Consider the following 57,671-nt stretch of genomic DNA (forward strand, 5'->3'; position numbering starts at 1 on the left):
ATGGATGAAGTACCTTCTGAAACCATTGATAAATATATTGAAAAACTTAATCTAAGACCAAAAAAGGTCTTGGGCTGGAAAACACCTTATGAAATCTTTTTTGAAGAGGTGTTGCACTTAACTTGACAATTCAAGATAAAAAAATAAATCATAAGTCTTGCTTACGCAGGTAGAAGATACCGATTGAGGCAAATACCAAAATTTCTACTATATAGTAGCCGAGACTGAAAAGACTGTTGCCGCTTATAAGATTTAAACCGGCTTCAGAAGAGTCAGTTGAAAGTAAGGCTAAGAAGAAGCCGATTAAGGTTGCTTGAACAATACGTGAGGCGAAACTAAGGCCAATGTAGACAAAAAGACCAGAGGTTTTTCCTCGGGTAAGAATGACAGCAAGTGCCATTGTTACCATTAAGGCGATAAGACTTAAAACATTAGAAAGAAGGGCGACGAAGAGGTCAGCAGAGTGAACAATCAAATCTAGAGACTCAAACATTTTAATGATGATTTCTTGATTAAATATGAAAAAGGTGAAAAAAGGAACCAACAAGATAAGAAACATTGCAGTTAACTGTGACAGGATTGTTGCTCCAATTTTGACGAAGTAGTATTTTACTCGAGAAACACCACTAGCAATCATCAAGCTCATCACCTTGTTCTTATAGTCAACGTTGAGCAGATGAAAAGGATAGATAAGGGCAAATATTGCAAGGGCAAGTATGGAAAAGGCAGTTGTAATACCGAGAAGTGTAATTAAGATAGGAAAGTCCTGAAACTGAATTTCACTCAGGCTTATAGCCAACCATGAGAAATTAAGTATTATACTTATAGAAATAAATACGATGAGGATAATCATATAGGTCTTATCCTGAATATTTTTATACATCTCCATTTTAAATATATTTTTAGCATTCATAAATCTTTTCCCCTATTTAATAAGTTCAACGAACTTACTTTCTTTTTTAATCTGATAAAATTCGATATCTTGAGCCACAGCCTGCTTAAAGAGATGACGGTAAACTTCCTCGGTTATTTCAAAAGTGAGCCAATTTTCAGCTTGACTTGTAAATTTTATCCCTGCTGTTTCAAGAAGAGCCGCCAGTTTACCAGGAGAATCTGTCTGTACACGATAGATATAGCTTTGATTTGTTTCTTTCAAGTCAAATTTTTCGATAAATTTTCCATTTTCGAGAACTAAAACTTCATCAGCGAGTGTCTCGATATCTTCTTGGACATGACTTGAGATAAGAATCATTCGTCCCTCTTGTTTTAAACCCAGAAGGTATTTTTTAAACCACTCGACAGTCGGCTTGTCCAACCCCCGAAATGGCTCATCAAAAATCAAAATTTTAGCATTATTCATGAGTGAAATGAGTAAGATTAATTTTTTATTCATGCCTAAAGAATAAGAGGCCACTTTTTCATTGAGACTTTCATGAATATTTAATTCTTGAGCCAGAGCAAGAGCTCTTTCTTCATCAAAATTACCACGTAACCCACCAAAATATCGCATATTGAAGAGGCCCGTATAGTTTTTATAGAGTTCCATATCATCAAGGACAATTCCAACAGAGGCAAGTAGTTTTGGGTTTTCTTTGACATTATTACCATCAATTTCAACAGAACCTGAGTAGTTGGTTATGATATTGGTTAATGTCTTGAAGAATGTTGTTTTTCCTACACCGTTTTTTCCCACGATACCATATATTTTTCCTTGTTCAAAAGTGACCGGAGCCAAATCTAAAACGCTATTGGCACGATAAGAAAATTTCAAATTTTTGACTGCTAGTGTCATTGCATTACCTTCTTTCATTTTATAAATAATTTTATCATGTACATTCAGTATTTACAAGACTTTGTGAAAAATGTCATAATTTTTTGGGATTTTGTTGATTGAGAGAATTATTACAATTATGTAAAGATATATTTCAAAAAAGGGTGTTTTTATTATAGCATGACTTCCTATGGATATACATTAATAGGAAAGATTTTTCAGTATTTTTAGAATGAAATTAGGAAGAGCTTGATATTTTTACTCTAAGAACCTTGAAAAATCATATAAATATCCAAACGTTACTTGGAAAATTAAATTAAAAATTGAGTGATATAATTTTGTTGTAGAAAAAAGTTTCGAGAAAGCCTACTATTAAGCAATCAGAAACTGAAATTTTACAAAAAAGAAAGGAGAGTTCATTATGAAGGCAATTACAGTTCGTCGTGCAACCAAAGTTGAAGCAACAGCTTGGTGGATTATTTTCTAAAAGTAGTCAAAAAATAACTGCTTCACAATATTTATCTCCTATTCAAGGATATAAGAGTAGGGGATAGTTTGTTTTTTTATTATGGAAAAACCTACATTAGGCTTTCCGTTAGTATTTAAAGTAAGGATGTCAAACAATCATGAGTGAAAAATATTTTTCTCCTCGTATCAAACCTATTTATCCCTTGTATCAACTTAATGAAGGCGAGTTTCGGATTGGAGCTCAGCTTGGAATTACAGCAGAGTTTGGAGATCCTAATGGGCAGTTATGGGCACTAGCTAATCTTCTTGATGGAAGAAGTTTTCCTAAAATTATAAAGGAAATGCAACAAAAATTTCCAGAGCTTTCCGAACGAGATATTCTTAAAGGTGTATCTATTTTGGAACAAGAAGGGTTTGTCGAGGAAAAAAATCTTCCCTTTGAAGAGAAGGTATCTGAAAGATATAAGGCTAATGTGAATTATTTTAGTCATTGATATTTTCAATAGTCTTTGCCGTTTTATGGTTAAGGATGTTATGGCAATTTCGCTTTTATACTAATTGTGATGGGAGTATTTTAGTGCAATGTTTTTTTGATAATCCGTCTTTTGCTAAAGTGCTTCCTACTGATTCTCTTAAAATCAAGCTATCAAGAATTTCTTTAAAAGTTTTGGGATATATTGTTTTAGTTGTCATCCTATACATTTGGATTTATCCTTTTATCGTCTATTTTTTTAAAAGTAAGTTTTGAAGGGAAGAGGCTATGCAGAATAACATTAAAGATTTTCAGGAAAATATATTGCAAATTGAAAATCTGACGAAGAGGTTTAAGCTTGGTAAAAAGAAAATAGTAGCTAACAATAAAGTTACAACCAGCTTTAAAGCAGGTGAATTAACTGCTATTATTGGACACAATGGTGCGGGAAAATCAACCCTATTAAATCAGATTATTGGATTAACAAAACCAAGTGAGGGAAAGATTTTCTTGAAAGGCTTTGACTTGTCTCAAGATACCTATCGAGCCAGACAAATGGTTTCTTTAATGCCACAAATTTATGCCCCGCTACCTGGAGTGACATTACGACAAGCCATCAGAGCTGTTTTTGATATCAGAGGAGGAAGGAAGAACCAGTTGGAGATGGTGGATAAGCTGATTCATAAGTTAGAAATCACTCCTTATGCAAATGTTCCATGCGAAAAGCTTTCAGGAGGGCTTCAACGTTTAACCCTGTTTGCCATGTCTATAGTTTATCCATCAGAAGTTCTACTGTTTGATGAACCTACCAATGATGTAGACCCAGTGCGAAGAAAAATTATCTGGGAATATCTGAGGGAACTGGCTAATGAAGGGCATATTGTTATCATTATTTCCCATAATCTTTTAGAGGTGGAAAACTATGCAAACCGGTATATTTTAATGGAAAAGGGGAGGATAGTACGACAAGGAACCCCACATTATTATGATGAAGAAGAAAGTTTATGCATGGTATTAACACTGTTTTTAAATAAGTATAATATTTTTGAAGATATTAATCGTGCGATGGATTTCAGATGTATTGATGCGGAATCAAAAATTGAAATAAGGTTAAAAGAAGAAATTCAGAAAATGGTCAACTTTGCGATGAAGCTTCACAAACAAGATAAAATAGTGAGTTATAGTCTAGCACCAATTTCGCTACTATCCTCTTATGAGGAGGTGTAAATGGAAAGAATGACAAAAGAAAAAGTATTCTGTTTACAATTTTTAGGTTTGATACGATGGAGCATTATTCGTCATAAAAATTTGTTTATTATTTTTTCCCTGACCCAAATTTTTCTATCTCTAGGGGTTGTGTTCGGAATCTCCTTAATGACGGAGCCAAAAAGTAAAATTGAGGCAGTTTATTTAGCTTCTGGTGCTATGACTTTGGGTGTTATTGCTGTTGGTTGTGTCTTATCAGCTCAGATAATAAATACAGCTAAAATTGAAGGGGTAATAAAATATCAAAGAACATTACCTGTTAGAAGAGGTCTTATATTGATATCAGATTTGTTCATTTGGAGTATTGCCTCGCTTCCTGGAGTATTCATGAGCCATTTTGCCTCCCAGCTCCGATTTGGATTTGGAGCAGAAATAAATTTGAAGAGTATATTAATCATCCTACTCATTCAAATCTGCATGATTAGTATCGGTTTTTGCATAGCCTATCTTTTTACACCAAACGTTGTGGGATTGGTAACCCAAATAATTATGATAAGTGGTTTACTTTTTTCACCAATTCTCTTTCCAGCAGATAGACTTCCAGCTTGGATTGGAATTGTGTATGAGAAATTACCTTTTGTTCCAGCGAGTCAACTTATTCGGAGTCAACTTTTCAATCAAGGAGTTTTCTTAATTGAAAACCTTCTTGTCATCATTATTTGGGGACTAATAGATGTAAGTTTTTCACTCTATGTTCTAGAAAAAAGAAATTAAAGGAGCAGTTAGTAAAATGGCGACTGTAAAGATTAATAAGGTTCGTAAAAGTGTTGGAAAAAAACAGCTTCTTATTTCTGCCAGTATGGAATTTGAAAAGGGGGAAATTTGTGCGCTTATTGGTCCTAATGGTGCGGGCAAAACAAGCCTTTTAAAAATTATAACGGGACTTATAAAATCTGATTATGGTGATGTAAGTATTTTTAATAATACTTATTCATCTTATACAAGAAAGGAAATTCTGAAAAAAATAGGTTTAGTTTTGCAATTTCCTCAAGAAGTATTAAAAATGTCTGTTAGGGACATTTACCAAGAACATTTTCTTTATCTCGGAGTTTTTCCTGAAATTACTGTTGAGGAGATGCTTCATGATTTGGGATTAGAAGTTAACCCTGATGAAAGACCTATAAATTTCTCCTTAGGTATGAGACAGAGGCTCCTCTTAGGACTGGCATTATCACATCATCCAGATATCATCATTTTAGATGAACCGTTTAATGGACTAGATGTAGATGGGATTGTACTTATGAAAAAAATTTTGGTTGACTATGCTTCAGAGGCTCATACTGTTCTGATTACGAGCCATTCTTTAAAAGAGCTACAGGATATAGTTCATACAGTAATATTTATGAAGGAAGGTAAGACACAGGAAAAAGTGGATATGGCTACAATCAAGAAAAATTATGATGGAGATTTATTACAGTTCTATCAAGAATCAAAAAAACAAGGGGATACTAATGAATAAAACCCTCGTAAAATTTGAAGAGTCTAAGTTAGGAAAGTCTACTCGAATTTTTTTTTTTTTTTTTTTTTCGTTTTTAACACAAATAGTGTTCTTGATTTTCTTTGCGCTTGTCGGATAATTTGATGTTTCAAGCTCTGATGAGGTATTGAAAAATTTAGTCGGTATTGGATCAATTTCAAGCACAATTACTTTATCTGTTCTTTCAATCTATGGAGCAGTATTGATGAATCATAGTATTGTTAAAAACTATATAGGAGAGGCTAGGATAAGACTTTATTCTCTTCCAAATGGACGAAGTGTATTATTTAAGGCAAAAATATATGCCTTTGTAAATAGAATGCTTTATTCACAATTTGCTGGTCTGTTATTGGCTAACTTTCTTTTCTGGATTGGAGTATCATTAGGGCTGTTTAAAGGAATTGATAGTAATGGTTTGAATTCAACTTTACTCTTGTTACTGTTGACAGCAGTAACAACATTAGTAACTTTGAGTATCGTGTTAATTTCAGTAGTTGTTGGTATACATTTTTCATCAACACAGATAACGTTAATTTCTGTTCTTCTCATGATTGTATGTCTGGGAAATGTGGTTGCTCAGTTGCTTTCATCAGCCTTAATTTTGACTTCATCTATGGTAGTTTTTCTGGCGTTCGTATCTCTAGCAGTGATTAATATATGGGCAGCTAAGATTGAAAAAGAGGAAGTTCTATAAAAATATCTGTCAGTCGCTTAGTTAGCCCTAAGTTAAAGAAGCCTCTGCCAAATATTCTTCAGCTACATAAAATTATCCAAAGAAGAGATTATAAGGTATAATTGTGCTTAATAAACAGGAGAGTATAGACAGAAGAATATAAAGAAAGATATAAGGAGACATTCATGTTAAGAATAGCTGTCTGTGATGATGATTTTGTTGTTTGTGATAAAGTAGAACAACTTATTCAAGATTATGATTCAACTGCCATTGTTGATGTATATCATACACCTCAAAGATTAATAAAGCATTTAGTAGATGAAAGTTATGACTTGTATATCTTAGACATTGAATTTCCAGAAGCATCTGGTTTACTCATTGCTAAGGAAATTCGCAGATTTGATGTAGATGTTCCGATTGTCTTTCTCACAAGTTTTGAGCAGTATGCAATGACAGTTTTTAAGTTGCATACCTTTGATTATGTTTTAAAACCCGTATCTCAAGATAAGATTTTCTCTTTGCTTAATAGAATAAAAAAGTATTTAGATATTGATAATAAACGATTTAGCTTTAAATTTAACAAGGTAGACTACAGTATTCCTTTGCGTGATATTGCTTATATTGAGAAAAATAAAAGAAGTGTATTTATTCATACAGACAGAGAAAAATATTGCGCAATCCTGTCAATTAAAGAGTTGCTTGTAATAATAGGGGAAAGCCTTGTGCGGGTTCATAATTCTTTTTGGGTGAATGCACAATATGTTCGGGAAATAAGGAATAACCATTTATTGCTTTATTTTTCCGACAAGTCCAACATTTATATTCCCATAAGCAAGTCCTATAAATTACAAGCAAGAAAATCAATTTTATTTCAATTGAATCATAAGGCATGAGTTATGATAATTACGATTGTAAATATTATTTCGTCAGCAATTAGCATATTCTTAGTCAATTATTTTTTTTCGACTCAAGAGGAAAAAACGGGAAGAAGTCGCATCAATATCCTATTATTTGTCTTTTTTATATGCCATCTCATTTTGAGCACAATGATTAAGGATCTGGCTTCTACCTTTTGGAAGTTATTACTCATTCTCTCAATATATATATTATTAGGATATAGACATAAAGTTTCTGCCTCACATACATTTTTTTGGTCGATAATTCTTTTGGGAACAGTACTTGGAGCGGAATTTGTGGGATTTCTATTCATGCTCCCATTGGCTTCAGCGGAAAAATACGCTCACCAAGAGGTGTTTGTAGTAATTAATATTATCCTTACGACTCTTATTGAAATAATTAGTGTTATTTTATTAAAAAAATTTGTTTATCGTAATGTTAATGATGGACAGAAGTTTAATCTTACAAGGTTATTGGCATTCTTATCGATACCGGTTATCTCAACATTATTAATGCACACATTATTGCTACAAACGATATATTCTCCAGAGTTCTCTTTTTTGCTTATACTTATTTTTTTTTGTTGGGCTAACGATAGTAAATTTGAGTGTTGTTTATCTTTATGTAAACTTATCAAAGCAGTATTCAAACCATGAGAAAATGAGTCTTGAAAAGGAAAGATTAGAGCAAGAAATAAAATTTTATGAACAAGTTAAACAGTCTCAACAAGAGATTCGTTCAATAAAGCACGATCTTCGAAATCAATTACTTGTTTTATTAAATAGGCTTGAAAACGGGGAAACATTTGAAACGATTAGGGCAATAAAACAAGCACTGTCTAATATGTCTTCTCGAAGTGCTTATATCTTAACTGAGCATTAAGCACTTAATTTCTTACTGAGTGAAAAGTATAAACAGGCAGAAGCATTGGGAGTGCTTTTAGAGGTGAAGAGTTTTATTCCAAAAAGTTTGAATATTGATGATGGGATTCTCGTTGCCATATTTGGTAATCTGTTAGACAATGCTATCCAAGCTTGTAGTCGCCTGAAAGATGAAAGACTTAAAACGGTCAAAATAGAGATTACTTTTTTCAAAAATAGATTGATAATTGAGATGTCCAATCCATTTGAAGTTGAAGAGGAAATAACTAGAAAATCGCGATTTACTGAAGGGATTGGTAGAAAAAATATCGCGAAGCTAGTTGAAAAAAATGGCGGTATTTATGAAAGCTGGTATGATGATTCGAAATATTTTGCATGCATTATCTTATTTAACTTGAAATATTAGTATTTCTGATGAGAAGGAAGTTTATTTTTTAGTTAGTATAGATTGATGAAAAGCAGCTTCTTTGGTTTTTTGCTATAATTAAAGGAACAATACTAGATTTGAAGCGAGAGAAAAAATGAATCCTTTATTAAGCGGAATGAATGAAAAACAAGCAGAAGCGGTAGAGACGACAGAGGGACCGCTTTTGATTATGGCGGGAGCGGGCTCTGGGAAGACACGGGTGTTGACGCACCGTATCGCTTATCTCATAGAGGAAAAAATGGTTAATCCTTGGAACATCCTGGCTATTACCTTTACCAACAAAGCAGCTCGAGAAATGAGAGAGCGTGCTCTTAAATTGACAGCTGCTGCTCAAGACACCTTGATTGCGACCTTTCACTCCATGTGTGTACGCATTCTTCGTCGTGATGCTGATCATATTGGCTATAGCCGTAATTTTACGATTATAGATCCAGGGGAACAAAAGACATTGATGAAACGTATTCTTAAAGAAGCTAATTTGGATCCGAAAGAATGGAACCCCAAAACCTTGCTTGGTACGATTTCTAATGCTAAAAATGCTCTATTAGATCCGGAAGCCTATGAAAGCCAAATTAATGCACGTAATCCTTACGAACTCCTTACAGCTAGAGTTTATAAAATTTATCAAGCAGAGCTTCGAAAAGCAGAAGCTATGGATTTTGATGATTTAATCATGCAAACTCTGCGTCTTTTTGATAATAATCCGGATGTTTTAACTTATTATCAGGGAAAATTTCAGTATATTCATGTCGATGAGTATCAGGATACCAACCATGCACAATACCAACTCGTTAAACTGATGGCACAACGGTTTAAAAATATTTGTGTTGTTGGTGATGCAGACCAATCCATCTATGGCTGGCGTGGGGCCGATATGCAAAATATCCTCGACTTTGAAAAAGATTATCCAGATGCAAAAGTCGTTCTCCTCGAGGAAAATTATCGTTCAACAAAAACAATCCTACAAGCAGCGAATAACGTCATTAAGAATAATGTTAATCGTCGTCCTAAAAAGCTGTGGACACAAAACAATACTGGCGAAAATATTCTCTACTATCGAGCAAATGATGAGCGCGAGGAAGCTATCTTTATTGCTTCAACAATCAATGATCAAGTGCAATCATGTCGTGAATATTCAGACTTTGTTATTCTGTATCGTACAAATGCGCAGTCACGTACAATTGAGGAAGCCTTGCTCAAGTCAAATATCCCATACAGTATGGTTGCAGGGACAAAATTCTACTCACGTAAGGAAATTCGTGATGTTATTGCATATCTGAATGTTATTGCCAATCCGCGGGACAACCTAAGTTTTGAGCGTATCGTAAATGAGCCTAAACGTGGTGTAGGGCCAAGTGCTTTGGAGAAGCTCCGCAATTTTGCCGATAGGCAAGGAAAATCTCTGGCTGAGTCGACACTAGATATCACCTTATCAGATATTCGGGGCAAGGCTTCTGGGGAAATCTATAATCTAGGCTTGATTTTTGACTTTCTACGAAACTATGCCGAAACTTCAACGATTACGGAGCTGGTAGAGGAAATGTTGGAGCGTACAGGTTATCTGAATTTCCTGCGTATACAGAACAATCTTGAAGCACAAGCACGCATTGAGAATATTGAAGAGTTTTTATCTGTGACTAAAAACTTTGATGAAAAGTTAGAAGTTCCTTTAGATGAGGTGACGGGGGAGCCGATTGAAGAAAGTGGTTTAGAGCGTTTGAGTCGCTTTCTCAATGAAGTAAGCCTCCTTTCAGAGGTTGATGAGTATGAGGAAGGAAGTAATGCGGTAACGATGATGACCTTGCATGCTGCAAAAGGTTTGGAATTTCCTGTGGTTTTCCTTATCGGTATGGAAGAGAATATCTTTCCTTTAGCGCGTGTCAATGATGACCCAGATGAACTAGAAGAAGAACGGCGTCTTGCTTATGTCGGTATTACACGCGCCGAGGAGTTTCTTTACCTGACCAATGCTAAACGGCGTGTTCTCTATGGTAAGACAAGCTCTAATCGCCCAAGTCGTTTTATTTTAGAGATTGATGACGAATTGCTAGACTATGGTGGTATTGCACATAAAGTAAATTCAAGCTTTAATGCCAGTTATAAAATGTCGGATGGTACAACACGTTTTGGTACAGGGATGTCGATGACCGATGCACTCTATAAACGTAAAGCAGCGGTCAATCCTGGCGCTACAAGGACAATAGAAAAGACAGATGTGATAACAGAAGACTGGAATATTGGTGATACAGCAGTGCATCGCAAATGGGGAGAAGGCATTGTTCTATCTGTGACAGGTACAGGTAAGAATATGGAGCTGAAAATCAAGTTCCCCGAAGTTGGGATGAAACGCCTTTTGGCAGCTATGGCACCTATAGAGAAGAAGGAGTAAAGATGGATAAAAAGCGCTGCAAATGGTGCCTCTCATCAGACAAGATGATTCACTACCATGATACATATTGGGGCGTTCCTGTTCATGATGACCAAGAACTATTTGCGAAACTTATCTTGGATATGAATCAGGCCGGTCTGTCTTGGTCAACTATTTTGAATAAGATGGAAACTTTTTACGAAGCCTATGACCAGTTTAATATTTGCAAAATTGCTAGTTACGATAAAGAGAAAGAAGAGGAGTTACGGCAAAATTCTGGTATCATTCGGAACAAATTAAAGATTGCTGCTGCGATTAATAATGCACAGATTGTTCTAGATATTCAAAAAGAATTTGGCTCTTTTAATGCCTACATCTGGTCTTTTACAAAAGGTAAAGTTCTTCAACATAAGATTACAGATGAAAGCCAAGTTCCTGTAACTAATGGTGTGGCAGAAGCCATGTCGAAAGACATGAAGAAGCGCGGCATGAAGTTTGTCGGTCCAACAATCATCTATGCTTATCTCCAAGCGATTGGCGTCATCAATGACCATGCAGAATACTGCTTCCGTAATAAGGAACTGCAATAAATTTTTACAAGTGTTAATTTAAAAATAAGGATAAAGAGTCTGGATAGTCCAGGCTTTTTTATTGTAAAGAGTTTTGGAAGACTTATCTGGACCTATTTTCTAAAAAAGGAGTGCTTCAAAATATATTTTTACCGCATCTAATCTGGTAAAACTTGGATATGAAATATATCGAAACAATATTGACACTTCTTGTTAATTAATATAAACTTAATGTCAGAAAGCGCTTTCGAATAAAAATTAGGAGTTTATCATGAGCAAAAAAATTGTAGGTGTTACAGCATGCGCCGCAGGAATTGCCCATACTTATATGGCACAAGCAGCATTAGAAAAGGCTGCAGAAGAACTTGGCTATGACGTCAAAGTTGAAACACAAGGCACTATTGGAACTGAAAATGCCCTCAACGATCAAGAGATTAGAGAGGCTGATGTTGTCATTATCGCAGCAGACGTTAATGTGGATAAAGCACGTTTTGTTAATAAGCGTTTGGTAGAAATTGACACCAACTCTGTCCTTAAAGATGGGCAAGCTGTCATAGAAAACGCCCTCGCTAACGCACAGCCTTTTAGCGGTAAAGGCGTCAAAGTTGGCGGAAAAATGGAAATTGGAACCTCTGGGAATAAGGCTGTACGTTATTTGATGTCTGGTTTGACCGATATGATTCCAGTGACCATTGCAGCCGGGCTACTTTTAGCAATCGCAAATGCCTTTGCCTTCCAACCTGATCCCAATAATGCCAACCTCGTTGTTTGGGGCTTTAGCGAAGACATGATGGGGCAATTCCTCTCGAAAATGTTTGACTTAGGTAAAGTCGGTTTCACATTGATGATTCCAATCTTTGCAGCGGGAGTTGCACGCGCGATTGGGGACAAACCAGCTGTTGCTCCAGCTTTCATTGCAGCCTATATCATCAATGATCCGACTTTCTTAGGAACAGAAACAGGGGCAGGATTCCTTGGAGCTATTTTAGTTGGGTTTGGTGTCGGTTACTTTGTCAAACTGCTCAAAAAAATCAAATATCCCGATATTATTAAACCCATTGTGCCTATTTTGATTATCCCGATGGTTGCAACTTTTGTTTCCTTTGTCGTGATTCATTTCTTAATTGGGGATCCGATAGCAAATGGTATGGCTGTTTTATACGATGTTATCAATGATGTCACTGTGCGTTATGAAGCAGCACCGATTATTTACGGCGCGATTCTTGGCGGAATGATGGGTGTTGACATGGGAGGACCGATTAACAAAACAGCAATGCTTGTTTCTTCAGCAATTTTTGTTGATACGATGGCACAGTTTGGTCCTGAAGCAGTCAATGCTATCCCACAAGCAGCAACAGGAGCTGCTATTGCTGTAGCACCACTTGGCGCAGGTATTGCAACACTCCTCTTCAAAAAATACTTTACGACAGAAGAGCGTGCACTTGGTTCATCAGCCTTGGTTATGGGCATGGTCGGCGTAACGGAAGGTGCGATTCCCTTTGCAGCATCAAATCCTAAGTTCATTATTGCCAATACCTTATCTTCTGCACTTGCAGGTGCTACCGTTGCGGGTATGGGTATAAAATTCTTTGGAGGTGTTGGCTCACCTTTGGGTGCCTTCTTAGGTTATACAACAGGTCCTAACTTTGCGTGGCTCTACTGGATTATTTTAATTCTTCTCGCAAGTTTTGTTAATGCTTTGATCTATCGATTCATCGTAAGAAATAGAAATGTTGAAGTGGCTGAAGATATTCAACAAGGATAAAAAGAGAAAGTAAAAATGGAAAATACAGTATTTAACAAAGAAAATGTCTTTTTTACAGAGGATAGCTTTGTCAATAATGAAGCATTGTTTCGCTATATTGCTCAAAAAGCCATTGCGCTTGATTATGTTCACTCAGAAGAGGCGTGCTTTCAAGGCTTAATGGAGCGTGAAAGTCAATCGACAACGGCTTTTCAAGATGGATTTGCTATACCGCATTGTAAAAGTGATACGGTCAAAGCGCCTCAGTTAATGTTCATAAAGACTAAAGCGATTGCTTGGGAAAGTTTAGACGGATCGGATATTGAAAACTCATTTGCCTTACTCATTCCAAGTACGGGAGCCAAAGAGCACTTGCGCTATCTGGCGCAAATTGCACGTGCCTTGATTGATGATAATTTCCGAGAAGCATTAAAAAATAGCAGCACAACAGACGAAGCTTATACGATTATTTCAGAAAAATTAGGAGTTTAAACATGAAAAAGAAAGTACATATTGTTAATCATACGCATTGGGACAGAGAGTGGTATTTCACGACCATGGATGCTTTTCTTTTGAGTGATAATCTCTTCAATAATGTAATCGATGAACTTTTGCAAAATCCCGAAGCGAAGTTCTGTTTAGACGGACAATCTTCAATTTTGGATGATTATATGCGTCTTAATCCGCAGCAACTAGAGAATGTGAAAAAACTTGTCGCTAATAAGCAGCTTGCTATTGGTCCTTGGTATACCCAAACAGATGCTTTCTTTGTTGATGAGGAAAGTCTAATCCGTAATATGATTATTGGTATGCGTGACAGTCGTAAGTACGGCGAGGAAATGAAAATTGGTTACCTGCCAGATACTTTCGGACATAATGCACAGTGGCCGACAGTCTTGCAACATTGCGGCTTAGACAATATTGTTTTCTGGCGTGGTCTCAATCTGGAAAAACATACGCAGAGTCCTTACTTCACCTGGAAAGGTTTGGGAGAGAAAGAAATTACAGCCATGAACTTGGTAGATGGCTATGGTGCAGTAGCCTTCTTGAAAGATGAACCTGAATATATCGAAGAACGTTTACTTCCTGCTGTAAAACGGACAGAAAAATGGACGGACGTCAATGATTTGTTACTGACTGCAGGCGGCGATCAGTTAGATATTATCCGTAGTTTACCACAAACTCTTAAGGCAATTTCTGAAAAAACAGACTATGATTTTATCGAAAGTTCATATGAAGAATTTTTAGATGTCATAAAAAAAGAAGAAAATCTTCCAGAATATAAAGGGGAGTTCCGTGAACCTTGTACAACTCGTGCACATAAATCTATCGGTTCTGTTCGCTACGATATTAAGCGTACAAATTTCATTATTGAACAAAAACTCTTGAAACGTGTAGAACCATTGCTTGCTATAGGTAAAGCACATGGGATTACACTCAGTACAGAAACATTAGTTATCGCTTGGAAAAAAATACTTGAAGGACATGCCCATGATTCAATGGGCGGCTGTGTATCGGATGATGTAGCAGTTGATATTCTTCATCGTATGAAAGAAGCAGAAGAACTTGCTGATGGTATGGAGAACTATATTGTCAAACGCTTGAGTGAAAAATTAGGCCTTTCTGATAAGGAAATCTTGGTTTTCAATACGACATCCAAAGACTTTAAAGGCTATAAGCAGATTGATTTCTTAGCAGCAAGCAAAAACATCAAGTTATCCGGTATTGAAGAGATGATTATTGTGGATGAAGAGTATTTTGCAGGTAAAGACAATCTTCTTTTAGAAACGCCAGAAGGTAATAAATACATCAACGAAGATCCCTACTATCGTTTGTATGCTCTCGCGCATGTAGAAATTCCGAGTATGGGCTACAAAATCTTCACAATAGAAGACAGCCAAGAAGAAGCAGAAGTATTTGTTGCAACAAATGATGTGGCAATTAAAAATGAATACTATACAATCAATAATGAAGCTGGAAAACTTTCGCTCCTTACTACAGACGGGATTCATTTAGAAAACTTTTTAGAGTTTGAGGACATGGGAAACGACGGCGATACTTATGATTTCTCACCGCTCAAAGATGATGAACCGATTATTCTACGTCTTACAGATAGTCAGGTACAAAAAACATCACTGGCTGAGAAGATGATACTAAGTGGTCAGTTCCAGCTTCCCAAAACTTTAGAAAATCGTCTGGAAACAAAAGAGCTGGGAAGTCTGACAATGACTCTGACCTTGACTTTGAAGAAAAACAGTGAATTGATAGAAGGTATTTTAGTCATTGACAATCAAATCCTTAGCCACCGTTTGCGTCTAAAGCTTAATACTGGCGTGGAGAACACACGTTCAATTGCTTCTTTACCTTTTGGTTTCATTTCCCGTGAGTCCTTGACCGAAGATATTCCAAACTGGTTTAAGTCCTATGTCGAGTATCCAATTGATTTAGAACCATTTGATAAGAGTGTTTCTGTTGCGAATGAACATTATCATGTGAGTGCTTTTGGAAAAGGCTTGAAAGAGTACCAATTCCAAAAAGGAAGTTTATATTTAACACTGCTTGCTACGACTTCACAGTTAGGTAAACCAAATCTCGCATATCGTCCGGGGCGAGCGTCAGGAGATACGACTAAAAAAGGGCATGTCATGATGCCGACGCCGATGGCTGAATTATTAGGTGAGCAACGCTTTGAGTTTGCTCTAGTTGTGAACGCTCAAGCCTTTGATGAGTTTGCGACTTCTCAACACTGGGCAGAATATATATCGCCTAATATTGCTTATCAAAATCAGGTGCTGAATAAATTTATTCATCGTTTGGACAATAAAATCCAAGCCGATGACGAGCGCATAGCGCGTGTTGATGCATTTTCATTACTTAAAATCGATGGTTCTGCTTTTGATACAACTTTCATGCCGTCGTTATATGACACAGAGGCAGAAGTTTTACGCTTGGCTAATCCAACAAGCCAACCTTTGGCGATTGGGGACTTTGACTTCTCGCATTATGCCAAATATGAATTTGTTAACGCGCAGGAAGCTATTGTAGCAGCACAGTCTGAGATTGCTCCATATGATATGGTAAGTATTAAACTATGGCGCAATTGATGTTTCGCATTCAGCTCTACTTGTATTCAGTATTGACAGCTATGTGGATCTTTCAATATGAGCCACTGATGGCAGCCAAAAATGTATCGTCTGCCACTAGTCTGCAAGTTTTGACATTTGTGCAACTTATTGTTATTGGCTCAATACTGTTATATAGTGGCATCTTAGAAAGAAGTAAACACAGGAACTCGGTTATTCGTGGGACTCTAATTCTCAGAATAATAATTTCCGCTCTTCTTTTTATTGTTGAGTTTCCTACAGTTTTTATTGTTGGCTTTCTGATCTATCAAGTAGGTGCCGTAGGTTGTGATATTTTTTATGAGAGTTTACTTTTAGAAGAAGCCAGTAAAAAACGTCTTGATTTCGGCAAATATCGTATGTTTGGTTCACTCGGCTATGCTACAAGCGGATTTTTAGTGAGTGGCTTTCTGTTCCTAGAGTTTGAAGTTCCTATTTTATTGATTTTATCCGTGGTGATTAATTTTATCTTACTGTTTCTCAATCTGAAAACACCTTTTTCAAGTCGAAGTAGCGTTGAGCAAGGCTATGATAAAAAGAAGATGAAGTTGCCACTGTCAGCACTTGTATTTATTTTTTGCTGTGCTGTAGTCACGACACTACCAGGATCTTTTGGCTATCTCTTTAATGGCTACTTGCGAGAACAATTTTCTTTACCCTTGCAGCATGTGACCCTATATGTGAGTGTTGCTGTTTTTATCGGTTCTTGCATCTCTGAGGTATCAGCTTTTTATGTAGTGGATCGTTTAATTAGAAAAATCGGAGCGAAGCAAGTCTTATTCATTGGTTTCTTGGCTTCCATTATTCGCTGGGCTCTAGCTATCGTAAGTCCTAATGCAGTATCTTTTGTAGCAACTTATCTTTTTCATGGGATTAATTTTGCTTTCTTATATATCGGTTTTCTGACCTTGCTGAGAGCCAAGTTAGGTAATGAAATTGTAGGGACTTTAACGATGCGCTTTACTTTTATAGCTAATCTTATCGGTGTAGGGCTGGCACAACTTTATGCCTTATCTCTTGAAACTATAGGTGTACGCGGTATTTTAGTCAGCTACTTGCTGATTAGTTTGTTTGCTTTTGGCTTTGTGGTAATCTTTTATAAAAGACTCGCTTCAAATAATGTATGAGGAAAAAGATGGTTTATTTGGTTTTTGATATAGGTGGGACAGCTTTAAAATATGGTTTGCTTTCAAAAGATGGCACTATTATAGAAAAATATTCAGAAGTTATTCCAGAGAGTTATGAGTCATTGTTGGCACGAATGGACCAGTTATGCAAAACGTATCAAAATTTGTCAGGAGTAGCCATAAGTTCACCTGGTATTTTTGACTATGAATCAGGACTTTTAACAACATCCTCAGCTCTTGAATACTTGATTGGGAAGCCTTTTTTAAGGGACTTATCTTTAAGAATTCAGTTGCCAATGAGTATTGAAAATGATGGCAAGTGTGCCTTGCTTGGAGAATACTGGAGAGGGAGTGCACAGGAAGCAAGTATCGCTGCTATGTTTGTCATTGGTACAGCAGTTGGTGGAGCAATATTAATCAATGGAGACATCCATCGAGGAGCACATAAGAATGGTGGAGAGCTGGGGTATATGTTAGTTCAGAACAGGCCTGAAGAGCAGCATTATGCTTCCTTGGGAGGGAAAATTGGTTTTCATGGTTTGCTGCAATATCTCAATCAAAAGGGCTATTCTATCAGAAATGGACTTGAGTTATTTGAAAGGGCACAAGAAAACCAAACGGTAGAAAAACTCTATAAAGAACAACTGAGTTATTTAGTTGTCACTGCTTTGAATTTACAATATTCGCTTGATCCAGAAATTATTGTTGTGGGCGGCGCTGTAAGTCAAAATCCTTATTTTAAACGAATGCTAGATGAAACCATCGAACAAGTTATGGCTAGACGTGCCAATTATATGTTTCCTCGTTTAGTGATTGGAAAGTTTGGTAACGATGCTAATCTTTTAGGGGCTTTATATCATTTTTTGAAGGGAGGTTCTCTTGAAACTTGACCCGCGGGAACGCGCTATCCTTGAGTATATTCATGCTCATCAGACAGTAACCATTTCGGAAATTGCGAAGCATTTGAAAGTATCAAATAAGACTGTTTCAAACACCCTTAAGGCGATCGATTTTTCACTTAAAGGAAGTGATGTGGTACTTATTAGAAAACCAAATGTTGGCGTTTCTTTAAAAGGTTCGGATGAAGCATTTGTGAGGTTACTGGAGGCGGAGCTTGTTAGTGACTTTGTACCAGAGACACAGCAGGATCGTTTGGCTTTTATAGTATTTTCTCTATTGAAGAAAAAGGAAGCTATAAGCAAACAAACTTTTATCCAGCAACTTTTTATCAGTAAGTCAACTCTGGAAAAAGATTTAACGAAAGTTAAACAAATTCTGGAAGAACTGGGGGCGACTTTAACAGTTATTTCTAAAAAAGGTATTTTAATTGAACTTGCAGAAGCAGAACGCCAAAGTATCTTTGTGGCTTGTTTAGATTACTTTTATCATGAAAACTGGAAAATTATCCAAGATGAGGACCGCTTCCTACAAATTTTACAAAATGTTCCTAAAATATTTTTGAGCAAAAATGAAGTAGAAGATTTTAAGCGAATTGCGGACTTATTGACTGATTTCTTAACATCAGAAAAAATAGTTATACGTGATGAGAGCTATCAGTTTTTGCTTCTCTATCTTTTAGCCAGTTCGGAAAAATTAATGACTTTTGATTCTTTTGAGGTGAAAGCTGAAGAAGCTGTACGTAAGTTTTGGAAGAAATTTACTAAGCTTGCAGTGCTTGATTTCTCAGAAGGTGCTGCTACTGCCTTTTCTGCCTTTCTAACTTTGCATAAACAGAAGTCTGAAAAGCATAATGACGAAGAACGAAAAATAAAGAGAATATTAGATAGAATTACAAGAAACTCCAATGAACAGTTATTAGATGTAGTGGTCAATCATATTCGAGAAGCTATTGCCCGTGCACGAAAGGGACGCTCTGTACGCAACCCTAACTTACAAGATATTAAGAAAAATTATGCACTTGCTTTTGAAGACAGTCTCAGCATTGCAAAGGCGCTCCGAGAAAATTTTGAGATACTCTTAACAGAGGATGAGGTTGCCTATATTGCTTTGCATATACAAGTTTTAAAAGAGCATGAAAGCAGTCAAACACCCGTTTTAGCTGTACTCATTAGTGCAAGTGGACAAGGCGTTTTTCAATTTTTGATGGCTCGATTGAGAAAGATTTTTCCTAATATTTTGATTTCGAGAATTCTTACTGTTCAGGAGATAAGTCAAACAGAGATTACGGAAGACTTAGTCTTAACGACTTTGGACTTTAACTTGCCTGGACATCCGGTAATTAAGCTTTCACCGATTTTATCTGCTGAAGACATTGAAAATATTTCTAGCTTCCAAGCTAATTTTTTCCAGAAAAAAGCTCAGATATTCTCAGAAGAGTTTTCAGAGCTTATTTCAGAAGACTTTATTTTCTTAGATGAGAAAATAAACACCATTGGGCAAGCCATCTTGTTCATGGGTCAAAAACTAATCGAAAGAGGTTATGCTGAAGAAGGGTTTATTGAATCATGTTTGGAACGTGAGAAGTTATCCTTTACGTCTTTAGAATCTTTCGCTACACCGCATCCTCTAGATGTTTCGGAGGTGAAAAAACCGATTATTGCTTTTATGCGCGTCAAAGAAGAGCTAACATGGGGAAAAGAAAAAGTGAGGTATGTCTTTCTGATGTGTATTAAAGATCGCTCAATCAAAGAGTTAGAACAAATTTACGGTACCTTACTTAAAATTATAGATTCCTCAGAACACAGCATCCTGCTGAAAGGGAGCGAAAAAGAAATTCTTGAATTTCTCACCGATACGCAGTCTTAGTGACTAATATTATTAAGTTGAGGTGGAATTTTTCCGAAAGTTATAATGTGAAAAGCAACGGATTTTGGTTCTGTATAATCTATGGTGGTAGATGAAAATCTATTGCCATTTTTTGTACAAGAAAAATCATAGGAATTCGATAAAATAGAGTTTCGACACACTTATTTTATAAGGAAAACCTATGACTCATTCAGATTCTATCACATTATTGCTTGACCTCAAAGCCTCAGAGCTTGAATTCCCAACCGAAGATTTCCTTACTTTGGGTTACTCAACTTGTATAGGTATTCATCAAGCACAGATTTTTCATGCAAATTATCGCCCACACAAGACCATCTGTCCGCAGTGTGGAGTCATCTCAGAAGAACGTAAAGTCCATTGCTTACAACACTTCTGACGTGCTACTCACACCCTCAGGACATCGCCCACGTGTCTTGAGATTGACCAAGCCAAAGTTAACTTGTACAGATTGTCAAAGCCTCTTCACCCCTCATCCCTACTTTGTAGAAGCTGGTGCCAAAATTGCCTCAACCGTTCGAGCGGCTGTATTTCTTGATTTCAAGGTCAAAATGGCAATGAAAGATGTGGCAAGACGCTACTTTATCTCGCCTGCCACTTGTTGGAAAATCGTGGATCAAACACCTTTAAAACAACCTTTTAGGCAGCTACCAGAAGTGCTCTGTTTTGACGAATTCAAAGCCACTCAAAATGACGATAATGGGCTTGCCTTTGTCTACGCGGATGGTTTAACACATGACATCTTAGATATTCTAGAATCTCGCAAACAAGCCGACTTAATCAGCTATTTCCTAAAATTCCCACGTCCTGCGCGCTTGAAAGTCAAGGATATCGTCATGGACATGAATGCCTCTTACCCTGGTCTACTCCAGCTTTTTCCTAATGCCCAGCTCATCATTGATGGTTTCCACCTTATCCAGCAATTATAGAGAGCTTTCAATCAACTGCGGATCAAGGAAATGAAGGAATTGAAGAAACTCAAAGGAGACAATGGCAAGGTTTATCGCAAACTCAAGAAATACTGGCGTCAGCTCCTCAAGTGGAACGGCAAGGTCAATTATCAGAACCGTAAGCAATTCCCGCTTTTCAGAGGCGAATGGCGGACAGATGGCGAAGGTGATTGACTATCTTTTGAGCTACTCTCAGAAACTCCAAGAAGCCTACATGGTCTATCAGAACGCTTTTGATGCCTTTGCCAATAAGCAAGCAGAGGGCTTTTTGAGGCTATTGAAACTCTGCCTGAAAGCTTACCAGAGGACTTTAAGAAGAGTTGTCGTTACTTGCTTAAACACAAGCAGGCTATTTCACGAGGCATTATCTCGCCTTACTCCAACGGACCTCTAGAAGGTTCAATAATCTTTGTAAACTCATCAAGCGCATTGCCTTTGGATTTGTTAGATTTGACCACCTCAGAAAACGGATTTTACTCCAACAAATTCTCACAAAGCGTAGCTAAAAAAGCCATCAAAAACTGATGACTTTCTCCTGTTTTTAAACTCATTTTATCGCTTTACCACCGCAGAGTAGACAGAACTCGGATTTTATGCCGTTGCTTTTTAACTCATTTTAGATGATTTACAGATCAATCTTTTCAATATGTCAAACAAAATAAATTAAATTAAAATGAAATAAAGTAAAGTAAAGTGTATGAGGCGGGGATTAATAGTTAAATTCATTAAAGTATTTGGAAACTTTTTTTGCTTCCTCCTTTGTATTATAGTCAAGTTTTGGCTGTAATAAAACAATTTGCAATACTCGCCTCACATACTCATCCATTATAATCGCTGTATGCTCAATTTCGTCAGAAGAATAAGTAACTTTGTTACCATGAGTTTGTTTGCTTCTTATTCTAAAAGCCATTTTAATAGTATCTAGAAGCTCTTGGTTTTTTCTTGCTTCTTTTCAAAAGTTTGAAGCTTAGTCGAATATGCAAATATATTTGAAATATTATTTTCATCCCCTTTATTTAGCTTTAACAAATTTGTAGTTATATTTTTTAGGGCTTTCTCTATTTTAGTACTCTTCATTCCTTCAAGAGCATATACACATTGTAAAACTTGCATATAAAAATCAATTTTTACAGGTAGGTGCCCACTTCTTCGGGCAAACTGCAAATTTAATAATGCTCTAATAAAACTCGATTCCTTACTTCTATCTAATTTATCATTTTCTATAGTAGATGCTCTTTCAGAATGATGTATGACAGGGGGAGCGTCAGATAGAGGTTTAGTCATTATTGGATACAACAAAAAATAGTTTTTTTCGACCTGCTTTATTTCCTCCTCTGTTAAAGCAATTGCTTTTCGCTCCCCATTTGCTAGAGTATACGGCATTTCTATACGTATATGACTTTGATAACCACTTTTAGTAATAAAATAAGTATTATTTTCTTGTACACATGAATCTTTGACAAGCCAAATTGCTGTAGATAAAATAATAATGTTTTTATATTGCCTAGAAAAAAATAAATGGTATATATCGTCAACCTTTTGTTTTGCAGCAGTATTGTTATTTTTAAAGATATCTAATCCAATTTCGTAAAGTGATTTCTCTATCTCATGAGGGAGCTTAAATGTAAAACAAATACTTGTTTTTTCTTTGAATTCATTTAGTCTCAATAAACCATAATTTTGTTTAAAGGCTTTTTCCAATTTTTTATTTTTTTTTAAACAATGATTGATTGGATAAGACTTCAACTTTTTCAAAAGGTAATGTCTTCTCTACATGACTGTCTAAAAATAAAAGATTTCTATGTATATTGAGATAACTAATTTCCATAGTGATATAATTCATGCTATTCTCTCCTAAATCAGAATATTGTTATTTTATTATTCTCATTGTATCATAGTGTGTAAAGTGGAAATTCCAGAAAAATAAAAAAGTTCATTTCATCCTTAATTTTACTGATAAAAACGTCTAAATTCCTGCGCCAAATCAGTAAATGCCGAGGTCAAAATCTCATCCTTATCCTGAGTTGCAGTACCTTCTGCCCGCACCAACTGAAAGTCGTCAAAACCCATCATTTCTTGGAAGATTGTTTGCATATAGTGTGGTGCAATATCGACAGATTTATAAATATTGTCTGCTGTATAGACCGAGCCGCTGGCAAAAAGCATGAGCACCTTATAGTTGTCTTTCATCAAGCCTTCTGAAACTTTTCCTTGCTCATCTGGCGCAGCAAGATAACGGAAAGTTTCACGGGCAATCATCAGGTTATCAATATAGTCCTTCATACGTGAGGTGATGTTGAAGTTATGTAAAGGCGTGGATACAATGATTCGTTGGTGAGCCTTAAACTGTTCTAATAAAAAGTTACTGCGTTCAGCAATTTTACTTTCAGAGGGGCTTAGTTCCTTACCGGCTGCTTGTTTATCCCAAACATCCCAGAGTGAGTCGGACTCAATGCGTGGAATGTCTTCCTCATAAAGGTTCACAATGGTTAGGTCATTTTCTGGAAAATGTGTGTGGTAAAGTTCCAGAAATTTATCCTGCAGCTGAACAGAAAAATGTTCATGATTTGCAAAGTCTGGATGTGCGTTGATTACTAAAGTTTTCATAAATAAAATCTTCTTTCTTTTGATATACTTAGTATACAACGAAATAGTGTCAAAATGAGTCACTATTAAAAACGGAGAAAATAAAATGGATAAATCAGTACGTCTGAACCAAGAACTCATCTATCTCAGCGACAAACATGAGTTTCAACTCAAAGACCTCATGCAAGAATTTAATATTTCACGGCGGACAGCTTTACGGGATGTTGAAGCTTTGGGGCAAATGGGTCTGGCCTATTACTCCGAAACGGGAAAACATGGCGGCTATAAAATCATCAATCAAAAATTATTACCCCCTGTTTACTTTAATAGTGACGAGATTCATTCGATTTTCTTTGCTTTATCTGCACTGCGGCAACTGTCCAGCACCCCTTTTGAAAAATCTTATGAACAAATCCAACAAAAGTTATCTGCACTTTTGCCTCAAGCCCAGCAAAAAGAAGTGGATAAACTTCTGAAAGTCGTGCATTATTATAGTGTGCCACCGATTAATCCACCGAAAGCTTTGGCTTTGATTTTGCAGTCGATTTTGGAAAGTAAGGTTGTTTCGCTGACTTATACCCAGTATGAAAGGACAGAACTTCATTTACAATTTAATGAAATTTTTTATCGGGATGGGATTTGGTTTTCCAGTGCTTATGATATATTTGCGGAGCAGTGGGGCACTTACCGTTGTGATTATATGGTTGATGTTGTCCTTGAAGAACGTTTTAAGCAGACTTATACGCTGGCAGAACTTGATGACTTTCAAAAAACATATGAAAGTGAGTTTCACAATATCCCCTTTCGTTGTCGCTTGACGCAGTTTGGTAAGGAGTCTTTCTTAAAACACCGTTATCCTAACATGGAGTTGGAGGAAGTCGACGGTATTTTTTATATGACAGGCGGTTATCACGAGACAGAGTTAAACTATATGGTGCATTATTTAACCTCTTTTGGTAAACACTTGGTGGTCGAAGAACCACCACAACTGAAAAAAGCTTACTTGAATCACTTAAAAGAGATGCTTTTACTGCTAGAGTAAGTTTTTTATGTTTCTCATAGCTATTGGGAATCAGATTGTAAATCTTTTTGCTCTCGCCTATCTTTGTGCTAAAATAAATTTATAACGAACAGGAAGGAGTGCAAACCATGACAGCATCAATGAAAATCTGGAATAAACTCTAAAATTGCATATTTTTAGGGTCTGTAATCAGAATTTCAAGGGTGTGGTCTGCACTTTTTAGAAATTATTAAGAAAGCGGGCAACCGCTTTTTTCTGTGTCTTCATACGGCCCTTCAGAACATATTTGGAGGAAAAAGATGCCTTTAGCACTAGAGATGAAAAATGTTAGATTGAGTTTTAAAGACCAAGATATTTTAGAGATGGAACACTTGACGGTTTATGAGGGAGAAAAGATAGGAATAATCGGTGCCAATGGGCAAGGAAAATCAACTTTGCTACAGCTTATTGCGGGTCAGATAAAACCTGATTATGGGAGGGTTGAGCGGTACATTGATATTGAATATCTGAGACAAGTTGGCGGAGAAGCTAGGGGTGCCCTTGACTATGAGTGGTTATCACGGATGCAGGTGCCAGCTCAGGCTTATGAAAACTTGTCTGGTGGGCAGCAGCGTAAGTTTATGCTCAGTCAAGTTTTAGCACACTATCCTCAAGGTTTATTATTAGATGAACCAACCACGCATTTGGATAAAGAAAGTATTGAAGAGTTGGTTAAGGAAATCCAGTATTACTACGGCACTGTACTTATCGTGTCCCATGATCGTTCTTTTTTTAACGCCACAGTACAGAAGATATGGGAAGTCGCCGAGGGACAAGTGACGGTCTATAGCGGCAACTATCAGAGCTATGTCCAAGAAAAAGAGAAGGCTGCCCTAGAGGTTGTGCGCTATAATGAGAAGCTGGCAAAGGAAAAAGTACTTTTAGAGCGTGCCATTGCCACGAAAGAAGCTAAAATAGCCAAGCAGGCAGACAATGTCGCTAAAAATTTGAAACGTGCGATAAAGCCTGACCGCTATTCGGCAACCAAGTCCAAAGACAGTGTACAAAAGGCAGCCCAGCGACAAGTGAAAGCCATGAACACAAGGTTAGACAAGCTTGGCGACTTTGAAAAGCGAGAAGAAGAGCGAGAACTCAGATTTCCTCTCCCTCAGAGTCTCGTCTTGCACAACAAATTTCCCATCATGGCAGACAGGTTGACAGTAAAAGCAGGCGAAGCAATCCTGCTGGACAAGGTTGATTTCCAGTTTCCTCTAGGAAAAGTGATTGCTCTTTCAGGGCCAAATGGTTCGGGAAAATCCAGTCTGTTGCGAAAAATTATGGCGGGAGATGAACACCTGACTTTATCGCCAAAGTTGAAAATAGCCAGTTATGGGCAGCTGGATTATGAGCTTCAATCAGAGTTGCCTTTATTGCAATATCTGACTGGGCAGAGTGATTACGATGAGCCTTTCATTCGTAGCCTTCTCGTACAGTTAGGCTTTAATCACAGTCAGATGCGAACAGCGGTCCATAAATTATCCGGTGGGCAGGCGACAAAAGCTGTTTTGGCACACACCTTTATCCAACCCGCAAATCTCTTAATCCTAGACGAACCGACGAACTTTATTGATTTAGAAACAATAGAAGCCTTGGAAAAGTTTATCAAAAGCTATCCGGGAACAATCATTTTGACTTCACATGACAAAGCTTTTGTGGAAAAAGTGGCAGATGTTCACTATGAGATTTCAGAAAAGAAATTACGCCAAGTTGACTGAGAGGGAACTTACAAAATCCAAATCAGTAGCTGTAAGCCCTTTCTTGTGATAAAATAAAGATAAAAATTTCTCTATACAGAAAGGGGTTATTATGGCTCATGTACATCCTTATATCACGCTCAACAATACGAAAGAGGCGTTGGTTTATTACGAAAAAGTTTTAGGGGCGAAAAATATTCACCGTGTACCTGTTGGTACAGAACAAGCAGCAGATTTTGGTGTTTCAGCCGATCAAGCCTCAGAGATGACCATGCACAGTCAGTTTGATATTTTAGGCGTAACGATTATGGCTGCGGATAATTTTAAAGGGGAAGAGTTAGGCTATAGCGGTGTTTCTATCATGTTGGATGTGAATGCAGAAGATGCGGAAGCCATGGCAGAAGCTAAAGCTTTTTGGAAACATCTGTCGGAGAGCGGTCAAGTGACAGTCAATATGGCTTTTGAAGAACAGTTTTGGGGCGGTGCTATGGGTGATTTTACTGATAAGTATGGTGTGCACTGGATGTTGCACGCACAACCTTACTCCAAAAATGCTGTCAGATAAAACACAGTTATACGTCGTGCGAGTTTAGCCCCATTAGCTGCTCTATCTGCCTTGCTCTATATCTATATAAAGCGAAATTAAAGAAAGGACTTGCGCGAACAAGTCCTCTTTAAAACCGTATGAAGAATGGTAGCATTTCATTATTCTATAAATAACGTCATTGCTAAAGTTAGGCGTTATTTTTTATGTTCATCGTTGACTTTCAAAAGGAAAAATATGAGAGAATACAGTCTTTTTTCTAGTTCAAGTTTATTTTTTCTAAAGTGCTTGAGTCAAGTTGTTTTTATATATAATCCTACTTTAACTGAAACTTCTAGCTGAAATAAGTTTGAAAAAGTGCTATAATGATTGAGCTATGAACGGAATTCTGAATGTATATAAAGAAGCAGGTTGGACATCTTTTGATGTCGTGGCAAAGCTGCGTGGGATATTAAAAACAAAAAAAATAGGACATGGAGGGACTCTTGATCCCCAAGTAACAGGCGTTCTTCCTATCGCAGTAGGAAAAGCAACAAGGCTTTTAGAGTACATGGAAGAGGCAGGAAAAGTCTATGAAGGCGAAGTGACTTTAGGATTTTCGACAGAAACTGAGGATGCGGAAGGCGCAGTTGTCGAGGTAACGAAAGTGCCTACACATCTATCTTGTGAAACCGTTGATGCTGCAATGGCAAAGTTTTTAGGTGACATCCAACAAGTACCACCGATGTATTCTGCTGTTAAAGTAAAGGGCAAACGTCTTTATGAATATGCGCGTGCTGGAGAGAATGTTGAACGACCTATACGTCAAGTGACGATAAAAGAATTCGTGCGTACAAGTCCAATAAGCTTTGAGGAAGATTGTGCTCGTTTTACTTTTCGTGTGACTTGCAGCAAGGGAACTTACGTTCGCACACTTGCTGTAGACCTATCTGCTGCTTTAGGTTATGCAGGACATATGTCAAAACTGCAAAGAACATCTGCCAATGGTTTACAGATTGGCGATGCATTAACCTTAGGGCAAATTGAAGAATATGTGAAACTGGAAGAAGTTGGGCAGATACTGCAGCCAAAAGAAGTCGCTGTATCTGACTTGCCTCGTATTGACTTAAGTTCTGAACAAGCAGAAGCAGTACGTGTCGGCAAAAAATTTGAACTGTCTGATTTTGCCAATATAGAAGCAGACAAAAAAGTGGCCTTGTTTTACAAGGACAAACTCCTCGCTGTTTATATGAAACATCCCGAAAAATCAGGAATCCTAAAACCACATAAGGTAATAAATTAAAATGAAAACTTTGTATTTTGACGAAATTGAAAATTGGAATGAACCGACTGTCCTTGTTTTAGGCTATTTTGATGGTTTGCACCGAGGACATCAAGCTCTTTTTGCAGAAGCAAAAAAACTCGCAGCAGTTTTGAATTTGAAAATTGCTGTCTTAACCTTTCCAGAAAAACCAACGCTCATTTTTCAAAAGTTTGAACCTGACATGCTATTGAAATTAACCAGTGACAAGAAACGAGAAGAACTTTTTGCAGAAAATGGTGTAGATTATCTTATCTTTAAGGATTTTACTTCTTGTTTTGCCAAACAAACTGCAGAGGAATTCTCCAAGAATGTTCTCGATAAATTCCTGCCTAAAGTTGTTATCACAGGCTTTGATCATAAGACAGGCTCAGATATGACACAGCTCAAAGGCAATGATCAGTACAAAGTTGTTGTTGTTCCAGAGGTTTCTGATGAAAAAGGAAAAATCTCATCTACACGTATTCGTGAGTTGGTGAAAACGGGAGATATTGCGTCAGCCAATGCACTTTTAGGTTATCCCTATGAAATCACTGGAATTGTTGTGCATGGTTTTGCTCGTGGTCGTACGATTGGTTACCCAACGGCGAATTTAGCCATAAAGGACTTCATTCATATTCCGTCTCCAGGAGTTTATACTGTCGATGTCTTATTACAGGGGGAACGTCAAAGAGGATTCGCTTCAATCGGCTACAACGAAACTTTTAACGGTAAAGAAAAGACAGTAGAAATTCATATTTTCGACAAGGATCTGGATCTCTATGGAGAAAAACTAACCGTCCTTTGGTTGGATAAGATTCGTGACATGATTAAATTTGAAAGCGTCGATGCTCTAATTGCTCAGATGAAAGAGGATGAAAAAAAAGCACGTCAATATCAAGAAAAGTAAAGAGAGTCTTATTTGGAATAAGGCTTTTATAAATCTGTCTTTTGCGAAAATGGAACATTAATCTTAGCAGAAAGTTTCAGATTGTGATATACTTAATAAGAACAATTTTTAAGGAGAACATTAATAATGTCACGTAAACCTATTATCGCTGGTAACTGGAAATTGAATAAAAACCTCAAAGAGGTTAAAGAATTTATCGCAAAGATTGATGGCAAATTGCCAACAGAAGACAAAGTAGATGTTGCTATTGCAGCACCTGCACTTTACCTTGTATCAATGGTGCAAGAACGCGGAAATAACCCACTTAAAGTTGCAGCTGAAAATGTTTACTTTGAAAATTCAGGGGCTTTCACTGGTGAAATTGCTCCTGCTATGCTTGCAGCTGAAGGTATCGAATACTCTATCATCGGTCATAGTGAACGCCGTGAATATTTCCATGAAACAGACGAAGACATCAACAAAAAAGCGAAAGCGTTGATTGAAGCTGGTGTAACACCAATCCTTTGCTGTGGTGAAACACTTGAAACTTTTGAAGCTGGTAAAACAGCAGAGTGGGTTTCATCTCAAATCGAAGCCGGTCTTGCTGGTATTGACGGTAAAGATGTTGCGAACATGGTTATCGCTTACGAACCAATCTGGGCTATCGGTACAGGTAAAACTGCGACAGCTGAAATCGCTGACGAAACTTGTGGCGTTGTTCGGTCAACTGTTGAAAAACTTTACGGTAAGGAAGTTGCAGATGCAGTACGTATCCAATATGGGGGTTCTGTAAAACCTGAAACAGTTGCTGAACTTATGTCTAAAGAAAATATCGATGGTGCCTTGGTTGGCGGTGCTTCACTTGAAGCAGATTCCTTCCTTGGTCTGCTTGAAATTTACAAATAATTGATGGAAAGAGAAACTCGTAGGAGTTTCTTTTTTTCGCAGATTTTAAGAGGGAGTGGCATAATAAAACTGTCTGGGTCTCGGATTTTTTATACGTTTATCTTACTTTCTGAAATTTATTTTATTTAATAGATTAAAATGTTACAATAGTGTAAAAGAGGTGATGTGAATGACAGATATAGAATATTCCTATGCCGTTTTAGACATCTTAGAGCAGCTTCAAGAAAATATTCGTAAGCGAGATAACTTAAAACGTGAGGCAAGAAAAAAACAGACAGAAGAAGCAGCAACGATGGCAATGTTGTTTTCCCTTATTATACCTGCTACACTTCTCATTATATTTGTCATTATTGAGACAACCGATTTAATTTCAGTAGCTACTTTTGGGGAAACTTTGGATAACCCTTACATTGTGATTGTTGGCATCTTGCTTTTATGCTCATCTTTTGCTGTATATTCTTATCTCTTTGTAATGCACAGCTGGCGCCAAGGATGGATAAAATTTGGAGCGAAGCGCGTTAAAAAAAGAGTCTATCAAGCCATGAACGATCAGAAAAATGAGATAGGCTTAGAGCTTAAAAACATTTTAGAATCAAGCCTGTTGATGCATTCACGTATTCCAGATAAGTTTTTATCTGTAAGGTCAGTTACTTTTTTAATCCGAACACAGGAAAGCAATCCAGAGATGACTCTAGAAAATGCAATCAGTAAGTTGGAGCAAGATATTAAAAATAAAGACAGTGCACACGTTCTTTTGAGAGAAGATGAGTTATCAATGATTGAAAGAGAACGGCAAAATCGCTATCTTAATTTCTTGGCTGAAATTTTTGAATAAGTATAGAAAGTAAAAGAAAAGAGATGAACAGTAAAGAAAAAGAGGTGCAGTCTGATGCGACAAAAGATTTTGTCAAAGATAAGTATTTTGAAGGAGGAAATTTTTTACTTAAATTACGTCAAACCTTGGTTACTCTAGCCTTTTGGTGGATGATTATCTTCCCACTTTTGACTTTGATAAACTCCATCTCCAGACAGCGGATTTGGAGAAATATCTATCGTTGGACTTGGGCAGATGGTCTGTTATTGGCTCGTGACCTTTTTATCATGGTGATTCTCTCCCTGCTCGTTTTTATTATTATTGGAGGATTTTTTCTACTGAGAAATAACCGTAATTTGAAAAAAATTTATCCGGAGAGAAAAACATACGATGAAGAACGTGCCACGGCCCGTTGTGCAATTTTGGAAGAAGCTTATGCTGAAAGATTTGGGGATAGGGAATTTCGTGAAAATGTCGATTATTATTCTGTCGTTCCTGAAAAAAATCTAGACACAGGCTTTGCTCATGAACGTTTCAAGGACGGAGGTTATCCTTATGAGTGATTCTATACTGCAGAATCTATTTTGGGTGCTTGTCTGCTATCCTTTGATTGGCGCAGTAGGTTGGACCATTGGAGGAATTTATTACCGTTATTTCTACAGGGGACGAAACCGTAAGTTCCACCCAATCATAGCAGCAGAGCAACCGATGGTTTCAATCATGATTCCTGCACATAATGAAGAAGTGATGATTGAGGAAACCATTGAGTATCTGATGAATGAGCTCAACTATGAAAACTATGAGGTACTGGTGTGTGACGATGGCTCCTATGATATGACCTCGGAAATTCTCGCCTCTCTCGCTTTCCGCTACTCGAACCTCAGAGTGCTTCATGTGGAGAAAAATAAGGGAAAAGCACACGCTTTTAATATTGGAATATCTTTTTGTAAGGGTGAATTCGTTCTTTCAAATGATGCGGATACTGTACCTGAGCCAGATGCACTCATCAAGTATATGAATTATTTCATGGATCCGGCTTATCAAAACTGCGCTGCCGTAACGGCCAATATGGATGTTCAAAACCGTTCACTCCTATTAGAAAAGTCGCAGACGGTTGAATTTTCATCCATTGTAGGGATTATCAAGCGAAGTCAATTAGGTCTTTTAGGATCTATGTATGCTTATTCTGGTGCCAATACAATGTATCGCAAAGCTGCTGTTTACGATGCGGGCCTCTTCCGTCAAGACAGGGCAACAGAAGATATTTCCATTGCTTGGGATCATCAGTTGAATGGCTGGCAAGCCTTGTTTGACCCCGATATCATGTTTTATATGAATGTGCCAAGCACTTTGGAAATGCTTTATAAACAACGGAAACGTTGGGCCAAAGGTGGAATTGAAGTTTATTTTACTAATTTTTTCAAGGTTTTTAAACATCCGTTAAAGCATATCAGTCAAGTGGTAATGATGATTGATCAAACGGGCTCTATCTTATGGAGTTTCCTTTATTGCTTTGGGCTTTTCTATATGCTCTTCCGTTTTTTCTGGTTAATACTCAGCCAGCAAACAGAAGCGCTGTTGCACTATGTTGACATGATATTTGTCTTTTACTCCTTTATGGCGATTGTGGGTTCATGGCAGCTTTTTGCAGCTTTAGTTATGGACAATCATGCCAAGAAATTGAAATATCTGTTCTTTGCGCCTGTTTATATGCTCTGGTATTGGCAGGTCAATACTCTGACCATCATCACAACTTTCATCCCAGCTCTAAAAGCAGTCATGGGACTTCAAGGTGAGGGAACTTGGGTAAGTCCAACACGTACTAAGATGAAAGATTAAAAAAGTAAAAGTACTTTACTAAGACATAGAAATGTTGCCTTAGTGGGGTATTTTTTTCTTTTATAGAAGCTTATTTTCAGTGATTTTTTAAAGTGTTCAGTTTTTCCTGGAGTAAATTTTCTTAAAATTGGTCTTCCTGTAAAAGTATATTCGTGTTAAAATGTAACCGTATTCAAAAATGGGAGGAGGTCGTAATGAAAGGAGAAATTCCTAATAGCCAGCAGCGCAAATTTGTTATCTTGGAACGCTTAATGAATCAGGAACATTTGAGCTACAAGAAGCTTTCTGAGGAGTATTTTGTCTCAAGAAGCAGTATTGCCAATGATATATCATACATAAAAAAACTGCTGGGACCTGAAGAGATAAAAATGACCTTTGATAATTCAGGGACTTATCTCAAAGCTACCGAGGTACAATTTCAAAAAATAATAAAACAAATTATACTGGCTGCCTTATCAGACGAAAAAAGGAATTACTTTATCGATGATATTTTATTGTCACAGATATCCACCATTTTTTACCAACTTCTGAGAGAAAGAAAACTTGATATTTCGGAAAGTTATGGGCAAAATATAGTCGTTTCTATCGCTGTTATGGTACAGCGAGGGAAGGCGGGAAAGTACATTGAGATCCAAGAAAGGGATAAGTTAGAAGAACTGATATCCGGCTTTAATATTTATCCCTTTACCCATGATTTACTTCAAAAAATTGAAAATGCAGGAATTTACCAATTTTCTTTGGAAGAGGTTCAGCATCTTAGTCATATTATTGCAGGCAGCGGATGGAATATTTTCGAAAGTCAAGACAGTGTGCCCCTTAAGTTTCGTAAAGAAACTGAACGTTTTATAAAAAGAGTTTGTGAAAATATCGATATAGATATTTTCAGTGATATACGCTTACAAGAAGAACTTGCTGTCCATCTCTACCAACTTTTATTACGCACGGAGGCGCAAAATTCAGTACACAATCCTTTGACTGAGGAGATGAAAAAACGCTATCCTGCGCTGTACGGTATTGTCTGGTTAGCTTTGCAGGATTTTGATAAGCAATATCCGCTTGAACTCTCTGATGATGAATTAGGTTTTATTGTTATTCATTTTCAAGCAGCGATTGAACGTGTGAAAAGAGTAAATAAAATCTTGCTTGTCTGTCCAAATGGTGTTGGGGCAAGTTCTTACATTTCTGCCAAAATTGCTCATATTCTACCAAGTAGCACCAGTATTGAAACGGTATCAGTGACTCATCTAGAGAATGTTGATATGAGTAAGGTTGCATTTATTGTGACGACAATGGATTTGCCTAAGGTAGAAAAAGCAGTTGTCAAAGTTACGACCATGCTTACGGCTAAAGATATGAAAGCCATTATGAATCAATTTATAGATTTTATTGAGGAGGAAAAGAAGCAAGATTTACTGCTAGAAAATGTAAAAAAAGTGGATCTTTTTGATCACATTTATTTTTTAGACTTAAAGACTCGAGAAGAAGTTTTGAACTATCTGATTGCGCAGCATGAATTTGATGATGCCCATCAAAAAGCTAACTTTATGCTGTCACTCTGGGAGTCAGAAAAAATCGGAACCTATTTAGAAAATGGATTTGCTTTGCCACATGGTAGTCCAAAATATGTTAACAAGAAGAATATTTCGGCTGTAGTATTGAATAATCCAATCAGCTGGGGAGGAAAAGATGTAGATATTATAGTCTTACTTATGGTACCGGAAGATTATAAAACAATGGAACCTGTGATGAAGATGATTATCCGAGGGATGAGTGACAAGGAGTGGTTTATTTCTAAGATGATAGAAGAAAGGAAGGTTTAAATAGAATAAAAGTCATGAAAAAAAGAGAAAAAGAAATTTTCAATCCTTATATTCAATTCAAAGACAAGGTCGAAACCTGGCAAGAGGCCATACAGTGTGCTGCTCAACCACTTTTGGAAAACGGACTAATTGAAGAACGCTATATCGATGCGATGATTCAGAATGTGATTGAACACGGCGAGTATATTATACTCGTACCGAAAGTGGCTTTACCTCATGCACGTCCAGAGTCAGGTGCAAAGGGGACAGCAGTGAGCATTTTACGTTTAGAAAAGGCTGTAGCATTTAGCGAAACAGAGGATGTATCATTGATTATCTGTTTAGCTACCAGAAACAATACAGAGCATCTGGAACTGCTGACACAACTTTCTTCCTTGATTGATGATGAAGAAAAAGTGGAGTTATTGTTAGGAATTAAAGAAAAACAAGCTTTTATTGAAAAAGCAAATGAAATTATTCAGAAGGAGACTTAGAAGATGTTAAAAGTAATTACAGTATGTGGAAATGGTATAGGAAGTAGCAACTTACTTGCTATGAAAGTGAATCAAATTGCAAAGGCAAATGGAATCGAAGTTGATGCAAGACCAAGTGACTTTAACGCAGCGATGGGAGAAGCAGCTGATTTATTTGTTACGGTTGATGAATTTGCCAACCAGTTCCCTGAGGGGAAAAAGGTAGCAGTTGTACGTAGCTACGTGAATAAAAAACAAATTACAGAAGATGTTCTTCCTGTTTTGCAAGAGATTGTGGCAGAAAAAGAATAACTTCAATTGTCTATAAATAACTTTAGGAGGATTAAAGGTGATATTTTTAGAGTTTGTTAGAGATCTATTCAGTGAACCAGCGTTTCTGATTGGTATGGTGGCCTTTGTTGGTCTGCTTGCATTAAGAGCGCCGGCGCATAAAGTTATGACTGGGACTCTAGGTCCGATTCTTGGCTATTTGATGCTTGCAGCTGGTGCAGACGTTATCGTAGGGGCGATGGATCCCTTGTCCAAGATGATTGAAAAAGGTTTCAACATTACAGGAGTCATTCCAAATAATGAAGCGGTTGTCGCAACAGCGCAGGATATTTTGGGAGTTGAAACAATGTCCATCCTTATCGTTGGACTGGTAGTTAACCTCTTGATTGCTCGCATTACACGTTATAAATATATTTTTCTGACAGGACACCACTCATTCTTTATGGCTTGTTTACTTTCAGCTGTGCTTGGTGCTCTCGGCTTTAAAGGTGCAATGCTTGTGGCCACTGGAGGATTCTTTTTGGGAGCATGGAGTTCGATTTCTCCAGCGATTGGCCAAAGATATACTCTCAAGGTTACAGATGGTGATGATATTGCGATGGGACATTTCGGATCAGTTGGATACTATATTTCGGCTTGGATTGGAGGACTAGTGGGCAAAGGCTCTAAATCTACAGAAGATATTCAAGTTTCGGAAAAATTTGGTTTTTTACGTAATACCACAATTTCAACTGCATTGATTATGATCATTTTCTATCTGGTTTCTGCAATCGCAGCTGGATCAGACTTTGTAATGACACTATCGGGTGGACAATCTCCTTACTTATTTGCTATCATTAGTGCCCTCAAGTTTGCTGTTGGAGTTGCCATTGTTTATGCTGGTGTTCGTATGATTTTACAAGACTTACTCCCTGCATTTCAGGGCATTGCTGAAAAGATTATTCCGAATGCTGTACCAGCAGTTGACTGTGCGGTATTCTTCCCTTACGCTCAAACTGCTGTAATCATCGGCTTTATCTCAAGTTTTGCTGCAGGATTGGTTGGTATGGCGATTCTGGGAGCTGTTGGAGGAGTGCTTATCATTCCAGGGCTTGTTCCACATTTCTTTTGTGGCGCGACAGCCGGTGTTTATGGAAATGCGACAGGAGGAAGACGAGGGGCTATCGTTGGTGCATTTGTCAATGGACTGGCAATCACCTTCCTTCCAGCATGGCTTTTACCAGTCTTGGGAAATCTAGGATTTGCTAATGCTACATTTGGTGATTTTGACTTTGGTACGATTGGTATACTTCTTGGTCGTGTTGGTGGAACATTTGGTCAAATGGGTATCTGGTTACTTGTAGCTTTTACTGTGCTTGTATTATTCCTCCCAAGCGTCTTGAGACCCTCAAAACGTGCGATAAATAATGTTGAATTTGAAGGAGAAGAAAAATGAAATTTGATATTGAGATATATTCTGATGGAGCCGTAATTTCAGACATGCTGGCAATGAAAGAAAAAGGACTTGTAACGGGATTTACAACGAATCCCTCGCTCATGAAAAAGGCAGGGATTACGGATTACATAGCTTTTGCGCGTGAGGCCTTGGATAAGGTTGAGGGGTTGCCTATCAGTTTTGAAGTTTTTGGAGATGATTTTGAAACTATGGAAAAAGAGGCTCTCCTCATGGCTGAGTTGGGTGAAAATGTTTTTGTGAAAATTCCTATCACAAATACTTTAGGAGAATCCAGTGTACCGTTGATTAAAAAACTCTCTGCTCAAGGTTTAAAGTTGAATGTGACAGCTTTAATGACTGAAAAGCAGGTAGAAGATACGGTTGAAGCTCTTGCGCCAGATACTGAAAATATAATTTCGGTCTTTGCAGGTCGCATTGCAGACACAGGGATTAACCCGAAACCTTTGATGAGAAAGGCGCTAGACATTTGCCGCCAAAAAGAAGGGACTAAACTGCTCTGGGCTTCAACACGTGAAGTTTATAATATTATCCAAGCAGAAGAACTTGGGGCTGATATTATCACTGTACCACCAGCAATTCTCGACAAATTAAGCATGTATCATATGGATTTGGAACAACTTTCGCTTGATACTGTAAGAATGTTTAACAAGGATATAAAAACACTTGGCTTTACAATATTAGACTAGATTAAATCAAAAAACGCTTGAAAATTTTTCAAGCGTTTTTGCTTTGTGCTCATAATGCACAGCTATTCATCAGGAAATTCATTCCCTCTTTTTCAGATAATCAGAATAATATTCTTTAAGCAAATTGATGATTTGCTTGCCGATTAAATAATAGTCTTCGGTAGGAAGATTGGCTTGAGAAATGCGAAGTGTGCCACTCGAAGCTCCAAAACCTGTACCATCCATTAAAACGACACCATTTTTATCTGCCAGATTGAGCAGAAACTCAAGGTAATCAAAGTTCTCCTCGAGATAAGTCCGGAATTTTTTACCAAAACGAATTTCAGCTAAATGGTAGATATCAACCAGCGTATAGTATTTGGCATTTTCTTTAGAATTATCAGGCTCTAATTTCATTGCTTTGAGCAAATCTTGATAGCGTTCATCGATAAGAGACTCGCAGGCCTCAAAGTAAGGATCCGTTTCCTTACGATGGATCAAGTGTGTGAAAGCAAAGAGCACTTCCATGATTTGCTGAGGTGTTGAGAGTCCAGCCGTATGATAAAGCCCAACAGAACGAGAGTCAGCAACGATGCGTTCAATGAAAGGCAATTCTGCTGTATCATGAGTAACAATATCATAGCGTTTATCTAGCTTCTCAATGTCTTCAGGATCAAGTTCAGAAATGAGACGATCAAACACATTATCTTCTTGCATAGCAATAAGACCTAAACGCCAACCTGTTGCCCCAAACAGTTTTGAGAAAGAGTAAACCAAGATTGTATTATAAGGGGCAACGCTGTAAACAGATTGGAAATCTTGGACGAAAGTTCCATAGACATCATCTGTAATAATAATCAAATTAGGGTTTTTTTCAACAGCACGTTTCAAGGCTTGAAGTGTTTCTTGATTGAAAGCTTTAGACCCTGGATTTGACGGGTTTACTAAAAAGAACGCTTTAATATCAGGATCAGATAATTTTTCAATTTCTGTTTCTGGAATGTTCCAATGATCACTTTCATCAGAAGTTATGAGTGTTTCTACCAGGTTAAATTCGCTCAGTCCAGGCAACTGCAAATAAGGGGTAAAAATAGGTGTATTGATAGCAATTTTGTCACCAGGAACAACCAGTTTATTACGCTTAAGTGAGTTGAAAATATAGACAATAGCTGCTGTTCCCCCTTCTGTCGGGAAAATCTGTGTCTTATCTTCGAGATGAACGCCATTATAGAGGATTTTCTCCATAAAACGATTCAGTATAATTTCTGTATTTTTCAAACAACGGCTGGGCACCGGATAGTTGTTTCCAATGGCACCATCGATAAACTCTTTAATCACTTCGTCAATATTGAGTTTGAGATCAATCTCGATATAGTCCATATAGTCCATCACATCAATCAAAAACTTATCGATCTCATCATCATCGGGTTCTAGAAAGGCCTCAAATCTTTGCCCAATCCCCTTTAACGTCGTGTAACCAGCCATGTCGGTTTTTTCGATGGTACGAAGGGAGTCTTTGATACCAAATTCAATCAGACGATTGAAAGCCAGGCGTGCTTTTGTATTAATCCAGTTTGGATTACCACGTCCAGCATTTAAAAAGATATTGTCTTTCTTATTTTTTTCTGCCAGTTTAAGCATTTCAAAGCTGACTTCAAATGCTCCTAAACCAGTGTAGTCAGTAATGGTAACTTCTTTTTCCATATGTTCTCCCAGCTGAATTTATTGAACCTTTGCTATTAATTATAACATAATAAACAAAAACAATTTGACTAAAATAGTATAAAATGATAAAATTTTTGCTTGTTTTTTGTTACAATAGAACGATATGAGTTTTTTTGAATCCGAGAATATCTGACTTTTTCCATCCAACTTCTCTTATTCAATATTTTGGGACTCTTGATTCGAGAAATTAGGAATAGGAGATAGACTTGGAACAAGTAAGGAGCTTAAACAGAATATGAAGAGGAATAAAAGTGAGTAAAAATAAAGCAACAGCAGCTTATATCCATATCCCTTTTTGTTCACATATTTGTTATTACTGTGATTTTGCTAAAGTTTTGATGACGGGCCAACCTGTCGCGGACTATATTGATGAGCTGCTTAAAGAATATGATTCTTATCAAATTACAAGTTTAAAGACGCTCTATGTCGGTGGTGGAACCCCAAGTGTTCTGCCTGCTGACCAGTTAGAAAAGCTCTTAACCCATTTGACGAAAAACTTGGATTTGGGTGAACTTGAAGAATTCACAGTAGAGGCCAATCCTTCTGATTTGACAGATGAAGTTCTTGCTGTGTTGGCAAGCTCACCAGTTAATCGAATTTCCCTTGGCGTACAATCTTTTGATGACAAGTTGCTGAAAAAGATTGGTAGAACGCATACAGAAGCTCAAGTTTACAGAGCTATTGAGCGTTTGAGTGCTGCAGGTTTTGAAAACATCACTATTGATTTAATCTATGGTTTACCCAACCAAACAATGGAGATGGTCGAAAGAGATGTGAAGAAGTTTTTGGATTTGAATCTGCCTCATGTCGCATTGTACAGCTTGATTTTGGAAGACCATACCATATTTATGAATCGTCAACGTCGAGGGCATTTACGTTTGCCTTCTGATGAACGCAATGCAGATATGTATGAGTACATTGTTGATACACTTACATCCAATGGTTATTCTCATTATGAAGTGTCAAACTTTGGAAAAATAGGTTATGAAAGTAAGCATAACTTGACTTACTGGGACAATGCTGAATATTACGGTATCGGAGCCGGAGCCTCAGGGTATTTGGATGGCATCCGCTATAAAAATCACGGTCCGATTCATCATTATTTACGTGAAGAAAACAAAAGAGTCAATGAAGAAATTTTAACACGTAAAGAGATGATTGAAGAAGAGATGTTTCTGGGCTTACGTAAGAAATCAGGAGTCTCTAGGGAGAGATTTCAGGAAAAATTTAAGCAAAAACTTGAAGATGTCTATGGAATGATTATTCAAGACTTGATTGCCCAAAAGTTACTTTTTGAAGCTGAAGGTCGTATTCAAATGACAGAAAAGGGCTTTGAATTAGGGAATGAAGTGTTTGAACGATTTCTTTTAGATTAAGTATGCATTTGAGAAAAAGATTACGTCAATCTATGTTACAATGGTGTGAATGAAGAGTAAAAATAGTAATATGAGAAAAAAACTTACCCCTCTAGCAACTGTTATTATTGCTGGGATTTTTACTGCCTTAGTCTTTATTTTTGGAAATTTGCGTTATCAAGTTCCTGAGGCAGTAGCCACAAATCACAACAAGGAAGAAACAGTAGTTGTAAATAAATTATTGGCAAATAACGAAGTTGATTTAAACAGGTTTGCTGTAGATGTATCTGCCTGGCAACGTCCTGAAGATATTGACTATAATTTGATGAGCCAAGAAATTATTGGAGCTATCGTGCGTGTCCAGACTGGAAAGTCGAGTAAAGACAATGCAGCTGCCTATAAAAATGGTGAAGATAGACAGTTTAAAACACATATAACAGAATTACAAAAACGTGGTGTACCTGTTGCTGTTTATGCATATGTAAATGGGAAAAACATTGAAGAAATGAGGGAACAAGCTCGTTTATTTTATGAACGCGCACATCCTTTTAATCCAACCTACTATTGGCTTGATGTTGAAGAAGTGAGTATGAATAATATGAGCGAGGGAGTTGAAGCCTTCCGTACAGAACTTGAGAAGCTGGGTGTAAAGAATATTGGGATATATGCACAAGATTGGTTCTTAAACGATCACAGGATTGATTCAAGTCATTTTAGCTCCATTTGGATGGCTGACTATGGTAGAAATACCGGTATGTGGGACAGCTCTCCTAAAACAACTTTAAGTTATGATATGCACCAGTTTACAGACCGTGGGCGCCTTTCTAGCTATGGTGGACACTTGGACTTGAACCTGATTCGTACTCAAGAGCAGTATGACAAACTTTTTAGAAATCCTCAATAAAGCAAAGACAAAAGAAAAGCAGACGAAAGTCTCTTTTCTTTATGAGCTTTTAGAAGTAATGAAAAATTGAGCAATATGAATGAGAAAGGTATAAAAATAGGAATAAGAATGGCAAAGAAAAAACAAATAAGACTTAAGGCAAGTGCAGGGATTCTTAGTACAATTGCCATTCTTGGATTAGGTTTCCTCAAGGCAAATCCAGAAATTTTATCCACGGTTTCCGGCATATCTTCTCAGAATCAGCCAAAACAAAGTCAACAACTGAAAAAGTTTAGTAAAGTTGACTTTGGAAGTATTGAGGACAAGGTTCCTACACAGTCACTCGCTCAATCCGTTCTAACGCCCTCGATTAAAAAGAATTTAAAAGGAGCGGTTGCTTATAATGGAGCAGGTGCTTTCATTATAAACGCTAATAAGACAGAGCTTAACGCAAATGTAAACAGTGCGCCATATGTACAGCTGGCGAGTCAAGATAGTTTGGGTCGCCCTAGGCTGGCAAACGCTTTACTGAACAAGAGCAGCCGTCAATATAAAAAACGTACAGAAACATCAGGAGCAGACGGAAAGTCCAATGCAGCAAAAATAAATCCTGTTGGCTGGAAACAACTGATGATTCCAGAAGGTCCGTATACAACGCTTTATAACAGAGGCCACTCCATTGGCTATGCTTTGGCTGGAAACATTAAAAGTTTTGATGCTTCGGAGGCAAACCCTAGAAATATTAGCACTCAAACATCATGGGCTAATCAGTCCAGTAATGGGAATGATGAAAATACAGGGCAAAACTATTATGAGGGTTTAGTGCGTAGAGCGCTAGACAGGAACAAAACGGTACGCTATCGTGTTGAACCACTTTATGAAGGAAATGACTTGGTTCCTTATGGTACACATATGGAAGCAAAATCCAAGGATGGCAGTTTAGAGTTTAATGTTTTTATTCCAAATGTACAACCAGGAGTTCAGATTGATTATTCCACTGGAAAGGGAACGTTGATGCGGTAAGAAGATATAAAAAATGTAGGGACACTGGTGAACGGGTCTCTACATTTTTTATATCTTCTTAAAAAGGAAAAATTAAATTTTATCGTATTGATCTAAGCCATAGCTTTCAATCATTTGGATGAGTTTTTCAGTATAGGCAGGGTCAGTTGCATAACCAGATGTTTGAACGGCTCGAGCAGCTTCTTTGTAATTTTTAGCAGCAAGGACACTCGCATATTGTTGGGGATTCCATGTTGTTCCTTTGGTAAAAAGATAAGCATGTCCTTCTACGGAGTCCTTCCAACTGTCATAAACGCGAAATTGCGCTTTTACAGTAATCCATTGGTTATTTTCAAACTCCTTTGTTTCCAGAGTGACAGTTGGAACGTTACCATAAGCCTTTATCCCAAAAATATTGTAATACTTGGCAGCAAGTCCACTTTGCCCAAAATCACTTTCCAGAGCTGCTTGAGCAAGGGTTAGAGAGGCAAGTACATTATATTTTTTCTGTGATTCTTGAGCGTAAGGAGCAATTGTGCGGATGAAGTTATATTCGGTAGTAGTTTCAACTTGTGTGGCAAGTTCAGTCGTATTTCGATTGTCGCTTGTATGCATGGTTCTGAAAGCCAAAAGAAGCACTGCAATAAACAGAAAAATCAAAAACTGTAAAATAAAACGAAAGAAATTTCGAGGTTTAGAAGAGGTTCTTCGGCGATTTTTATCATATGTCATGGAACTAGTATAACAAAAAAGTAACAATCTGTGTGCAAAGATGCAAAGATATTGTAATCTAAAAAGACTAATAGAGGGGATCTTTTGAATGTAGGACGATGAAAAAGCTAATATTTAGCGGGTGTAGACATTATCTTCCATTTTTTTCCTTAATAGACTGTGTTTCGAACTGTGGAAGAGGGAGAAGCGATGTTAGACGGCGAAGAAGTTCTTGACGGTAGTCAGAGCGCCCCACAATAAGTGTCATCTTACTGAAGATATAACAAGACAGAAGAGTGACTGCAAAATTTGGTAACGTGAGATAAGTTAGAAGAGAAAGGCTCAGAACAATGACATCACCGCTAAATAAAACCTTATCAACCTTGAAGCTCCATTTTTCTTCCAGAATACGCCCCAGAAGTAAAGTTCCGCCAAAAGTTCCTTCAGATATGACAACCAAACCAGCTGCTATTCCGGATAAAAGACCATCAAAGAGACCGGCGAAGATAATATTAGAAAACTGGATTCCCGTGACTCCGGCAGCTTCGAAGATAATCATCCAGATACTCATGGCAGCAGCTCCCGGAATGCTGAGGAGAATTTCTCGTGAAGAGAGGTATTTTCGACCAAAGATAAAGAGAGGAATGTTGACGAGAAGAAAAGTTATAGCGGGATTAATCCCAAAGACAAAGTCCATCAGTACAGAAAAACCGGCGACACCATTGCTGGCCAAGCGGTTGGGAATTACAAAAAGTTGTACAGAGAGGACATAAAGCCCTACCCCGATAAGTAATATCAGTAAATCTCGTATAAAATATTTATCTATTTTCACGTTTAAAAGTGTCATGCTTTCTCCTTAACTGTTCGTTATTTCTAAGATACTTATGAATTTTCGAATAAAATAATTTCATATCAGACTGTAGACAAAATCTTTCTACTAAAGAGTGCTTCTTTCTTGATAGATGAAGTGTCTTTTAGCCCTCTTTGGAGCTGCCAAGAAAGCATTCAACCACAGTTGGGAGCTTTCGCTTCCACGGACGGTCTGTAAGTAAAAACTGTGACATATCCTACCAGTAGAAAACTTTCCTTGCATGCGAGTCTGTTCGTTTTGATCATGTCTTTTGGGCATTAATGTTTAGTTTATTGCCCTTCCGCTGTATTTCTTATTAATTTTAAACGGAGTACCTTGTTTTAGTGTTGTAACCTTTATTATTACATTTGAAACTTAAGCAGAACTGTAATTACGACAGGAGCAGTATTCTCATTGGCTCAGGGCAACTATAAAATCATTTTTATTAAAAACAGGGGAATTTTAATTTTTTAGCTTGATTTAAGCAGTGGAAGATATAATAAAAGCATTCCAAATAATACTCTTTTTTGTAACATCTTTAGATTCTCACCATGGTGGGGATCTTTTTTGTGGTATGAAAATGTAAATTTCATGCTTGGTTTTTTGAAACTTCTCGAAGTCTAGATTTTCTTTTAAAACTGGCAGATACAGCCCTCATTAGTAGCAAGGATACCTTTAAGAGGGGAAGCTCTGTCAGGCTGTGGTATAATTATCAGATGAACTACGAAAATTATATCTGGGATTTGGGCGGAACTTTGCTCAACAATTATGAAAGTTCCAGTCACGCTTTTGCTGCGACGCTTTGGCAAAAGGAAGAACGGGTTGTCTTGCATGATGAGGTTTATGCTGCTCTTAAGGTGTCAACAGCATATGCCATTGAACAATATGCTGGTCATATTCCAGGATTTCTAGCTGCATATAGAAGATTAGAAGCAGAAGGATTAGAGAGGCCAATTTTATTTGAAGGTGCAACGGAGCTTTTGAAAAATATTGTCACTCAAGGCTATAAAAACTTTATGATTTCACATAGAGATAAGCAGGTTATTACTATACTGAACGCAGCACATATTTCTCAGTATTTCACTGAAGTAGTAACAGCAGATGATGGCTTTCCTCGTAAGCCAGCACCAAATTCTATCAATTACCTATTGCAAAAATATAATTTAAATCCGAAGAAAACAGTGATGATTGGGGATCGAGTGTTAGATATCGAAGCTGGACAGGCTGCGGGCGTTGATACGGTTTTCTTTGATCGTCATCAAGAATGTTCATCGGCAACGAAAAATATCAAAAAATTAACAGAGCTTATGGAGTGAAGTAGATTATGTTGAATACCTTTCTTATTTCTAATGAAAAGGCAGTAGGACCTGGTTTTGGCTTATTTGGTGCCGATCATTTATTTGCCTTAGCTTTATTAGCACTTCTCAGTTTTATACTGACGCGTACATATGTCCGAGCGAATGATACTCAGCGAAAAAAACTTCGCTTAGCTATTGCTTCCTTTATTCTCTTAACAGAAATTATTAGAGACCTTATTTTAGTGATGACAAGCCAGTTTGAATATGCCAGCAGCTGCTGTACAGTTTGACTTTGCCCAGAGCAGCTTTTGCCCTTTTAACTCCTAACTGGGTAACAAATAATTTTGTTAACCTTTTCGTATGGCAGAGTTTTCTGATTCATTGTTTGTTAATAACTTATGTTTTGATGCGTTTAATGGCTAAAGAGATTGTTCCTCACTGGCGCAATTTATGGCGTCCTACACTCTTCTTAATGATTGTAGTACCTATCTGTGCGTTCTTCAACCAGATTTGGAACCAAAACTTTTTCTTTCTCAGAATACCGGTTCCTGGTAGTCCACTTGAGCCACTCTATAATATTTTTGGTTATTACTATATTGTAGGACTGATTGTGACTGTCTTAATTTTCTGGACGATTATTTACCTGCCTTGGTCATGGAAAAGCTTTTCAAAAATACATGCTAATTAAGTTGTGTATTTTCTCACGTAGCGAATCAGAAATGGCTTTAGGCTGCTCTTTTTCTATGTTTTTTTATACTGATTATCAATCTTGTATATATCGCGCTATATAGTAAAAAAGAGCAGATTATGCTATAATTATAGACAAGTATTTTCAAAGAAATGAGATTATTTTGAACGAAGAAAATAAAGAACAAATTGAAAAAATGGTCGAAGAATATGATGCCAGTCAGATTCAAGTCCTAGAAGGACTTGAAGCTGTTCGTATGCGTCCTGGGATGTATATTGGTTCAACCTCAAAAGAGGGCTTACATCATTTGGTGTGGGAGATTGTTGATAATTCTATCGATGAAGCACTTGCCGGATTTGCTAGCCATATTGAGGTGTTTATTGAGCCTGATAATTCTATCACAGTTGTGGATGATGGCCGAGGAATTCCTGTAGATATTCAAGAGAAAACAGGTCGTCCAGCTGTTGAAACAGTTTTTACCGTGCTCCATGCTGGAGGTAAGTTTGGTGGTGGCGGCTATAAAGTTTCTGGCGGCTTGCATGGTGTTGGTTCTTCCGTTGTTAATGCCTTATCAACACAGTTAGACGTAACAGTTCATAAGGAAGGGCAAAAGTATTACCAAGAGTATCGCCGTGGTGTAGTTGTGGCAGACTTGGCAGTTATCGGTGAAACAGATAAGCGTGGTACGACTGTTCACTTTACGCCAGACCCAACTATTTTTACTGAGACACAAGTTTTCGATTATGAAAAACTAGTAACACGTGTCCGGGAATTGGCTTTCTTGAACCGAGGGTTACGCATTTCTATCACTGATAAACGTGAAGGACAAGAAGACAAACATGCCATGTTTCACTATGAAGGTGGTATTCAATCTTACGTTTCATTCATTAATGAAAATAAAGAAGTTATTTTTGATACACCTATCTATACAGAGGGGGAACTGGATGGTATCACTGTAGAAGTTGCCATGCAATATACCGGCACCTATCACTCAACAATCATGTCTTTTGCCAATAATATTAATACGCACGAAGGCGGAACTCATGAACAAGGTTTCCGTACAGCTTTAACGCGTGTCATTAATAACTATGCCAAAGCTCAAAAACTCCTCAAAGACAATGAAGAAAATCTGACAGGGGACGATGTACGTGAAGGCTTGACAGCTGTTATTTCCGTGAAACACCCGAATCCACAATTTGAAGGGCAAACCAAAACAAAACTGGGAAATAGTGAAGTGACGGGTATCGTCAATAAACTTTTCTCGGAAGCTCTACAGACGTTCATGTTAGAAAATCCTCAGGTAGCTAAGAAGATTGTTGAAAAGGGTATTCTTGCAAGTAAGGCACGTATTGCAGCTAAGCGTGCGCGGGAGGTAACTCGTAAAAAATCAGGCCTGGAAATTTCTAACCTCCCTGGTAAACTTGCCGACTGCTCATCTAATGATCCTGAACAAACAGAACTTTTTATTGTCGAAGGAGATTCGGCTGGAGGTTCTGCAAAATCTGGACGTAATCGTGAGTTCCAAGCGATTTTACCTATTCGAGGTAAAATCCTAAACGTGGAAAAAGCAACAATGGATAAAATTCTGGCAAATGAAGAAATCCGTTCTCTTTTTACGGCTATGGGTACAGGCTTTGGTGCAGACTATGACTTGTCAAAGGCACGTTATCATAAACTGGTTATTATGACTGATGCTGACGTGGATGGTGCGCATATTCGTACGCTTTTGCTCACACTCTTCTATCGTTATATGCGTCCAGTAGTTGAAGCAGGCTATGTTTATATCGCTCAGCCTCCAATTTATGGAATTAAGGTAGGATCAGAAACAAAAGAATATATCCAGCCTGGTGAGAACCAAGAGCGAGATCTTAAGCTTGCGCTTGAAAAATGGTCGCAAGGACGTGCCAAACCAACAGTACAACGTTATAAAGGTTTAGGAGAAATGGATGATCACCAGCTTTGGGAAACAACTATGGATCCTGATGCGCGTTTGATGGCCCGCGTTTCTGTTGAGGATGCCGCAGAAGCAGACAAGATTTTCGATATGCTTATGGGAGACCGTGTGGAACCACGTCGTGAATTTATTGAGGCGAATGCCCAATACTCAACTATTGATGTATGATAGATTAAAAAATCTGGATTAAAGTAAAAATCAACAAAAAGTGCTTACCCACATGCAGAGCAACTTATGGGTAAGCACTTTTTGTTTTGAACTTTTAGCTTTTTACATGTTCCTTTTCTCTCTTGCCTGGCAAGTTTAGCATTTTTTCTTTAAGATAAGGTACAGTACTGTAACCATAGCCTGATAAAAGAGTGAAAACAGGTATTGCCTGTATTAAATAACGGCTTCTTCCTCCCTCAAATAATAATAAGAACATCATTAATCCAATCATGGCTAGGAGCAACCACATTATCTTGAAATCATATTTTTCTTTTAAAGTTGAAAGCAATATACCTAAAACCATAATAATATATATTATTTGGGAAAAAAATCTATAGACAAAAGTATTTTCTCCGTTTTGATAACCCGGTCCGTTATCATCTGTATAAATGAAACTTCTCAAAAATTCTCCAAATTTTGAATGGATAAAAGGAGAAAGTTTTTCACTGTCATTAAGGTTTGGTTTCACCATAAACCCCGTCCTACCTCCGCCATCAGCTCCCCAAGCATAGGTGCCATCATGTGTATTTTTATAATATTTTCCATATAAAAATTGGACGTATCCCACAACTCCTAACTTCTTAAGCCTCTGTTTGATTACTTCAATATTGACTTGTTTCTTTTCTTTGGCAGTTTTTGCTGATCGTGTAAGGTTCACGTCTGCTTTATTGTACATACCATTTTTAGATAAACCCAGCATCATAAAATGTGTTGAAGGAAATTCTTTATCTTTATCAAAGTGAACAATTGTTTGATGATTTACATATACTTTCAAAGGTGCTGCAAATAGCAAGGCTCCAATGAAAAATACTGCTAAAGGGATGAGCAAGGTTTTTATTTTCGTGCATTTAAGTGCAGAAAGCAGAAAATATGCTATCACAAAAATAATCGCTGAGGGTTTTAAATAATAAGCTACAGCGCTAGAAAAACCAGCTGCTAGTAAATAGGTAAATCTATGTAGAGGTTCGGTATTCTTTTGATCCCACTTGCTCAGAAAGAACATACCTAAAGCAACAAAAGGCAATACAAATGTATCGCTATAGGTATTTAAAAGCCAAGGAGTAAAGCCCAGCGTTGCCATAAATATCAATGTACTGTATCTCGCTGCACGTTTTCCAAATAGTGTTCTCGCTGTGAAGAACAAGATTATTATTGAAAAATCAATTGCTATAATATTTAAGATTTGTAAAGCTGTTAAACTATGAACGGCTTTCATTAATAGGAAAAGTAAAAAATTATTAGGATACATTTGTAAATAGGGTGATTTTTCAATATTTAGATCCCCTACGGCATGATGATAGAGTCCCCAGATGTCATAACCCGCAAGTCCTGAAGCGAATAAAAGGATAATGATTTGAAAGAAGACCATTATTCCAAACAGTACGAATAAATGATTGGTTAAAAATTCTATAGAAGTAATTCCCCATTTTTTAAGTTCACTTCGCTTTAAATATGCTACGGTCATGATAATCAAGGCAGCTATGAAAATATAGCCTCCATTTTTGGAGAAGACTTTATCTATCGCAAAATTGTCTGATCTCACGGTATTAAAAAGCCAGAGGGCGCTAAATAGAAAGGCTAGTACGAATATCGCTTTATTTATAAACTTGTCGAACTTATCTTTATATACTTTTTTTATCACTTTAATCTCTTTCCTTTTATTTTTGACATTGGCTTTGCTTTTAAGTTATACAGGGTTCAAATAATTGGAGTATGCCCTGTCTGCGCCTTCTTAATAGTCTATCAATTACATGATTTTTAATTCTGTGTACAGTATAGCACAATATTCAGTCATTATCATCTGCTCATTAGCTGTAACATCATATATTTTATAAATGCCTAATCATGCAAATGGAGTAAAGAGCAATCCATTTAAAATCTAGTGTCTGTCATGTATTTATCTGACATTTTGGAGAAGTTATGCTACAGGTAAAAAATTAAAGTCTTTGACTTTAACTGCTGATGTTTTTCACACTCTTGCAAAATATTGCTTCTAGCCAGAAGGGGTGAATTTTTTATATTAGGACTTGAGATACCGCTTTCATTTTGCTATAATAGAATTATCCAGTAGGATACTCCTTATAGTTTTTAGCTCTTTGCTTATGCAAGGAGATTTTTATTTTTACAAAGTGTTTGTTTAGAATAGTCCTCATTTATGGAGGGCTATTTTTTCGCATACATTTTTTTAATGATGGAGTGAAGAAAAGTCTTCCATTGCCAGTATGCTTTCACAAAGAGTAAATTATTGACAATTTATTATAAAGAGAATATAATACTAACAGTATTAAATAATTAACAGTGTTAGAGATGAGGGGTATGGATTACAATCAAGCAGCAGAAACTTTTTTATCTTGTGTAAAAAATCGAAGTAAAACTGAAGTTATGAGCCGTTTTAATAAATACGCGCATGGTGAAAAATTGGTTTTGAGGGAGTTATACAAAAATACGGGCTCACCTGTTTTACCCAGTGATATAGCTAAACAAACCAGTATGAGTACGGCTAGGATAGCGACTATCCTCAACAATCTTGAGGAAAAGGGACTTGTTACACGGGAGATTTCCCGTCTCGACCGTCGGAAAATTTTGGTCGCAATTACAGCCAAAGGGCGAGAAGAAGCAGAACGATCAAGAAAAGAAGCCATCAGTCGTATTGCAAAAATTCTGGAACGAATGGGTGAGGAACGCACCAAAAGCTTTATTGATAATGTCCAACTCTTTTTTGACTTAGCAATGGAAATATTCGAGGAGGAAAATGAAAAAGTATGATTGAGGAACGAGTAAAAGGTCAGCCACTTGATAGGCAGGGGAGTCCTTTTAATCGGGGAATTATTCTTACACTTATTTTGGTAGCCACTTTTGGAGGGATGCTCATGCAAACCTCACTGGGAACAGCGATGCCCACATTAATGAATGATTTTAACGTTTCGTTAGCTACAGGACAGCAGGCCACCACATGGTTTTTATTGGCAAATGGTATTATGATTCCTGTATCTGCCTATTTGGCAACAAAATTTTCAACACGTTGGCTGTATTTAATTGCCTACGCAATCTTGTGGGTAGGGATGTTTGCAGCTTATTCAGCACCCACATCAGCATGGAATGTTTTTCTGGCTGCTCGTATCTTGCAAGCAATCGCTGTTGGGATTTCAATGCCGCTGATGCAGGTTGTTCTAGTCAACATGTTTTCACCAAAACAAATGGGAGCAGTCATGGGAACCATGGGACTTGTTATTGGTCTTGCTCCAGCTATTGGTCCAACCTATGCTGGCTGGATTTTGGATAAAAATCATGTTATTTTAGGCTTTACTTTAGAACAATCATGGCGAACAATTTTTTTAATTCCCATGCTTGTTATCACGATTTGTTGGGTATTGATGCTGATATTTATGCGGGATATCGTACCAAATCGTGATGTAAGTTTGGATTTTCTCTCATTATTAGAGTCAGTTCTTGGCTTTGGTCTTTTTTTATGGGGCTTTACTAACGTTGCGAGTGATGGGTGGGATAACCTTCAAACGGTTATTTTACCAATCATTGCAGGTGTTGCTATTATCGCCATATTTGTGCGCCGCCAATTGCATATGAAAAATCCTTTTTTAGATGTTTCCGTATTTAAAAATAAACAATTTGCTTTAACAACAGTTGTTATGGCGCTTTCGATGATGGCTATGATGGGTGTTGAGATGATGTTGCCTTTGTATATGCAACAAGTGCACGGTCTCTCACCTTTGAGTTCAGGTTTGACACTCTTACCTGGTACCTTGATGATGGGGATTGTGAGTCCACTTGCGGGAGCTGCCTACGACAAGGTGGGAGTTAAACGCTTAGCTCGTGTTGGCTTTACAATTTTAGCTATTGGTACAATACCATTTATATTTTTGACAACAACGACTCCTGAGCATTTTATTACAGTTCTTTATGGTTTACGGATGTTTGGTATTGCCATGGTTATGATGCCTTTAACTGCATCAGCCATGAATGCCTTAGCACGTGAGCAATCTGCGCACGGTACTGCAGCAAACAGTACAGCACGCCAAGTAGCCTCAGCTGTTGTTGTAGCGCTCCTAAGCTCCGTAACTCAAAATATAATTACTCATTCACAACCCGCAGCAAGCTTAAAAGATTCAAATCCACTTGCTTTTGCAGGCGACATGTTGGAGGCGATGCTTAAAGGTTATCATGCATCTTTTGCCCTTGGTTTATCTTTTGCTCTTTTTGGGCTGATTCTTTCATTTTTCCTTCAAGGGCATGTTGCAAAAGGAAAAAAAGAAGTAGGGGGTGTAAAATAGTGATTATCATCTTTATTATTTTATTTGCACTTTCAACTTTTTTTGGATTTATGTATATCAATAAAGAGGTTTGGCGTGCTTTTGTAGGTGGACTCTCTTTGCTTTTACTCACAATATCTGTTATGCTTCTGACACTGCATATCAAAGACAATTGGGGGATGGAAAAAAGAACATCAACAGAGACAAAAATAATCTACACCGCAGGTCCCCTTGATGTTGGATTTGGAATGCTCCTAAAGTCAGAAATTGGTAAAGCTACTCATAACTATGTGCTGGTCTACCGTACAGATGAAAAGGATAAAGAACCGGTCGCTCACTTCCAGCCCGACGAAAAGCATTTGGTTGAAACTTTGAAAAAAACTGCAGACTATAAACGGACAGATGACTCAGAAGCTAAGCTTGTGATAAGAACAGTAAAATGGCAATTTAAAAATAGTTTTATGAGACTTCTTTTTGGTATCGGTAACGAAGAGGGCAAACTTGTTTCTGAACATGCACGTGCTTATGTACCTAAAGATACTTGGCTGGTCTTGACACAAGAAGAAGCGAAAAAACTGCAGGCGGCAGCACCAGCGATGCGAGCAAAATTTGAAGCATTTTTAAAGGCTAATCCAATACAAGCGAGAGAAGTGATGGAACTGCAAAAGAGCAATCCAGAGGAGTTTGCGAAGCTCCAAGTCAGCCAAATAAAAGAGCAGCTTGGCTTTAAAGAATAGCTAGAAAGTCTGGGGACTTCAGACTTTTTTTATTTATGTTATCCGGCAGCATTTGTAACTCAAATGTAATATTTTTGCTCTATAAATACTGTAAAATAGTGAACATAGAAAGGTTGGTATTATAAAAGTGAACTCTGAGAGTAGAAAAAGAATCAGGAACTTGGTGATTGGTGCTCTTCTTACGGCTTTAGGGATTTTGATTCCGATGATTATGCCGGCAAAGATTGTTATTGGGCCAGCTTCATTTACCCTTGCTTCACATGTGCCAGTTATGGCCGCAATGTTCTTTAGCCCTTATTTAACAGCTCTTGTAGCTGTTGGCACAACACTTGGTTTCTTTATTAGTGTCCCGGTTCCCCTTGTTTGGATGCGTGCGGCAACCCACATTGTAGTGATGACTGCCGGCGCTTGGTTCTTGAAAAAGAATCCAGATGTAGTTGACAAAAGAGCTAAACTGGAAGTTTTTAATCTTATTTTGGCCGTTTTCCATGCAGGGTTAGAAGCATTGGTAGTTTTAGCCTTTTACCGTATTGGTTTTGCGGAGTTTAACCCGCAAGCCTTGAATAGCTTGCTTATGCTTGTCTTCTTTGGGGGCATTGTTCATAGCTTTGTTGATTTCAACCTTGCCTTTGGACTATGCAAGATGCTCAATAAAATATATTTTGTTGATGTCTTTAAAAATGCAAAATTAAAATCTTTGGCAGAATAAAGGCAATAAAAGTGTTCGAAAATGAGTACTTTTTGACATAGTCTTCCTCAAATCCATGTGGTATAATTAAGAAGTTATGGAAAAATTATCAGATACGGAAATATACACATGGGAATTTTTAGAAGAAAACAAGTCTAAAGTCCAACTGATGTCGATTACTCAAATTGCGGAAGAGGCACATGTCAGTACAGCAACAATTGTGAGAACGCTCAAAAAAAGAGGCTTTGATGGTTTTGCGGATTTTAAAAACTTTTTAAAACGGAATAAAAATGGAAGTAATGACGAAGAAAACAAAATTCTAGGTCTATCAGACGAGGCAAATCAATATATTTTTAAGAACCTGGTTGAAGTTTCTCGGACGATCGGTTTGCTTAATCCTGCTCAATTAGAAGCCATATCAAAAGCATTGGTTGAAGCGAATATGATTATGACAGTAGCACGTGGTGCAAGTGAAGCTGTGGCAGATGATATGATTCATCGCTTTCAGACTTTAGGCAAAAATGCGATTAGTCGTTATTATGATGATATGGAGATGTACGCTGAAAAACTCACTCAAGCGGATCTGATGCTTATTGTCTCTTCGACTGGTGAAGAAAAAATAATTATTTCAGCAGCTAAAAAAGCAAAGAAAAAAGGAGCCAAGGTAGTAGTGTTTACGAGTAATCATCGTAGTCAGCTGGCTCGGATAAGTGACTATCATCTTTTGGCCTACCAAAGCAAGCTGGAAAAAGAAGAACTTTACGGTGATGCGGGAAGTATTTTGTCTTTGGAAGTTGTATGCCGCATAGTCGTAGATATGTTTACTATTTATAGAGCACAGGGAACCATCAGACAAAAAGAAAGTTCACTATAGCTAGTGTTATAGAAATAAAGCAGGGACCCAAAGTCCAAAATAAATAAAAATCGCTCGAGAAAGGCAAATAGAAATGCTGTGGTTGAGCGATTTTTTTGTCAGCCTTTGCTATTATTAGCTGAATTTTCACTTCTAGCTCAGCTTCTTTTCTCATCAAACACTCATTTCATTTGACCTTTTTTTTTTTTATACTATAGACTCAGAAAGTAAACGTAACATTAGAAATGTATATGTAATGAAAAATCTAAACCACACGTTACGTCAAAGGAGGAGTTTATGACACCAGAAAAGAAAAACCAGCGGCGGCTGCGCAACCTCGCGCTCCTGTCCCTCTTATTGCTCTTGGTAGGCGGCACCTTCGCCTTCCAAGCCTTCAACCAGCGGGCCATCAATGACCGCATCCGAGAAAACATCCCCGGAGGCCGTGTTCACGACTACTACAACCGAGACACCGAAAACAAGGACGTCTTCGTGGAGAACTATGGCAATGTGCCCCTCATGGCCCGTATCCGCCTCTCCGAGTTCATGGAGAAACGCTCAACAGGAGATACAGACTTCACCCCTATAGTGAACGGCACCATCCGTGACCAAGTGGACACTTGGACGGTCATGCGTCCCTCAGAGACCAACCTCAACACCCGTGTAGGAGACTCGGCAGCCTTCAACACCTACTCCAACCTGACCTTTGGTTGGAGCCGATCAGGTCAAGATGCCCCATGGTTCATGCCGACCTTCAACCGGGACAACCAAGACCTGATGACTGCAGCGGCAGGACATGCCCGTGACTGGGTTACAAGCACAGCCACAGATGGGGTAACAGACGGCGCCACTCACCCCGGAGACGGTACAGATGCCTACTGGTCCTCTGGCGACAGCTTTGACAACAGTGGTCCAGTTTGGCCGGGAGAAGAAGTCACCCACGATGCAGCCCAAAACCTGCAACAAGAGCGTGCTCCGATGACCATCAGCCAGTGGGCAGCCTTACCTAATAACCTGAAAGTCGGAAACTTCTGGGTCATCGACCACCAAACAGGCTGGGCCTACTGGGCCAACCAACTTCAAGCAGGAGAGACGACTTCTTACCTCTTGGATGCGGCTCAGATGACCGCAGCAGCGAACAATATCCCGGGAGAATATTACTACGGTATCCATGTGGACGGGCAATTGATCAGTCCTGACCGTATCAATGACTTCTTGGCTGCAGATGGAAGCTTTACCCATCATGATGACTTGTCAGACTTCTTGACAGCTGTACAGAATGGCTCTATTGATAACAACTGGGGGAACCCGGGCCCTGAGGAGAATGTCCAACCCGACCAAATCAACTTTAGCATCATGGCACCGGGGACCATTTTTACTATGGCTGGGGAGCAGTACCGCTATTTGGAGAATATGAGTAGTGGGAATCATCTGATTATTCGGAATGACTCTTTCCTTGGAGAAGGTGTTTTCCAACAGGATAATCGCCTTAACACATGGTACGCTGCTCTTGACCCAGCAGTTCAAGCTATGACTCAACCTGTAGCGGATAGCTTTGACACAGGAGTTGTGGCGGATGCTGATATCGTTTGGGAGGGGCAGAATAGATGGTTAACAGCCAATCTGCATGCATTCCCAGAAGTTGAGGCAGATACAACCCAAGTTGATCCAAGCGGTACCCCGCGGGCCTTTGCACTTTCCTTGGCAGATGTAGTTCGTCTATCAGGACCGGGTAGGGCATTTACTGATTTTTCTAATCGAGCAACAGATCAGGGAGAAAATGATGGTTGGCTCCTTCGCACTCCTAGTGTTGTGAGTGGTCACAGGGTTTGGTTAGTTGGTTCTTCTTTGCACAATCTTCAAGGTCAACTAAGTGGAGCAGGTTATGGTACTGGTCCAGCGGCTCCGAATAGAGGTGTCCGCCCCGCAATCATCGTTCACCAATAACAGAATTATCCCTATAATAATGCAAGATTCTGAAACATAGATATAGGGACCAGTCGACTCAAAAGAAAAATCGCTTGCCATGGCACTCCTGCGTGTCAAGAACAAGCGATTTTTTGATGTTTAAACTTTACAAGTCTCTCTCAACTTAGTGTTTCTGGTCCCTCATACTGCTTTTTCGCTTTACAAAATCATAACCAATAAATAAAAAGATACCAACAAAGAAACAAGTTAGCCCAGCCTTAAGCCCTTGCGGGAAAAATTGAAGCTCTACCTTATGTTGTCCTGTAGGAGCGTCCAGTTTCATGAAACCTTGCTGCGCCCTATCTAGTTTAACCGGTTTTCCATCCAGCTTAGCAGTCCACCCTTTATCGTAAGGAAGTGTGAGGAAGAGCTGTCCAGAGCTGTCTGCTTTGTAAGTCAGATGAATTCCATTTTTGACTTGTTCCGTCTTGACTTCTGTTTTTTTCAAGCTATCGATAGCCGTTTGATATTTATTTGTATCCAGAGCCCAGAACCTTGTTGTTCCAAAAGAAACTTGAGTATTTTCTGGAAAAGAAATACTTACTTTTAATGGCGTAGCCTTTGCAAAGTAACCTAAATTATAAAAGTTTCCGACATTCTTGCTGTTCACATTATAAACATGGAGGATTTTTGCACCAGCACTGATACTGATCGTCGTTGTTTTTGAATTTTGACTGAGATAGCTCACATTAGGAAGCTCAAGATAAATCTGACTATGGGCAGGAGCTGTAAGATCATAACTTACAGAAGCACCGCCCTCTTCTCCCAATTTTCGTGTAAGAGTAACTTGATTTTTATTTCCTGATATATTACTGTTGCTGGTTTCAGAGTTTGCATAGAACTGAGTGAAATATTTTTCATCACGCTGTGTCAGATGGTTGAGAAAGGACTCTTGATTTTTCAAGAATTCTTTTTTATTGTCAATAAGTGGCGCATCTTTAAATTCATTCTGAACAAATATACCTAAAGACAGGGCATTTTTATTTTCAAATAAATAAGGCTTCATTTGTTTAAAACCATATTTTTCTGGTTGAAATTGATTGATATTATAATTTATAGAAAGCAGCGAATCCATGATTAGAGTATTCTCAGGATAGCGGAGGTTAAGATAGGTGCCATCCGCATGAAATCCTAGGAGTTTCATGATTTTACTGGAGTTACTGTTACGAACGGAAGAAAACTGGGACAGTGCA

The 57,671-nt window shown here is 37.8% G+C and carries 58 protein-coding genes and 1 pseudogene (1 of these 59 running past the window's edge); 47 read left to right on the forward strand and 12 right to left on the reverse strand.

Annotated elements, in window-relative coordinates:
- Nucleotides 1–126 (forward strand): annotated as a pseudogene (locus ACGHCK_RS09055) (IS30 family transposase); the annotation flags it as partial.
- A gap of 22 nt (nucleotides 127–148) precedes the next feature.
- On the opposite strand, the gene ACGHCK_RS09060 reads toward ACGHCK_RS09055, so the two are convergent.
- Nucleotides 149–913 (reverse strand): ABC transporter permease, encoded by a 765-nt coding sequence (locus ACGHCK_RS09060; RefSeq protein WP_251421694.1) that lies wholly within the window; start codon nucleotides 911–913, stop codon nucleotides 149–151.
- A 12-nt stretch (nucleotides 914–925) separates the two neighbouring features.
- Nucleotides 926–1,792 (reverse strand): ABC transporter ATP-binding protein, encoded by an 867-nt coding sequence (locus ACGHCK_RS09065; RefSeq protein WP_271328175.1) that lies wholly within the window; start codon nucleotides 1,790–1,792, stop codon nucleotides 926–928.
- A gap of 605 nt (nucleotides 1,793–2,397) precedes the next feature.
- Here ACGHCK_RS09065 and ACGHCK_RS09070 point away from each other — a divergent pair.
- Nucleotides 2,398–2,733, forward strand: coding sequence for a hypothetical protein (locus ACGHCK_RS09070; RefSeq protein WP_251421699.1), 336 nt, complete (start codon nucleotides 2,398–2,400; stop codon nucleotides 2,731–2,733).
- Nucleotides 2,734–2,788: 55 nt separating this feature from the next.
- Here the strand turns inward: ACGHCK_RS09070 and ACGHCK_RS09075 are convergent, their stop codons facing one another.
- On the reverse strand, nucleotides 2,789–2,932 hold the full coding sequence (locus tag ACGHCK_RS09075) for a hypothetical protein (protein WP_202230407.1): 144 nt from the start codon (nucleotides 2,930–2,932) through the stop codon (nucleotides 2,789–2,791).
- 67 nt (nucleotides 2,933–2,999) lie between these two features.
- Here ACGHCK_RS09075 and ACGHCK_RS09080 point away from each other — a divergent pair, with 67 nt between their 5' ends.
- The 18 genes from ACGHCK_RS09080 to ACGHCK_RS09165 all read left to right on the forward strand — a co-directional run bounded on the left by ACGHCK_RS09080 (nucleotide 3,000) and on the right by ACGHCK_RS09165 (nucleotide 21,170).
- Nucleotides 3,000–3,938, forward strand: a complete 939-nt coding sequence (locus ACGHCK_RS09080; RefSeq protein WP_251421702.1) for an ABC transporter ATP-binding protein — start codon at nucleotides 3,000–3,002, stop codon at nucleotides 3,936–3,938.
- On the forward strand, nucleotides 3,939–4,691 hold the full coding sequence (locus ACGHCK_RS09085) for an ABC transporter permease (RefSeq protein ID WP_271328174.1): 753 nt from the start codon (nucleotides 3,939–3,941) through the stop codon (nucleotides 4,689–4,691). It begins immediately after the preceding gene.
- Between the two features lie 16 nt (nucleotides 4,692–4,707).
- Nucleotides 4,708–5,436, forward strand: coding sequence for an ABC transporter ATP-binding protein (locus ACGHCK_RS09090; protein ID WP_251421705.1), 729 nt, complete (start codon nucleotides 4,708–4,710; stop codon nucleotides 5,434–5,436).
- Nucleotides 5,437–5,581: 145 nt separating this feature from the next.
- Nucleotides 5,582–6,148, forward strand: coding sequence for a hypothetical protein (locus tag ACGHCK_RS09095; protein WP_271328173.1), 567 nt, complete (start codon nucleotides 5,582–5,584; stop codon nucleotides 6,146–6,148).
- A 164-nt stretch (nucleotides 6,149–6,312) separates the two neighbouring features.
- Nucleotides 6,313–7,020, forward strand: a complete 708-nt coding sequence (locus ACGHCK_RS09100; RefSeq protein WP_251421712.1) for a LytR/AlgR family response regulator transcription factor — start codon at nucleotides 6,313–6,315, stop codon at nucleotides 7,018–7,020.
- Between the two features lie 664 nt (nucleotides 7,021–7,684).
- The gene (locus ACGHCK_RS09105) at nucleotides 7,685–7,906 is read left to right on the forward strand and encodes a hypothetical protein (RefSeq protein WP_394304532.1); all 222 of its coding nucleotides are present in this window, start codon (nucleotides 7,685–7,687) and stop codon (nucleotides 7,904–7,906) included.
- Nucleotides 7,907–7,969: 63 nt separating this feature from the next.
- On the forward strand, nucleotides 7,970–8,311 hold the full coding sequence (locus ACGHCK_RS09110; RefSeq protein WP_394304533.1) for a GHKL domain-containing protein: 342 nt from the start codon (nucleotides 7,970–7,972) through the stop codon (nucleotides 8,309–8,311).
- A 115-nt stretch (nucleotides 8,312–8,426) separates the two neighbouring features.
- Complete coding sequence (gene pcrA / locus ACGHCK_RS09115; protein ID WP_251421718.1) at nucleotides 8,427–10,721, forward strand: DNA helicase PcrA; 2,295 nt, start codon at nucleotides 8,427–8,429, stop codon at nucleotides 10,719–10,721.
- A gap of 2 nt (nucleotides 10,722–10,723) precedes the next feature.
- Nucleotides 10,724–11,290, forward strand: a complete 567-nt coding sequence (locus ACGHCK_RS09120) for a DNA-3-methyladenine glycosylase I (RefSeq protein WP_251421721.1) — start codon at nucleotides 10,724–10,726, stop codon at nucleotides 11,288–11,290.
- Between the two features lie 250 nt (nucleotides 11,291–11,540).
- On the forward strand, nucleotides 11,541–13,034 hold the full coding sequence (locus ACGHCK_RS09125; protein ID WP_202230397.1) for a PTS fructose transporter subunit IIC: 1,494 nt from the start codon (nucleotides 11,541–11,543) through the stop codon (nucleotides 13,032–13,034).
- Nucleotides 13,035–13,049: 15 nt separating this feature from the next.
- Complete coding sequence (locus ACGHCK_RS09130) at nucleotides 13,050–13,505, forward strand: PTS sugar transporter subunit IIA (RefSeq protein ID WP_202230396.1); 456 nt, start codon at nucleotides 13,050–13,052, stop codon at nucleotides 13,503–13,505.
- A 2-nt stretch (nucleotides 13,506–13,507) separates the two neighbouring features.
- A complete protein-coding gene (locus ACGHCK_RS09135) occupies nucleotides 13,508–16,117 on the forward strand; it encodes a glycoside hydrolase family 38 N-terminal domain-containing protein (RefSeq protein ID WP_251421723.1) in 2,610 nt (869 codons plus the stop codon).
- Between the two features lie 68 nt (nucleotides 16,118–16,185).
- On the forward strand, nucleotides 16,186–17,262 hold the full coding sequence (locus tag ACGHCK_RS09140) for an MFS transporter (RefSeq protein ID WP_271328172.1): 1,077 nt from the start codon (nucleotides 16,186–16,188) through the stop codon (nucleotides 17,260–17,262).
- 8 nt (nucleotides 17,263–17,270) lie between these two features.
- Nucleotides 17,271–18,152: an ROK family protein gene (locus tag ACGHCK_RS09145; protein ID WP_251421729.1), complete on the forward strand. Its 882-nt coding sequence runs from the start codon at nucleotides 17,271–17,273 to the stop codon at nucleotides 18,150–18,152.
- Nucleotides 18,142–20,028 (forward strand): BglG family transcription antiterminator, encoded by a 1,887-nt coding sequence (locus tag ACGHCK_RS09150; protein ID WP_251421732.1) that lies wholly within the window; start codon nucleotides 18,142–18,144, stop codon nucleotides 20,026–20,028. Before ACGHCK_RS09145 ends, ACGHCK_RS09150 begins: the two co-directional genes overlap by 11 nt.
- A gap of 181 nt (nucleotides 20,029–20,209) precedes the next feature.
- Nucleotides 20,210–20,425, forward strand: a complete 216-nt coding sequence (locus tag ACGHCK_RS09155) for a hypothetical protein (RefSeq protein ID WP_251421735.1) — start codon at nucleotides 20,210–20,212, stop codon at nucleotides 20,423–20,425.
- Nucleotide 20,426: 1 nt separating this feature from the next.
- Nucleotides 20,427–20,975 carry a transposase gene (locus tag ACGHCK_RS09160; RefSeq protein ID WP_251421737.1) on the forward strand — a complete coding sequence of 183 codons (549 nt, stop codon included), beginning with the start codon at nucleotides 20,427–20,429 and terminating at the stop codon, nucleotides 20,973–20,975.
- Between the two features lie 30 nt (nucleotides 20,976–21,005).
- The gene (locus ACGHCK_RS09165) at nucleotides 21,006–21,170 is read left to right on the forward strand and encodes a hypothetical protein (RefSeq protein ID WP_251421741.1); all 165 of its coding nucleotides are present in this window, start codon (nucleotides 21,006–21,008) and stop codon (nucleotides 21,168–21,170) included.
- A gap of 535 nt (nucleotides 21,171–21,705) precedes the next feature.
- Here the strand turns inward: ACGHCK_RS09165 and ACGHCK_RS09170 are convergent.
- The 4 genes from ACGHCK_RS09170 to ACGHCK_RS09185 form a co-directional block, all read right to left on the reverse strand.
- Nucleotides 21,706–21,906: a hypothetical protein gene (locus ACGHCK_RS09170; protein WP_251421744.1), complete on the reverse strand. Its 201-nt coding sequence runs from the start codon at nucleotides 21,904–21,906 to the stop codon at nucleotides 21,706–21,708.
- Nucleotides 21,907–21,917: 11 nt separating this feature from the next.
- Complete coding sequence (locus ACGHCK_RS09175) at nucleotides 21,918–22,697, reverse strand: hypothetical protein (protein WP_394304534.1); 780 nt, start codon at nucleotides 22,695–22,697, stop codon at nucleotides 21,918–21,920.
- A 4-nt stretch (nucleotides 22,698–22,701) separates the two neighbouring features.
- Nucleotides 22,702–22,839 (reverse strand): hypothetical protein, encoded by a 138-nt coding sequence (locus ACGHCK_RS09180; RefSeq protein ID WP_394304535.1) that lies wholly within the window; start codon nucleotides 22,837–22,839, stop codon nucleotides 22,702–22,704.
- 107 nt (nucleotides 22,840–22,946) lie between these two features.
- Nucleotides 22,947–23,603, reverse strand: coding sequence for an FMN-dependent NADH-azoreductase (locus ACGHCK_RS09185; RefSeq protein WP_271328169.1), 657 nt, complete (start codon nucleotides 23,601–23,603; stop codon nucleotides 22,947–22,949).
- Nucleotides 23,604–23,688: 85 nt separating this feature from the next.
- Here ACGHCK_RS09185 and ACGHCK_RS09190 point away from each other — a divergent pair, with 85 nt between their 5' ends.
- The 14 genes from ACGHCK_RS09190 to ACGHCK_RS09255 all read left to right on the forward strand — a co-directional run bounded on the left by ACGHCK_RS09190 (nucleotide 23,689) and on the right by ACGHCK_RS09255 (nucleotide 37,312).
- Nucleotides 23,689–24,624 (forward strand): helix-turn-helix transcriptional regulator, encoded by a 936-nt coding sequence (locus ACGHCK_RS09190; protein ID WP_251421752.1) that lies wholly within the window; start codon nucleotides 23,689–23,691, stop codon nucleotides 24,622–24,624.
- 278 nt (nucleotides 24,625–24,902) lie between these two features.
- Nucleotides 24,903–26,357 (forward strand): ribosomal protection-like ABC-F family protein, encoded by a 1,455-nt coding sequence (abc-f, locus tag ACGHCK_RS09195; RefSeq protein ID WP_251421756.1) that lies wholly within the window; start codon nucleotides 24,903–24,905, stop codon nucleotides 26,355–26,357.
- 91 nt (nucleotides 26,358–26,448) lie between these two features.
- Nucleotides 26,449–26,901, forward strand: a complete 453-nt coding sequence (locus ACGHCK_RS09200; protein WP_251421759.1) for a VOC family protein — start codon at nucleotides 26,449–26,451, stop codon at nucleotides 26,899–26,901.
- A 355-nt stretch (nucleotides 26,902–27,256) separates the two neighbouring features.
- Nucleotides 27,257–28,162: a tRNA pseudouridine(55) synthase TruB gene (gene truB / locus ACGHCK_RS09205; RefSeq protein WP_271328168.1), complete on the forward strand. Its 906-nt coding sequence runs from the start codon at nucleotides 27,257–27,259 to the stop codon at nucleotides 28,160–28,162.
- Between the two features lies 1 nt (nucleotide 28,163).
- Entirely contained in the window at nucleotides 28,164–29,069 is a 906-nt protein-coding gene (locus ACGHCK_RS09210; protein ID WP_202230387.1) for a bifunctional riboflavin kinase/FAD synthetase, read from the forward strand.
- Between the two features lie 126 nt (nucleotides 29,070–29,195).
- Nucleotides 29,196–29,954 carry a triose-phosphate isomerase gene (gene tpiA / locus ACGHCK_RS09215; RefSeq protein WP_202230386.1) on the forward strand — a complete coding sequence of 253 codons (759 nt, stop codon included), beginning with the start codon at nucleotides 29,196–29,198 and terminating at the stop codon, nucleotides 29,952–29,954.
- 169 nt (nucleotides 29,955–30,123) lie between these two features.
- Complete coding sequence (locus ACGHCK_RS09220; RefSeq protein WP_202230385.1) at nucleotides 30,124–30,789, forward strand: hypothetical protein; 666 nt, start codon at nucleotides 30,124–30,126, stop codon at nucleotides 30,787–30,789.
- A gap of 23 nt (nucleotides 30,790–30,812) precedes the next feature.
- Nucleotides 30,813–31,331: a hypothetical protein gene (locus ACGHCK_RS09225; protein ID WP_251421769.1), complete on the forward strand. Its 519-nt coding sequence runs from the start codon at nucleotides 30,813–30,815 to the stop codon at nucleotides 31,329–31,331.
- On the forward strand, nucleotides 31,324–32,607 hold the full coding sequence (locus ACGHCK_RS09230; RefSeq protein WP_202230383.1) for a glycosyltransferase family 2 protein: 1,284 nt from the start codon (nucleotides 31,324–31,326) through the stop codon (nucleotides 32,605–32,607). The genes ACGHCK_RS09225 and ACGHCK_RS09230 overlap by 8 nt, the downstream gene beginning before the upstream one ends.
- A 194-nt stretch (nucleotides 32,608–32,801) precedes the next feature.
- Entirely contained in the window at nucleotides 32,802–34,427 is a 1,626-nt protein-coding gene (locus ACGHCK_RS09235) for a BglG family transcription antiterminator (RefSeq protein WP_202230382.1), read from the forward strand.
- Nucleotides 34,428–34,441: 14 nt separating this feature from the next.
- The gene (locus tag ACGHCK_RS09240; protein ID WP_202230381.1) at nucleotides 34,442–34,900 is read left to right on the forward strand and encodes a PTS sugar transporter subunit IIA; all 459 of its coding nucleotides are present in this window, start codon (nucleotides 34,442–34,444) and stop codon (nucleotides 34,898–34,900) included.
- A gap of 3 nt (nucleotides 34,901–34,903) precedes the next feature.
- Nucleotides 34,904–35,191 carry a PTS sugar transporter subunit IIB gene (locus ACGHCK_RS09245; protein ID WP_202230380.1) on the forward strand — a complete coding sequence of 96 codons (288 nt, stop codon included), beginning with the start codon at nucleotides 34,904–34,906 and terminating at the stop codon, nucleotides 35,189–35,191.
- Between the two features lie 94 nt (nucleotides 35,192–35,285).
- Entirely contained in the window at nucleotides 35,286–36,605 is a 1,320-nt protein-coding gene (locus ACGHCK_RS09250) for a PTS ascorbate transporter subunit IIC (RefSeq protein WP_251421812.1), read from the forward strand.
- The gene (locus tag ACGHCK_RS09255) at nucleotides 36,602–37,312 is read left to right on the forward strand and encodes a transaldolase (RefSeq protein WP_251421775.1); all 711 of its coding nucleotides are present in this window, start codon (nucleotides 36,602–36,604) and stop codon (nucleotides 37,310–37,312) included. The genes ACGHCK_RS09250 and ACGHCK_RS09255 overlap by 4 nt, the downstream gene beginning before the upstream one ends.
- 78 nt (nucleotides 37,313–37,390) lie before the next feature.
- Here the strand turns inward: ACGHCK_RS09255 and ACGHCK_RS09260 are convergent, their stop codons facing one another.
- The gene (locus tag ACGHCK_RS09260) at nucleotides 37,391–38,995 is read right to left on the reverse strand and encodes a bifunctional aspartate transaminase/aspartate 4-decarboxylase (protein WP_271328166.1); all 1,605 of its coding nucleotides are present in this window, start codon (nucleotides 38,993–38,995) and stop codon (nucleotides 37,391–37,393) included.
- Nucleotides 38,996–39,267: 272 nt separating this feature from the next.
- Between ACGHCK_RS09260 and hemW the strand changes: the two genes are divergently transcribed.
- The 3 genes from hemW (at nucleotide 39,268) to ACGHCK_RS09275 (ending at nucleotide 42,277) form a co-directional block, all read left to right on the forward strand.
- Nucleotides 39,268–40,392 carry a radical SAM family heme chaperone HemW gene (gene hemW / locus ACGHCK_RS09265; RefSeq protein WP_202230376.1) on the forward strand — a complete coding sequence of 375 codons (1,125 nt, stop codon included), beginning with the start codon at nucleotides 39,268–39,270 and terminating at the stop codon, nucleotides 40,390–40,392.
- Nucleotides 40,393–40,462: 70 nt separating this feature from the next.
- Nucleotides 40,463–41,275 carry a glycoside hydrolase family 25 protein gene (locus ACGHCK_RS09270; RefSeq protein ID WP_251421781.1) on the forward strand — a complete coding sequence of 271 codons (813 nt, stop codon included), beginning with the start codon at nucleotides 40,463–40,465 and terminating at the stop codon, nucleotides 41,273–41,275.
- 108 nt (nucleotides 41,276–41,383) lie between these two features.
- Nucleotides 41,384–42,277: a DNA/RNA non-specific endonuclease gene (locus ACGHCK_RS09275; RefSeq protein ID WP_251421784.1), complete on the forward strand. Its 894-nt coding sequence runs from the start codon at nucleotides 41,384–41,386 to the stop codon at nucleotides 42,275–42,277.
- A gap of 72 nt (nucleotides 42,278–42,349) precedes the next feature.
- On the opposite strand, the gene ACGHCK_RS09280 is transcribed toward ACGHCK_RS09275, so the two are convergent.
- Nucleotides 42,350–42,988: a glycoside hydrolase family 73 protein gene (locus ACGHCK_RS09280; RefSeq protein WP_202230373.1), complete on the reverse strand. Its 639-nt coding sequence runs from the start codon at nucleotides 42,986–42,988 to the stop codon at nucleotides 42,350–42,352.
- A gap of 130 nt (nucleotides 42,989–43,118) precedes the next feature.
- Nucleotides 43,119–43,814 (reverse strand): YitT family protein, encoded by a 696-nt coding sequence (locus ACGHCK_RS09285; RefSeq protein WP_251421787.1) that lies wholly within the window; start codon nucleotides 43,812–43,814, stop codon nucleotides 43,119–43,121.
- A gap of 719 nt (nucleotides 43,815–44,533) precedes the next feature.
- Here ACGHCK_RS09285 and ACGHCK_RS09290 point away from each other — a divergent pair.
- The 4 genes from ACGHCK_RS09290 to gyrB all read left to right on the forward strand — a co-directional run bounded on the left by ACGHCK_RS09290 (nucleotide 44,534) and on the right by gyrB (nucleotide 47,925).
- Nucleotides 44,534–45,133 (forward strand): HAD family hydrolase, encoded by a 600-nt coding sequence (locus tag ACGHCK_RS09290; RefSeq protein WP_202230371.1) that lies wholly within the window; start codon nucleotides 44,534–44,536, stop codon nucleotides 45,131–45,133.
- An 8-nt stretch (nucleotides 45,134–45,141) separates the two neighbouring features.
- Nucleotides 45,142–45,405, forward strand: coding sequence for a TMEM164 family acyltransferase (locus ACGHCK_RS09295; RefSeq protein WP_251421790.1), 264 nt, complete (start codon nucleotides 45,142–45,144; stop codon nucleotides 45,403–45,405).
- Between the two features lie 2 nt (nucleotides 45,406–45,407).
- A complete protein-coding gene (locus tag ACGHCK_RS09300) occupies nucleotides 45,408–45,803 on the forward strand; it encodes a TMEM164 family acyltransferase (protein WP_407513544.1) in 396 nt (131 codons plus the stop codon).
- A gap of 163 nt (nucleotides 45,804–45,966) precedes the next feature.
- Nucleotides 45,967–47,925: a DNA topoisomerase (ATP-hydrolyzing) subunit B gene (gene gyrB, locus ACGHCK_RS09305; protein ID WP_251421796.1), complete on the forward strand. Its 1,959-nt coding sequence runs from the start codon at nucleotides 45,967–45,969 to the stop codon at nucleotides 47,923–47,925.
- Nucleotides 47,926–48,019: 94 nt separating this feature from the next.
- Here gyrB and ACGHCK_RS09310 read toward each other — a convergent pair whose 3' ends face one another.
- Nucleotides 48,020–49,606, reverse strand: coding sequence for a glycosyltransferase family 39 protein (locus tag ACGHCK_RS09310; protein WP_271328164.1), 1,587 nt, complete (start codon nucleotides 49,604–49,606; stop codon nucleotides 48,020–48,022).
- A gap of 674 nt (nucleotides 49,607–50,280) precedes the next feature.
- Here ACGHCK_RS09310 and ACGHCK_RS09315 point away from each other — a divergent pair.
- The 6 genes from ACGHCK_RS09315 to ACGHCK_RS09340 all read left to right on the forward strand — a co-directional run bounded on the left by ACGHCK_RS09315 (nucleotide 50,281) and on the right by ACGHCK_RS09340 (nucleotide 56,457).
- Entirely contained in the window at nucleotides 50,281–50,730 is a 450-nt protein-coding gene (locus ACGHCK_RS09315) for a MarR family winged helix-turn-helix transcriptional regulator (RefSeq protein WP_202230369.1), read from the forward strand.
- Nucleotides 50,727–52,253 (forward strand): MDR family MFS transporter, encoded by a 1,527-nt coding sequence (locus tag ACGHCK_RS09320; protein ID WP_251421802.1) that lies wholly within the window; start codon nucleotides 50,727–50,729, stop codon nucleotides 52,251–52,253. The genes ACGHCK_RS09315 and ACGHCK_RS09320 overlap by 4 nt, the downstream gene beginning before the upstream one ends.
- Nucleotides 52,253–52,969: a DUF4811 domain-containing protein gene (locus ACGHCK_RS09325; protein ID WP_202230367.1), complete on the forward strand. Its 717-nt coding sequence runs from the start codon at nucleotides 52,253–52,255 to the stop codon at nucleotides 52,967–52,969. Before ACGHCK_RS09320 ends, ACGHCK_RS09325 begins: the two co-directional genes overlap by 1 nt.
- Before the next feature lie 127 nt (nucleotides 52,970–53,096).
- Nucleotides 53,097–53,678, forward strand: coding sequence for a hypothetical protein (locus ACGHCK_RS09330; protein ID WP_271328163.1), 582 nt, complete (start codon nucleotides 53,097–53,099; stop codon nucleotides 53,676–53,678).
- 76 nt (nucleotides 53,679–53,754) lie between these two features.
- Nucleotides 53,755–54,531, forward strand: a complete 777-nt coding sequence (locus ACGHCK_RS09335) for a MurR/RpiR family transcriptional regulator (protein ID WP_251421809.1) — start codon at nucleotides 53,755–53,757, stop codon at nucleotides 54,529–54,531.
- Nucleotides 54,532–54,807: 276 nt separating this feature from the next.
- Nucleotides 54,808–56,457, forward strand: a complete 1,650-nt coding sequence (locus ACGHCK_RS09340; RefSeq protein ID WP_394304537.1) for a hypothetical protein — start codon at nucleotides 54,808–54,810, stop codon at nucleotides 56,455–56,457.
- A 145-nt stretch (nucleotides 56,458–56,602) separates the two neighbouring features.
- Here ACGHCK_RS09340 and ACGHCK_RS09345 read toward each other — a convergent pair whose 3' ends face one another.
- Nucleotides 56,603–57,671, reverse strand: partial view of a YfhO family protein gene (locus ACGHCK_RS09345; protein ID WP_251424004.1) — the 3' end only. Its footprint extends 1,541 nt past the window's final position; only the last 1,069 of its 2,610 coding nucleotides appear in the window; the start codon falls outside the window, past its right edge; it ends in the stop codon at nucleotides 56,603–56,605.

This window comes from Lactococcus muris, assembly GCF_042849115.1.
Classification (GTDB): Bacteria; Bacillota; Bacilli; order Lactobacillales; family Streptococcaceae; genus Lactococcus; species Lactococcus muris.

Excerpts from the sequence above, each read along its gene's own strand:
- ACGHCK_RS09060 (WP_251421694.1), bottom strand. The coding sequence starts at position 913 with ATGAATGCTAAAAATATATTTAAAATGGAGATGTATAAAAATATTCAG.
- ACGHCK_RS09065 (WP_271328175.1), bottom strand. The coding sequence starts at position 1,792 with ATGACACTAGCAGTCAAAAATTTGAAATTTTCTTATCGTGCCAATAGC.
- ACGHCK_RS09070 (WP_251421699.1), top strand. The coding sequence starts at position 2,398 with ATGAGTGAAAAATATTTTTCTCCTCGTATCAAACCTATTTATCCCTTG.
- ACGHCK_RS09075 (WP_202230407.1), bottom strand. The coding sequence starts at position 2,932 with ATGACAACTAAAACAATATATCCCAAAACTTTTAAAGAAATTCTTGAT.
- ACGHCK_RS09080 (WP_251421702.1), top strand. The coding sequence starts at position 3,000 with ATGCAGAATAACATTAAAGATTTTCAGGAAAATATATTGCAAATTGAA.
- ACGHCK_RS09085 (WP_271328174.1), top strand. The coding sequence starts at position 3,939 with ATGGAAAGAATGACAAAAGAAAAAGTATTCTGTTTACAATTTTTAGGT.
- ACGHCK_RS09090 (WP_251421705.1), top strand. The coding sequence starts at position 4,708 with ATGGCGACTGTAAAGATTAATAAGGTTCGTAAAAGTGTTGGAAAAAAA.
- ACGHCK_RS09100 (WP_251421712.1), top strand. The coding sequence starts at position 6,313 with ATGTTAAGAATAGCTGTCTGTGATGATGATTTTGTTGTTTGTGATAAA.
- ACGHCK_RS09105 (WP_394304532.1), top strand. The coding sequence starts at position 7,685 with ATGAGTCTTGAAAAGGAAAGATTAGAGCAAGAAATAAAATTTTATGAA.
- pcrA (WP_251421718.1), top strand. The coding sequence starts at position 8,427 with ATGAATCCTTTATTAAGCGGAATGAATGAAAAACAAGCAGAAGCGGTA.
- ACGHCK_RS09120 (WP_251421721.1), top strand. The coding sequence starts at position 10,724 with ATGGATAAAAAGCGCTGCAAATGGTGCCTCTCATCAGACAAGATGATT.
- ACGHCK_RS09125 (WP_202230397.1), top strand. The coding sequence starts at position 11,541 with ATGAGCAAAAAAATTGTAGGTGTTACAGCATGCGCCGCAGGAATTGCC.
- ACGHCK_RS09130 (WP_202230396.1), top strand. The coding sequence starts at position 13,050 with ATGGAAAATACAGTATTTAACAAAGAAAATGTCTTTTTTACAGAGGAT.
- ACGHCK_RS09135 (WP_251421723.1), top strand. The coding sequence starts at position 13,508 with ATGAAAAAGAAAGTACATATTGTTAATCATACGCATTGGGACAGAGAG.
- ACGHCK_RS09140 (WP_271328172.1), top strand. The coding sequence starts at position 16,186 with ATGGCAGCCAAAAATGTATCGTCTGCCACTAGTCTGCAAGTTTTGACA.
- ACGHCK_RS09145 (WP_251421729.1), top strand. The coding sequence starts at position 17,271 with ATGGTTTATTTGGTTTTTGATATAGGTGGGACAGCTTTAAAATATGGT.
- ACGHCK_RS09155 (WP_251421735.1), top strand. The coding sequence starts at position 20,210 with ATGACTCATTCAGATTCTATCACATTATTGCTTGACCTCAAAGCCTCA.
- ACGHCK_RS09165 (WP_251421741.1), top strand. The coding sequence starts at position 21,006 with ATGAAGGAATTGAAGAAACTCAAAGGAGACAATGGCAAGGTTTATCGC.
- ACGHCK_RS09170 (WP_251421744.1), bottom strand. The coding sequence starts at position 21,906 with ATGGCTTTTAGAATAAGAAGCAAACAAACTCATGGTAACAAAGTTACT.
- ACGHCK_RS09180 (WP_394304535.1), bottom strand. The coding sequence starts at position 22,839 with ATGAATTATATCACTATGGAAATTAGTTATCTCAATATACATAGAAAT.
- ACGHCK_RS09185 (WP_271328169.1), bottom strand. The coding sequence starts at position 23,603 with ATGAAAACTTTAGTAATCAACGCACATCCAGACTTTGCAAATCATGAA.
- ACGHCK_RS09190 (WP_251421752.1), top strand. The coding sequence starts at position 23,689 with ATGGATAAATCAGTACGTCTGAACCAAGAACTCATCTATCTCAGCGAC.
- abc-f (WP_251421756.1), top strand. The coding sequence starts at position 24,903 with ATGCCTTTAGCACTAGAGATGAAAAATGTTAGATTGAGTTTTAAAGAC.
- ACGHCK_RS09200 (WP_251421759.1), top strand. The coding sequence starts at position 26,449 with ATGGCTCATGTACATCCTTATATCACGCTCAACAATACGAAAGAGGCG.
- truB (WP_271328168.1), top strand. The coding sequence starts at position 27,257 with ATGAACGGAATTCTGAATGTATATAAAGAAGCAGGTTGGACATCTTTT.
- ACGHCK_RS09210 (WP_202230387.1), top strand. The coding sequence starts at position 28,164 with ATGAAAACTTTGTATTTTGACGAAATTGAAAATTGGAATGAACCGACT.
- tpiA (WP_202230386.1), top strand. The coding sequence starts at position 29,196 with ATGTCACGTAAACCTATTATCGCTGGTAACTGGAAATTGAATAAAAAC.
- ACGHCK_RS09220 (WP_202230385.1), top strand. The coding sequence starts at position 30,124 with ATGACAGATATAGAATATTCCTATGCCGTTTTAGACATCTTAGAGCAG.
- ACGHCK_RS09225 (WP_251421769.1), top strand. The coding sequence starts at position 30,813 with ATGAACAGTAAAGAAAAAGAGGTGCAGTCTGATGCGACAAAAGATTTT.
- ACGHCK_RS09230 (WP_202230383.1), top strand. The coding sequence starts at position 31,324 with ATGAGTGATTCTATACTGCAGAATCTATTTTGGGTGCTTGTCTGCTAT.
- ACGHCK_RS09235 (WP_202230382.1), top strand. The coding sequence starts at position 32,802 with ATGAAAGGAGAAATTCCTAATAGCCAGCAGCGCAAATTTGTTATCTTG.
- ACGHCK_RS09240 (WP_202230381.1), top strand. The coding sequence starts at position 34,442 with ATGAAAAAAAGAGAAAAAGAAATTTTCAATCCTTATATTCAATTCAAA.
- ACGHCK_RS09245 (WP_202230380.1), top strand. The coding sequence starts at position 34,904 with ATGTTAAAAGTAATTACAGTATGTGGAAATGGTATAGGAAGTAGCAAC.
- ACGHCK_RS09250 (WP_251421812.1), top strand. The coding sequence starts at position 35,286 with ATGGTGGCCTTTGTTGGTCTGCTTGCATTAAGAGCGCCGGCGCATAAA.
- ACGHCK_RS09255 (WP_251421775.1), top strand. The coding sequence starts at position 36,602 with ATGAAATTTGATATTGAGATATATTCTGATGGAGCCGTAATTTCAGAC.
- ACGHCK_RS09260 (WP_271328166.1), bottom strand. The coding sequence starts at position 38,995 with ATGGAAAAAGAAGTTACCATTACTGACTACACTGGTTTAGGAGCATTT.
- ACGHCK_RS09270 (WP_251421781.1), top strand. The coding sequence starts at position 40,463 with ATGAGAAAAAAACTTACCCCTCTAGCAACTGTTATTATTGCTGGGATT.
- ACGHCK_RS09275 (WP_251421784.1), top strand. The coding sequence starts at position 41,384 with ATGGCAAAGAAAAAACAAATAAGACTTAAGGCAAGTGCAGGGATTCTT.
- ACGHCK_RS09280 (WP_202230373.1), bottom strand. The coding sequence starts at position 42,988 with ATGACATATGATAAAAATCGCCGAAGAACCTCTTCTAAACCTCGAAAT.
- ACGHCK_RS09285 (WP_251421787.1), bottom strand. The coding sequence starts at position 43,814 with ATGACACTTTTAAACGTGAAAATAGATAAATATTTTATACGAGATTTA.
- ACGHCK_RS09290 (WP_202230371.1), top strand. The coding sequence starts at position 44,534 with ATGAACTACGAAAATTATATCTGGGATTTGGGCGGAACTTTGCTCAAC.
- ACGHCK_RS09295 (WP_251421790.1), top strand. The coding sequence starts at position 45,142 with ATGTTGAATACCTTTCTTATTTCTAATGAAAAGGCAGTAGGACCTGGT.
- ACGHCK_RS09315 (WP_202230369.1), top strand. The coding sequence starts at position 50,281 with ATGGATTACAATCAAGCAGCAGAAACTTTTTTATCTTGTGTAAAAAAT.
- ACGHCK_RS09320 (WP_251421802.1), top strand. The coding sequence starts at position 50,727 with ATGATTGAGGAACGAGTAAAAGGTCAGCCACTTGATAGGCAGGGGAGT.
- ACGHCK_RS09335 (WP_251421809.1), top strand. The coding sequence starts at position 53,755 with ATGGAAAAATTATCAGATACGGAAATATACACATGGGAATTTTTAGAA.
- ACGHCK_RS09340 (WP_394304537.1), top strand. The coding sequence starts at position 54,808 with ATGACACCAGAAAAGAAAAACCAGCGGCGGCTGCGCAACCTCGCGCTC.